Origin of the sequence: Roseovarius sp. MMSF_3298 (assembly GCF_030733705.1) — a bacterium.
Classification (GTDB): Bacteria; Pseudomonadota; Alphaproteobacteria; order Rhodobacterales; family Rhodobacteraceae; genus Roseovarius; species Roseovarius confluentis.
The window spans coordinates 1-54362 of record NZ_JASHIN010000002.1; the positions used below are offsets into that span (position 1 = coordinate 1).

Sequence of the window (54362 nt, forward strand, 5' to 3'; positions counted from 1 at the left end):
CGGGGTCTCACAAGCCGCTTTGGGCGATATCCTGCACCAGCGTCGGAACGGGTGGGTCGTTGGGCGGCACCTCGCCGATCAGGAGCAGGTCGGAGGCGTCCATGTGCCCGGCGAACCACGCCGCCAGCCCCACCGGATCATCCGGCCCGGTGCGCGGGCCGTCCACGGCATCGAGCACGATCTTCGACGGGGCCCAGACGCTGATCTGGCCGTTCTTCATCGCCCAGTCCAGTTCCGTCCGTGTGCCCACCACCACGCAACGGTCATCGCGCCCGGCCAGAACCCAGGCGTTCTGTTCCAGCGCCAGCAGATCGACACGGCGCTGCGACATGCGGTGCCCGGTCTTGGGGCTGTCGACGCGGTTGTGGCCCACGCAAAGGATCACCGGCTCGGCCCGCGCCTGAAGCTGGTCGAGCCAGCGCGACAGGTTGGGCGAGCCGATCGCGGTGTTCGACAGGTACACCACATGCGGATGCGGTGTGATGTCGGCGTGATGGCCCACGGGCTTGGTCTTGAGGTCCTCGACCGAGCGGACGATCTCGACCCCGAGCGCGCCCGGCCCACGGTCCAGTTTTTCCACCCGCACGAAGGTGCGCACCGCCTGCGGTTCCAGCAGGATGCGCTCGGCAATGCGTTCGGACAGGGTTTCCAGCAGGTTCAGGCGCTCCTCGGCCAGTTCGGCGGCGATGGCCTCGGTCACCTTGTCATAACTGAGGATGCGGTCCACGTCGTCGTCAATCGAGGCGGTCATCGGGCGCACCTCGACCACCACGTTGAACGCGACGCGCTGGGTCGTGCCGCGTTCGGCCTGGAACGCGCCGATCTCGACCTCGACCACGTGATCGCGCACTGAGATCCGGTCGAGCGGGCCGTCGGGGGCAGTGGCGTCGGCACGCTCGGACGGATGCGCGAAGGCGAGACGGATTTCCTTGGACATTTGGGCCTCCCCCCAATTTTCATCCAGCCGGGCATATCATGGTGCGGGGCGGGGGTGGAACCCGTAAATGCGACGGGCTGCGCCTCGGCTCCGGCAGATGCGGCGGGTGACGGGGCAATCGGCGGAATATCCCCGATCCTGCCGCACGATCCATCTGAACGGAACGTGGCCCGGAAGCGCTGCGTTGACCTAGAAACAGGAGGAGCGCGCCCATGACTGCCGATACAGCGCAAAACCGAACCTTCACCCATCCCAACGTTGCAGAGGTCGACCAGACCGACCGGCTCGTGCCGGTCAACCTGCGCCAGTCCGGCGGGACGCCGGTGGAGATGCTGGTCTCGACCCGGGTCCGCAAATCGCCCTTCTGGCATCTGTCGGTCGAGGCGGGCGCATGGCGGGCAACGGTCTATAACCGGATGTACCACCCCCGCGGCTACGTGCGGGAAGAGGACGGCGGCACGATGGCCGAATACCGCAGCCTGGTGCATCGGGTCACGCTTTGGGATGTCGCCGTCGAGCGGCAGATCAGGGTGCGCGGGCCGGATGCCGAGGCCTTCGTGAATTTCGTGATTACCCGCGATGCCACGAAAATTAAGTCGATGCATGGCAAGTATTGCATTCTTTGCGACGCAAAAGGCGGCATCCTGAACGATCCGGTCCTCCTTCGGCTGTCAGAGGACGAGTTCTGGTTCTCGATCTCTGATTCGGACCTGCTGCTTTGGCTGCGCGGGGTCAACGTGCACGGCCACTGGGATGTCGAGATCGACGAAATCGACGTCGCTCCGTTGCAGGTGCAGGGGCCTTTATCCGAGGATCTCATGGTCGACCTTGTGGACGAGACTTTGCGGGACGTGCCCTATTACGGCATGATGGAAGCCACGATCGGTGGGGCACCCGTTGTCATCAGCCAGACCGGGTTTTCCGGCGAGAAAGGCTATGAAGTCTACGTGCGCGACGCCTCGGAGAACGCCGAGAAAGTGTGGTACGCCATTCGCGGCACCGGCGCGCGCTACGGCCTGCGGGTGATCGCGCCCGGACACCACCGCCGGATCGCGGCCGGCATCCTGTCCTGGGGGCAGGACATGGATCACGAAACCTCGCCCTTCCAGGTGAACCTCGCGTACCAGGTGCCGAAGGAGAAGCAGGCGGATTACATCGGCAAGGCCACACTCGAGCGGCAGCGTGACGCGATCGAGGCAGGAAACTATCCATTCAACCTCAAGATGGTCGGGATCAAAATGGGCGGCTTGCCCGTCACCGACTACCCCTCCGATTTCTGGCTGGTGCAGGATGAGGACGGCAATCGCGTCGGCTATGTCACGTCCGCCTGGTGGTCGCCGGAGCTGGAGGTGAACATCGCGCTGGCTTTCGTGCCGTGGACACTTTCGGATATCGGATCGCGGCTGCAGGTGGAATTGCCCGAGGCCTATGCGGAGCATTCCGGGCAGGCGGCGTCGGCAGACGTCTGCGAGGTGCCTTTCCGCCCCTCCGAACACCCCAATGTGCGCGAGGCGCGCGGCTGAGCGCCGCTGCGCCTAAGACCCCCAGTCGGGGCAGGTCCGGCAGCGACGCCCCTGTTCGCCGCCCCGGACCTGCCCCGGATTGACGACAAGCCCCCGGAATGGATCGTTTACGTAGTCGTCTCGCGCGATCCAGGCATGTCGACACGCGCGCCGGGCCGGGATGAGGGTACGGCCCCCGCGCGGAACTCAGTCGTCCAACAGCACCTCTTCGAGATCTTCGAGGTCCTGGCTGCGCAAGAAGCGCGGCGCCATCAGCGCGATGTAGAAATCGATCACCGCGTCACCCGGAATGGAATTGCTGTTGCCAACCGAGGCGGGCCGGACGCGGGTCCAGCCGCTTCAGCAGGGTCTGGGTCAGGCGGATCGCATCACGCAGGCCCAGCCGCTCCTGTTTCAGCTGCTTGAGGCGCAGCGCATCGGCGGCGGGCTGGCTTTGCTCGCGGGTGATCCGCAGGTCGATCTCGCGGTGGCGGCGGGTCAGCGTGTCGATCCGGGCCTTCAGGCTCTTGGGCGAAAGTGTGCGGCGTTTCATGTGGGTCCTCCCGATGATGTGTGTTGAACTGTGGCAAAGAGATGGGGAGGGGTGTGCGAAGATTAAATCCTATCGAAGCTGAAAATCCGATAGGAAAAACCTATCTTGAAAAAGACCCCGCGAAGGACCATGCGATGGACGATATCACCTTGCGCCAGTTGCGCTATTTCCTGGCGCTCAGCGAGGCGGGCCATTACCGCAAGGCCGCCGAACGCGCCGGAATCAGCCAGCCCTCGCTCAGCCAACAGATCGTTCGGCTGGAATCCGCGCTTGGTGTCGAGTTGGTCGAGCGGGGCCGGCGCGGGGCCGTTCTGACGCCTGCCGGGCACGAGGTGTTGGCGCAGGCCCGCAAGGTGATCGACGAGGTCGAGACGCTGGCGACGCGGGCGCGCGAAGCGAAGGACGGCGTTGGTGGCACGCTGCGGCTGGGCACGACGCCGACACTGGGGCCGTATCTTCTGCCTTATGTCACGCGGCGGCTGCACCGCGCTTACCCCGCGCTGAAGCTGGTGATCCGCGATGCCGCCCCGCGCGTGCTGCAGGATGAACTGGACGAGGGTCGGCACGACATGATCCTGACGCAACTGCCGGTGCAATCCGCCGATGTGGACGTGATGCGGCTGTTCCGCGAGCCGTTGAAGCTGGCCATGATGCAAGACCATCCGCTGGCGGCGGCGGCACGGGTCGACGAAGCTGACCTGCAAGGGCAGGACGTGCTGTCGCTGTCTGATGCCTACTTGCTGCACGGCCAGATCCTGCGTCTGTGCGAGGATGTGGGCGCGCGTCTGCGCCAGGATTACGAGGGCACCAGCCTGGATGCGCTGCGCCAGATGACGGCGCTGGGCATGGGTGTCAGTTTCCTGCCCGCGCTCTATGTCCGGTCCGAGGTGGATGGAAAAGACGGCGACGTGGCGATCCGGCCTTTCAACGGCGACCGGCTGACCCGCTCGATCGGGCTGGTTTGGCGCCGACGGGCGGCCCATGCCGCGCTGGCCCGGCGGATCGGCGGGATCGTCCAGGCGGTGGTACAGGAGCATTTCGCCGACCTTGTGACATTGGAGGCCTAGATGCTGAAATACACCCCCGGGGAAGATGTCGGCCGGCTGGAGCACTGGCCCTTCGATGCCCCGGAAAGCGATTACCGCATGCTGCGCGGCGATCCGGTCTGTCACGGGCGGCTGGATGCAGGTGGGCCGGGGCACGCCACGCGCACCGGCATCTGGCGCTGTTCCGAAGGGGCATTTGCCTGCACCGAGCAGGGCGACGAGATGATGGTGATCCTGCAGGGGCGCTGCCGCATCACCGATCACGCCACCGGCGCTGTACTGGATCTCGGCCCCGGCGACACCGCTTTCGTCCGGGACGGCATGCGGGTGACATGGGATGTCTCCGAGGCGGTGACAAAGGCCTTCATGGGCTGGAAGCCCGGCGGATATTGAACGCGGGTCGATTTCCGCGGTCCGTTTCCAAACGCCCCTCGCCACAGGTCGGGATCGCACTACCTGCCTGCTCGAACGGTGGCCGGCCCCGGGCCGGAAACCACAAATTGGAACAGACAGGGAGACCCCCATGACCACCAGACGCAATTTCCTGATCGGCACCGCCGCCGCCGGCACCGTGACCGTTCTGCCGTCGCTGGCCTTCGCCGCCGAGGAAGGCGCCAGCATGAGCTTTCTTGACGGGGCCGTCAGCATTCATCCCATTTCGCACGCCTCCTTCGTGATGGAGACGCCCGCGGGCGTGGTCTATGTCGACCCGGTGGGCGAGGCGTCGGAGTACGAGGGTCTGCCCGATCCCGAACTGATCCTTGTCACCCACCGGCACGGCGACCACTACAACGCCGACCTCTTGGGGGCGCTGCCCGAGGTGCCGATCCTGACCAATGCCGACGTCATGGGCATGATGCCCGAGGACATGCAGGGCCGCACCCAGGCCATCGCCGCCGGCGAGACGACCGAGATGATGGGGCTGGGGATCGAGGCCGTACCGGCCTACAACATCACCGAGGGCCGCATGGATTTCCATCCGCAGGACCGGGGCGATATCGGCTTTGTCGTGACCATGGATGCGGGCCGGGTCTATATCTCGGGTGATACCGAGGGCACGGACGAGATGCGCGGCCTGGAAGACATCGACGTGGCGTTGGTCTGCATGAACCTGCCCTTCACCATGACCGCCGAACAGGCCGCAGACGCGGTGGCCGAATTCGCGCCTGCCGTGGTGATCCCGTATCACTATCGCGGCCGCGACGGCGGCACGCAGGACCCCGAGGCCTTTGCCCAAATGCTGAGCGATGCGGGGGCCGAGACCGAGGTGTCTCTGCATGACTGGTACAACGGCAGCCTGAGCTGATCTTACCCGTGTCGCCGCGCCATGGCGCGCGCGGTGGCACGCCGCCGCCTTTGCCCCCACCGCAAGACATTAGGACCGCATATGAAATCCACATTCCTGATCGCCGCCATGACGTGTGTTCCCGGCATGGCCCTGGCCCAGTCCGGCCCCAGCCTGTCCTTCTCGGCAGGCATCGGCGGGATTTACCAGCCCGAGTATTTCGGCTCGGACGACTACGAGGCGGATGTGACCGGCGGGTTCAAGTTCGGCCACCTCAAGATCGGCCGGCTGGAATTCGGCGACCCCGATCCCAACGCCGTCGATCTGGGATGGCGGCCCCGCGGCTCGCTTCGCGTGATCCGCGAACGCGACAGCTCGGACCACGTGGAACTTACCGGATTGCGCGACGTCGATTTCAGCCTCGAGATCGGCGGCGGCGTCGGCTACAACGCCGAGAATTTCCAGGCCTTCGCGGATGTGCGCTATGGCGTGGTCGGTCATGAAAGCTGGGTGGGCGAGCTGGGGGCCGACGCGATCTTCCGCCCCTCGGACGACTGGACCGTCACCGTGGGGCCACGGGTGCTGTGGGGGGCGGATGATTACACGTCGACCTATTTCGGCGTCACCCCGGCCGAAGCGGGGCTGTCGGCCTTTCCCGCCTACGCGCCCGGCTCGGGCATCGTCAGCGCGGGGATCGAGGTCGGCGCGCAGTATGAACTGTCGCAGAACTGGTACCTGGATGGCACGCTGGCCTGGAACCGGTATGTCGGCGACGCGGCGGACTCGCAGATCGTGCAGGACGATGACAGCTTTCAGCTGTCGCTGATCGCAATGCGGCGGTTCAACTTCGGGCGCTGACGCAAGGCATTGCGGTTTTATCTGTCAAAGGACCCCGGTGAAGCGGGGCTCTTTGCGTTATTGCCGGTGGAGCGGTCCAGCAGCCAGGCCACCAAGGGCGCGATCCCTAGCGAGATCAAGGGGACGAGTACGCCGGTCAGAACCAGCGTGCGCAGGGGCATTGGCCAGTCCGGGCCGATGGCCCGCAAGACAGCCAACCCCACCATGACCAGCGGCCAGACCGCCAGCCACACCAGGAAGATCCGCAAAGCGGGCCTCATGGATCCTCGCCTTCCATCTCGTTCGCGATAATGCGGAAATAACCGGGCAGGATGGTCGTCAGCCTTTCCCGCCCCTCGGGTGTCAGTGCGATATGGCGGATGCGGCTGTCGTTCTCGTCCGTCACCTTGGTCACCAACCCATCGTCGAGCAGCGTCCTAAGGGTCCGCGCCACCACCGGGCCGGACACGTCCAGCCGCTCTGTGATCTCGCCCACGGTCAGGCTGTCGCGATCTTCCTCGCGGTCGATCACGATCAGGAACAGGAACCGAAGCTGCGAGAACCCATGCCGCGCGAAATAGGCGTCCAGCCGCCGGATCAGCAGGCTGGCCCGCCGCAGCAGGGCAAGCCCGTCGCGGATCGTCTCCGGGCCGGTATCATAATGGCCGGAATAGCTTTCGATCATGCGCTGCGTGGGCAGGTCCTTGAGAAAGAACATGGGCCGGCAGTCTCAGGCGATCGGGTGCATGAACGTGAGTTCGACGGGCGCGGCCAGCAACTGCTCGTAACGCTCGAACACTTGCCTTGTGTAGGGTTGAGCATGATGCGCGTCGAAGGCGGCCTGATCGTCCCAGATCTCGGTCAGGTGCAGGCTACCGCTGTCGACATTGCGGTGCAGGGTGAAATGCTGGCATCCTGCTTCGGCGCGGGTCTCGGACAGGATGCCCAGGATGGCATCGCGGGCCTCGTCCAGACAGTCTGGCTTGGGGTGGATGGTGGCGAAAACGCTGAGGGACATGAGGTGGCTCCTGTGATTCTGCATTTTTATTATCATGGTATGTATCATGCTAAATGTAAACCATTTCACATCGAGGCGTCATCCTCGGGCCTGATCCGAGGATCTCTTGCGCCATGAGATCCCGGATCAAGTCCGTGATGGGCCGGGGGCAGAGCGGCGGACCGTGACGTGAAGATGAAAAAGGCCCCGGATTGCGCCGGGGCCTTATTGCTCGTTCTGCGGTGGATCAGGCGAAAATGAAATCGTCCACGGCCGAATCCAGCGCCGCACCGTCGTGGAAGGCCAGGTTCTGAATGCGCATGTCATCCTCGGGGCCGGTATCGACCTCGGAAAACGCCGTGGCGGCGGTGTTGTGATTGTCCAGCAGATACTCGGCCAGCGCGTCCTGCTCGGTGCCGTCATCCGCGAAGGTGGCATCTCCGGTCTGGACGCCTTCCTGTTCGAGTGGCGCGAAATCAAAGTCCTCGGGGAAGGGGTAGCCATCCCCGCCACCGATGAAACTGCCATCGTCGTCAAAGCGCGGCGCGGCCAGGAAGCCCAGCGTCACGACGCCGTATTCCTGGTCGGGATTCACGATCACACCGTCATCCACCAGCACCGCGCGGATCTCGCCGGTGTCGGGGTCGACAAAGGCCGCGTCGTCGATCCGCGCGCCCGACGGGGCATCGGGGTCAAAGCTGAACTCGACACCCGCCACCTGGATGAACTGGCCCGCAACGCCGGGCAGGGCGGCGACGCCATGTTCCAGAACCGCCACCAGCTCGGTCGCGGTCAGCTGGCCGACCACAAGGTCGTTGTTGAACGCGAGCGTGGTCTGGATGTCGTTCTGGCTTATACCGCCCGTGGGCTTCACCACGGTGCCGTCGCTGTCGAGGATCTGCTCGTTCACGACGCGCACCGGCTCGGTCCCGCCGGCGGGCACCACCGTCTGGCCGATCGAGGCGCGGATACCGCCGCCGTTCTTGACCGACACCCAGATGTCGTCGCCATCACCGAACATCTCGTTGGCATAGTCCAGGTTGGCATCTGCCGTCAGGTTGCCCAGATTGGTTTCCTGCGTGCGCACCCCGTCAGGGTCTTCGCCTGTGCCGGAGCCCGACCGGTTGCCGTTCAGGAATACCTCCGAGATACCGAATACATTGCCTTCGGTCGCCAGGATCTGGTCCTGGATCGCATCGGCGATGGCCTGTATTTCAGGGTCGATCAGCGCACCTGCATTCAGGTCCGCCACGCCCTGGTCGTCGGTGGCATAGGCGCCCGAGACATCCGCGTCATAGCTTTCGGGGATGATGTTGCCATTGGCGTCGAACTCGATCACCAGCCGGCCCACGTACTTGTAGCTGCCATCGGTGTTGACGACCGCCGTGGTGGTGCCGCCCGCGTTGTCGATGAAGGCCGGGTACTGGCCCTGATCGCTGTCACCGTCGCGGGCACGGTCGTTGTCGTCGAATAGCCGGATGTTCGAGCCGCCGGCAACGATGACGTCCACGTCGGTCAGGCGCTCGGCCAGTCCGAACTCGATGCCGATCTGCTGCATGTGGCCCAGCATGATCACCTTGTCCATGGTTGGGTTCGCGGCCAGCAGGGCGTCGACCTCGGCCTGGATCTCGGCGGCCAGCGCATCCAGCTCGGCCTCGGTGGGGTCGGTGCCGGCCCAGCCGGGGGTGATGCCCACGTCGCCGGGCGACGAGATCGAGCCCAGCGTCGGCGTCGTGGCGCCGACGACGCCGATGCGCTCGCCGTCCTGTTCGATCACGGTCGAGGAGGTGACGACGTTTGCCTGCGGCGCCTGCCCACCCTCGACGGCTAGCGGTGCGAGGTTGGCATCGGTCGAGAAATCGAGGTTGGTCGACAGGTAGGGAAACAGCGCCCCCGCGAAATCCATGCCGTCCAGATCGGTGCCTGACAGGGCGGCGAAATCCCCCTCCGCGTCGCCGGAGATCAGGTCGGCCAGCGTGCCGGTGCCGAAATCGAACTCGTGGTTGCCCAGGGCCACCGCTTGCACGCCCAGCTCGTTCTGGATCTGGATATCGGCGATGCCGGCCGAGCCGAAGACCTCTGCAGAGGCGTCATAGAACAGGCCGGGGATGAACGCGTCGCCCGAGGACAGCGTCAGCGTCGCGTCGGCGCCCACATCCTCGTCGCGCAGCGCGTTCAGCACAGCCGACAGGTTGGGCGCATCCTCGACCGCGGCGGCACCGGCCTCCTGGTCGGCGAAATGCAGCAGGTTCAGGGTAAATGTATCGTCGCGGTCCAGCATCTCGACCGAAACGCTGGCTTCCTCGCTTTCGGTCTCGCCGTTCGAGACGCGGTAGGTGAAATCCAGTTCGCCGTCGAACCACGGGAAGGCCTTGACCTTGACGGTGCCGTCCTTGTTGATCTTGACGAAGCCTTCGAGGTGGCCGCTGTCCTCGTCGCGCAGCAGCACCAGCTTGCGACGGCCCACATCCTGGCCGTTGATCTCTGACACGAAGAGGTCATCGGCATCGCTTTCCTCGCCCGGCAGGTCATTCGCCAGAAGGTCCAGCGTGGTCTTGCGACCAACTACGCGCGCCACGTCGTCCGTGGCGGTGGGGGCGGGTGCCGGGTCATTGTCCTCCTGCGGATTGGACCAATCCCAGAAGCCGGGAAACTTGTCTTTCCATGAAAACCCGCGGTTGCCCCACGGCGTACCGAAATCGTGTCTGAAAAACATCTGGAGACTCCCCTTGTCCGATTGGTTCCACGTCGCAGCGACGCGGCATCGGACAAAGAAAAGCCCCGCGTAGGTAACAGGGACGCAGCGGGGGTGTTAAATTTTTGTGAATGGCGACGGGCCGTGGCGAGGCCGGGCGCAACGGAAAGGTATCGGCACAACTCGAAACAGATGCGACGCCGCAGACGAAAGAGAAAGGCCCCGGATTGCTCCGGGGCCTTTCGAAAAGTTTCAGGCTGGTCAGCCGGCGCTTAGTGATGCGCGGGCTGCTTGTCCCAGTCTTCCCGTTTCGGCAGCTGCTCGAACGTGTGTTCGGGCGGCGGGCAGGGCAGGGTCCATTCCAGCGTGTCGGCATATTCGTTCCAAGGGTTGTTCTGGGTCACTTTCGCGCCGCGGAACAACGCGTAGAACACCACGCCGAAGAAGAAGAGGAAGCTGGCGAAGGACAGGAACGCGCCCAGCGACGACCAGTAGTTCCAGACCGCGAAGGCCTCGGGGTAGTCGATGTAGCGGCGGGGCATGCCCTGACGTCCCAGGAAGTGTTGCGGGAAGAAGGTCAGGTTCGCGCCGATGAACATCGCCCAGAAGTGCAGCTTGCCCATCCATTCGGGGATCATGCGCCCGGTCATCTTGGGGAAGTAGAAGTAGACCCCCGCGAAGATCGCGAAAACGGCACCCAGGCTCATCACGTAGTGGAAGTGCGCCACCACGTAGTAGGTATCGTGATAGGCCCGGTCGATGCCTGCCTGACTGAGGACGATGCCGGTGACGCCGCCCACGGTGAACAGGAACAAAAAGCCGAACGCCCAGAGCATCGGCGTCTTGAACTCGATCGCGCCGCCCCACATCGTGGCGATCCAGCTGAACACCTTCACGCCTGTCGGGACCGCGATGACCATCGTGGCCAGCATGAAGTAGGATTGCTGGGTCAGCGACATGCCCACGGTGTACATGTGGTGCGCCCACACGACGAAGCCGAGGAAGCCGATGGCGATCAGCGCCCAGACCATCGGCAGGTAGCCGAAGATCGGCTTGCGCGCGAAGGTCGCGATCACGTGGCTGATGATGCCAAAGCCGGGCAGGATGATGATGTACACTTCCGGGTGGCCGAAGAACCACAGGATGTGTTGGTACAGAACCGGGTCACCGCCGCCCGCGGGGTCGAAGAAGGTCGTGCCGAAGTTGCGGTCGGTCAGCAGCATCGTGATGGCGCCCGCCAGAACCGGCAGCGACAGCAGGATGAGCCACGCGGTCACGAAGATCGACCAGCTGAACAGCGGCACCTTGAAGAGCGTCATGCCCGGTGCGCGCATGTTCAGGAAGGTGGTGATCATGTTGATCGCGCCCAGGATCGAGCTTGCGCCCGACACGTGCACGGCAAAGATCGCCAGGTCCATCGACATGCCCGCCTCGTTGGTCGAAAGCGGTGGGTAGAGCACCCAGCCCACGCCCGAACCGAGCTGCCCATTGCCACCCGGCGCCAGTAGCGAGGCGACACCCAGCGACGTGCCGGTGACATAAAGCCAGAAGCTGAGGTTGTTGAGGCGCGGGAACGCCATGTCCGGCGCGCCGATCTGCAGCGGCATGAAGTAGTTGCCGAAGCCGCCGAAAAGGGCGGGGATCACCACGAAGAACATCATCAGCACACCGTGATAGGTGATCATGACGTTCCAGAGGTGGCCGTTCGGGGTACATTCGCCGGCGGCCGCCGCGGTGAACCGCGCGCCTTCCATGCACATGTACTGAACGCCCGGCTCCATCAGTTCGAGCCGCATGTAAACGGTGAACGCCACCGAGATCAGGCCGACGAATGCCGACGTGATCAGGTAGAGAATCCCGATATCCTTGTGGTTGGTGGACATGAACCAGCGGGTGAAGAACCCGCGATTGTCTTCATGTCCGTGGCCGTGAATGGCTGCGTCTGCCATCTGGGTGCCTCCTGCTGGTCATTTATACAGGGACACCGCATGGCGAAGGGGTCAGACAGACTCCCCCGCGACGTGTCCCGCAACACGAGAAAGGTTCTAGAATGACCCGCGACAATGAGCAATGCGCCAGATTGACATATGCGGATATTTTTTGTCGCAGCCGGACGGGCAGTGAAACTCGGCCAGAGCCCCGCAAAAATTAACGATTTCTTCACCAAAGCGGTGTTTCGGAGGCGCGGGCCAACGGGCCCCGAAGCCGCAATCGAAAATCGCCGGTCGCTCTTGAAGCCCCCCCGGCCCACGCATAAGGTTCACTCCGACGCGGGCCGATCCACGGTCCGGACCATGCGCATCAAGAGGCAGGCAACATGACAGACCCGATGGAAACCTACATGAACACGCTCGTCCCGATGGTGGTCGAGCAGACCAGCCGCGGCGAACGGGCCTACGACATCTTCTCGCGTCTGCTTAAGGAGCGGATCATCTTCGTGAACGGCCCGGTGCATGACGGCATGTCCAGCCTGATCGTGGCGCAGCTTCTGCACCTCGAAGCCGAGAATCCCTCCAAGGAAATCTCGATGTATATCAACAGCCCCGGCGGCGTCGTGACCTCGGGCCTGTCGATCTACGACACCATGCAATACATCAAGCCCAAGGTCAGCACGCTGGTCATCGGCCAGGCCGCCAGCATGGGCAGCCTGCTGCTGACGGCGGGCGCGGCGGGGATGCGGTTCTCGCTGCCCAACAGCCGAATCATGGTGCACCAGCCTTCGGGCGGCTACCAGGGCCAGGCGACGGATATCATGATCCACGCCGAGGAGACGCTGAAGCTGAAACGGCGTCTTAACGAAATTTACGTAAAACACACAGGACAATCGCTGAAGAAGGTCGAGGACGCGCTGGAGCGCGACAACTTCATGTCGCCCGAGGACGCGAAGGAGTGGGGCCTGATCGACGAAATCGTGGAAAACCGTGCAAAGGGTGAAGAAGACGGCAAGTGATCCGCCCGAGTGCGGTGGAAGGCGGGGCAGGAGCGATTTTGACATTGAGGTGCCAAACGCTCTGCCCTAAGCTGCTTCGAACGGACGAGAAACAAGGGACCCGCGCCAGGGCCGGCTGACCCGGTCGCATACATCCACAGTGGCGCAAATCGATGGGCCCAAAACGCGGCGCGACACGCCGAAAGGTGCAAGAATGGCGAATAATTCCGGTGGCGACAGCAAGAACACGCTCTACTGCAGCTTCTGCGGCAAGAGCCAGCACGAGGTTCGAAAACTGATCGCGGGTCCGACGGTGTTCATCTGCGACGAATGCGTCGAGCTTTGCATGGACATCATCCGCGAAGAAACCAAGACCGCCGGGCTGAAGGCGACCGACGGTGTGCCCACCCCGCGCGAGATCTGCGATGTGCTGGACGATTACGTGATCGGCCAGTTCACCGCCAAACGCGTGCTTTCGGTCGCGGTGCACAATCACTACAAGCGGCTCAATCACTCCGGCAAGAACGACATCGAACTGCAGAAGTCGAACATCCTGCTGATCGGCCCCACGGGCTGCGGCAAGACGCTTCTGGCGCAGACGCTGGCGCGGATTCTCGACGTGCCCTTCACCATGGCCGACGCCACGACGCTGACCGAGGCCGGGTACGTGGGCGAGGATGTCGAAAACATCATCCTCAAGCTGTTGCAGGCGTCGGAATACAACGTCGAACGCGCGCAGCGCGGCATCGTCTATATCGACGAGGTCGACAAGATCACCCGCAAGTCGGAAAACCCCTCGATCACCCGCGACGTGTCGGGCGAGGGCGTGCAGCAGGCGCTTCTGAAACTGATGGAAGGCACCGTGGCCGCCGTACCGCCGCAAGGCGGGCGCAAGCATCCGCAGCAGGAATTCCTGCAAGTGGACACGACCAACATCCTGTTCATCTGCGGTGGGGCCTTTGCCGGGCTCGACAAGATCATCAGCCAGCGTGGCAAGGGCTCTGCCATGGGCTTTGGCGCCGATGTGCGCGACGAGGAATCGCGCAACGTGGGCGAGGTGTTCAAGGACCTCGAACCCGAAGATCTGCTGAAATTCGGCCTGATCCCGGAATTCGTCGGCCGCCTGCCGGTTATCGCGACGCTGGAGGACCTCGACGAGGATGCACTGATCACGATCCTGACCCAGCCGAAGAACGCGCTGGTCAAACAGTATCAACGCCTGTTCGAGCTGGAGAACGTGACGCTCAGCTTCACCGACGATGCGCTGAGCGCGATTTCCAAGCGGGCGATTGCACGCAAGACAGGCGCGCGCGGTCTGCGCTCGATCCTCGAGGATATCCTGCTCGACACGATGTTCGAACTGCCCGGCATGGAAGATGTCGAGGAAGTGGTCGTCAACGAGGAAGCCGTCAGTGCCGAGGCCGCACCGCTGATGGTGCATGCCGAGGCCAAGAAGGAAGGCACCAGCGCGGGCTGACCCGACGGTGGGCCTTTGGAGGCACAAATTTTTACAAAAAATTTGGGCAAGAAAATTCGAATTTTCTTGACCATTTTCTTTGAAAGAAAATGGTCCAGTGCCGGATCGCACGACAGGAATACGGCCCGGCGTCTCCTTGCCGGCCAACACCAGCCAATGGCGAAGACAGGCCGGCAGGGCCGCGTCCGGGCTGGACCTTGGCGGCAATCTGCGGCATATCGGGACCAAGCATAGTCCGGAGGATCATGATGGGTCTGCTCACCTCGCTTCTGCGCGCCGTCACATGGTGGAACGGCGCCACGCTCAACACGATGATTCACACCCGCCGCAATGGCATGAAGGTCGGTGAGGACGATCAGGGCAACACCTTTTACCAGACAAGCGACGGCAAGCGCCGCTGGGTGATCTTCAACGGTGAGGCCGAGGCCAGCCGCGTCAGCCCCGAGTGGCATGGCTGGCTGCACCACACCTACAAGGAGCCGCCCACCGAGGCGCCGTTCAAGCGCAAGCCTTGGGAAAAGCCGCACGAGGAAAACCTTACCGGCACCGCGCTGGCTTATGCGCCCGCCGGCTCGATCCGCCGCGCCGATCCGGCCGAGCGCCGCGACTACGAGGCCTGGAGCCCCGAGTAACCCCGACCCACCAGCCAGGAGCCGCCCATGGCCAGCGAGAACATGACCGAGGTCGCCGTCGGCGGGGCCGTGCTGGCGATTGCCGCGGGTTTCGTGATTTATGCCGGACAAGTCAGCGGCTTTTCGGGCGCCGCGCCGGAGTACGAGCTGCGCGCCAGCTTTCGCAGCGCCGACGGCATAGACGTCGGAACCGATGTACGCCTGGCCGGCGTCAAGGTCGGCCGCGTCACCGACATGCAGCTCGACCCCGACACCTACCGCGCCCGCGCCGTCTTTACCGTGCGCGACGATATCGAGGTGCCCGACGACAGTGCGCTGGCGATCAGTTCCGAGGGTCTGCTGGGTGGCAATTTTGTCGAGATCATGCCCGGCGGTTCGCCCTTCTACTTCACCGCTGGCGACGAGATCGAGTTCACGCAAGGCTCCGTCAGCCTGATCGCGCTTCTGACCAAGTTCGTGGCCAGAGACGACGACGGCGGAGATGCCCCCGAATGAACCGCTGGCACCGCAGCATCCCGGCCGCCGCCCTCATGGCGCTGGCCCTTGCCGCGCCCGCCGCGGCGCAGGAAGAGGTCGAGGTCGGCACCGGCGTCGTGCTGCGCTGGGTCGACAAGATCACCACCGAATCCGGCGACCTCGAGATCGCCAATGCCAGCGCTGCAAGTGTCGGTCGGATGCGCATCGAACTGGGCGAATGCCGCTATCCCGCGGGCAATCCGGCGGGCGACGCCTATGCCTTTCTCACCGTCCACCCCGAGGAATCCGCGCCGCCGATTTTCTCGGGCTGGATGCTGGCCTCGTCGCCCGCGCTCAACGCGGTGGAACATCAACGCTATGACATCTGGGTGTTGCGCTGCATGACCCAATGAGGCGCCGGATCGAAAGGCGGGTGGTTGATATCCGCCTCCGCCTCCAGCGCGCGGGCCAGCTGCTTGCGGTAAGCCGCGCGTGGGATTTCCTGCGCGCCCAGGCTGGCCAGGTGCTCGGTCTGGAACTGCGTGTCGAAGAGCAGAAAGCCACAGCGCCGCAAATGCCCCGTCAGGTGCGCCAGCGCCAGCTTTGACGCGTCGGTGCGGCGCGAGAACATGCTTTCGCCGAAGAACGCGGCACCCAACGTCACGCCGTAAACCCCGCCGATCAGAAGGTCGTCCTGCCAGATCTCCAGCGAATGGGCGTGGCCCCTGGCGTGCAGTTCCAGGTAAAGCGACCGGATCTGCCCGTTGATCCACGTCTCCGCGCGGTCGGCGCAGCCGTCCACCGTGCCGGCGAAATCCGCGTTGAGCGTGGCATTATAGGCCCCGCGCCGCATCCGACGTGCCAACGAGCGTGAAACGTGGAACCCCGACAGCGGCAGCACACCGCGCATCCGCGGGTCGACCCAGAACAGATCCGGGTCGTGGCGGGACTCGGCCATCGGGAAAATGCCCGCGGCATAGGCCTGTAACAAGAGGTCTGGATCAAGAGGCGGCTGGCGGTCTGACATTGGCGTCCGGATGGCGGGGCAGGGCGGGGCGGCGTTTACGCTTCGTTACACCTCCCATGGTAAGCCTTTGCACGGTGCATGGCAAAGGAGATGACATGGACGGCCTGAACGATGCGCCCGCCGTGGGTGGGACTGATGGAAATTGCGCGGTGGAAGACACCCTGCGCCAGCGCGCCAACCGGCGTCAGGCGCGCTACGGCATGTTGTTCGATTGTTTTCGCCACGTCATCACCGACAGCAGTGTGCTCTATCTCGGTGCCGGCGACGGCAAGTGGTGCGCCGACCTCGCGCAGGCCGGCGCGTTGCAGGTTGTCGGGGTCGAGGCGCAGGCGGATCTTGTCGCCCGGTTCGAGGATTTGCCCGCGATCGGTGCCCGCGAACGGGTCGAGATGCGCCATGCCGACCCGCTCGACTTTCTGCAACACGCGGCTGACAGGGCCAAGCGGTTCGAACTGGTGGTCCTGATGGACGTGCTGCGCGATGTCAGCGACCTGCACGGTGTGTTCGCGGATGTCGCCATGCTGCGGCCCCGGATGGTGCTGGGCGACGGTGTCGTGGCGGGCTCACATGACCCGGTCCTGCGGCTGGAGCCGCGGCGCGCCACTGGCGGGCCGTCCCGTCCGCCGCACATGATCCCCAGCCGCGGCGCGATCACCCAGGCCGCCGAGGCGGCAGGCTACGAGGTGGACTGGTCCGACTGGACGCAGCTGCCGCCTGGCTTGCGCGACGGTCTGTCGGATTACTACCGCACCGGGCCGATCGGACGCGCGAGCTTTACGCTGATCGCCAGGGACAGCTGAGCGTGCGGCGAAAGCCTGGCACCAGGGTGGCGCAGGTGCCGCCCGGTCAGCGACTTGGCAAAAGGGCGAGGCAAAGGCGCCCTCGGGGCCAAACCCGTCGAAATCGAGTTGCCCTGCGGCAAGGCTACGCGGACGCAGCACAGAGGGTTGGAAAGCCTGCGGCCTGGTCGACATCACGCGATGTACAGACCCGGGCACCGGCACATTGGGGCCGGGCTCAGCCGTCCTGCAGGTTGGTTTCCAGCCAATGTTCCAGCCAGTGAATGTTGTAGTCGCCCGAGTGGATGTCGGGCTCCTGCAGCAGAGCGTGAAACAGAGGTACGGTGGTGTCGACGCCGTCCACGATCAACTCGCCCAATGCGCGGTTCAACCGCGCCAGCGCCGTGGCACGGTCCTGCGCGTGGACGATCAGCTTGCCGATCAGGGAATCGTAATAGGGCGGGATCTTGTAACCGTCATAAAGCGCCGAATCCATCCGCACGCCCAGGCCGCCCGGCGCGTGAAACTGCGTGATCTTGCCCGGCCGGGGCGAGAAGGTCGGCAGTTTCTCGGCGTTGATACGCACCTCGATGGCATGGCCGTTGATCTTCAGATCCTCTTGGGTGAAGGACATCGGCAGCCCTTCGGCCACGCGGATCTGTTCCTGCACCAGGTCGACGCCGAAGATCGCCTCGGTTACCGGGTGTTCGACCTGAAGCCGGGTGTTCATCTCGATGAAATAGAACTCGCCCTTCTCGTACAGGAACTCGATCGTGCCCGCGCCGGCATAGTCGATTTTGGCCACCGCATCGGCACAAATCTTGCCGATCCGGGCGCGCTCTTCCTCGGTGATGCAGGGGCCGGGCGCCTCCTCGAACACCTTCTGGTGCCGCCGTTGCAGCGAACAGTCGCGCTCGCCCAGGTGGACCGCGCCACCTTTGCCATCGCCGAAGACCTGGATCTCGATATGGCGCGGCGTGGTCAGGTATTTCTCGATATAGACCTCGTCATTGCCAAAGGCCGCCTTGGCCTCGGACCGCGCGGTCATGAAGGCGTTTTCCATGTCGGCGGCGGTCTGCGCCACCTTCATGCCGCGCCCGCCGCCGCCCGCGGTGGCCTTGACGATCACCGGATAGCCCATCTCGTCACCAAGCGCCTTGGACGCGGCGAGATCGGCCACCCCGCCCTCAGACCCCGGCACGCAGGGCACGCCCAACGCCTTCATGGTGTCCTTGGCGGTGATCTTGTCGCCCATCACCCGGATATGCTCGGCGGTGGGGCCGATGAAGGTCAGGTCGTGGTCCTCGACGATCTGCACGAAATTGGCGTTCTCGCTGAGAAAACCATAGCCGGGGTGAATGGCCTGCGCCCCCGTCACCTCGCAGGCGGCGATGATCGACGGGATCGACAGATAGCTCTCGGACCCGGGCGGCGGCCCGATGCAGACGGATTCGTCGGCCATGCGCACATGCATCGCGTCGGCATCGGCGGTGGAATGCACCGCCACGGTGCGGATGCCCATCTCGCGGGCCGCGCGGATCACCCTCAGGGCAATCTCGCCCCGGTTGGCCACAAGGATTTTGTCGAACATCGCGCTGCCCTTATTCGATGATCATCAGCGGCGCGCCGTATTCCACCGCGGCGCCGTCCTCCACCAGGATGCGCTTCACGGTTCCGGCACGGGGGGCGGGGATGTGGTTCATGGTCTTCATCGCCTCGACGATCAGCAGCGTGTCACCCTCCGCCACCTGCTGGCCGGTCGCCACGAAGGCGGGCGCGCCGGGTTCGGCCTGCATGTAGATCGTCCCGACCATGGGCGAGGTGACCGCGCCGGGATGGCTGGCCGGATCTTCGTTCGCGGGGGCGGCAGGCTCGGATCCTGAGGCGGCCGGTGCCGCGGCGGGCGCGTGCGGCGCAGAGGGTGCCGCCGGGGCGGGGGCCGACATCTGCTGCACGACCTTCTGCTTGCGGCTGACCCGGACATTCAGCGTGTCGTCGTCGCCGTACTCGCGCTTGACCTCCAACTCGGTCAGGTCATTCGCGTTCAGCACTTCGGCAAGCGCCTTGATAAACGCCACATCCGCGTCGTGGTTCGTCTTGGAAGTCTTGTCCGGCATCCCGTATCCTCGAAGCTAGGGTCGCGGCCCACTGTCCCGTCCGGCCGCGCCTGTCTTGTTTTGCGCGCTTATAGGCCAGGATGGGCCTACTTGAAAGCGCCTATTTGCAAGGAAATCTGAGGCATTCGGCGCAGGATTGCGAGCGGAAAATCAAACGCGTCCCAAGCGGGTGGCTTTTTGCCTTCGAAAGTCCCCGCTGACGCGCGGTGACAGAGTTTGCGATTGAACTGGCCCGCGGTCGGGGAAACACTGGCCGCAACCCCTAGGCCGCGAGGATGCGCATGAACATCGTCCATTGGCTCCAGCGTCAGGCACAGGCAGGCGGGACCAAGCCGGCGCTGTTTCACGGCACGCGAAGCATCGCCGACTACGCCGGGTTTCACGCCCGCGCCGCCGCCTTCGCCGGCGGTCTCGTCGCGCGCGGCACCGGCCCCGGCGACCGCGTGGCGCTCTTCATGGCGAACCACCCCGATTATCTCGTGGCGCTTTTCGGCATCTGGATCGCCGGGGCCGTGGCCGTGCCGGTCAACGCCCGGCTGCACGGACAGGAAGTAACTTGGATCCTCGACAATGCCGAGGCGTCGCTCTGCATCGCAACCGGGGCGCAGGTCGAGGCGCTGGCGGCGACCGCCTGTCCGGTCGCCTCCCCGGACGAGGTCGCGGGCGATCCGCTGCCCCTCGTGCCACGCGCGCCGTCGGACCTGGCCTGGCTCTTCTACACCTCCGGCACCACGGGGTGGCCCAAGGGTGTGCAGATCACCCACCGGATGCTTCAGACGATGAGCCTTGCCTACCTCGCCTCGGTCGACGCGGTCAGTTCCGAAGACGCCACGCTTTACGCCGCACCGATGAGCCATGGCGCCGGGCTCTACAGCCTCGTGCATGTGCTGATGGGCGCCCGCCATGTGATGCCCGAAAGCGGCGGCGTCGACCCGCGTGAAATCCTCGACCTTGCGTCGCATTACGAACGGATGCACATGTTCGCCGCGCCCACGATGGTGCGCCGGCTGACCGATTACGCAAAAGCCGAAGGTCGCGACGGGACCGGCCTGCGCAGTGTCGTCTACGGCGGCGGGCCGATGTACGTCTCCGATATCGAGGCGGCGCTGGATGTGTTCGGCCCGGTTTTCATCCAGATCTACGGGCAGGGCGAGGCGCCGATGGCGATCACGTCGCTGAGCCGCGAGGACGTCTCGGCCCGGCGCGCCCTCGCCACTGTCGGCCGCGCCCAGGCCGGGATCGAACTGCGCGTGGGCGACGCCGCGGGGCAAGCCCTTCAGCCTGGCGAGGTCGGCGAGATCATGGTGCGCGGCGACCTCGTGATGCCCGGCTACTGGCGCAACGAGACCGCCACAGCCGAGACCATCCGCGATGGCTGGCTCCTGACGGGCGACATGGGCTGCCTCGACGCGGCGGGCTATCTCACGTTGCAGGATCGCTCCAAGGACGTGATCATCAGCGGCGGGCAGAACGTCTATCCCCGCGAAGTCGAGGAGGCGTTGCTGACCCACGCTTCGGTTTCCGAGGTGGCCGTGGTGGGTCGTCAAAGCGCCGAATGGGGCGAGGAGGTGGTGGCCTTTGTGGTCCCGACGGACGGCACACTGGACGAGCCCGCGCTCGACGCCCATTGTCTGGACCGGATTGCCCGGTTCAAACGCCCCAAGGCCTATGTCGCTGTCGATGAGTTGCCCAAGAACAACTACGGCAAGGTGGTCAAGACCGCGCTGCGAGAGCGTCTGGCGCAGAGTTGATGGCGCGGGCGGAAATTTGCAAATTTCCGCAGCATTTTCTTGCAAGAAAATGGACCAGGATTTGCGTAAATCCTGATCCGGAAAATACGTATTTTCCGGCCCGATTTCTGCGCAGAAATTGGTGGCTCAGCCGTCGTCCTTGTCCGCGGACAGTATCCGGTCCGCCTTCTTGCGCACCAGCACCGTCCGCAAGTCGTGCATCGCCAGCAGCAGGGCGTCGGTCACGTCCTCCAGTTGGTCGTCCGTGGCCCGCGACTGTGCCCAGTGGGTCGTCAGGTTCAGGTAATCCACCGCACGGTGAATATCGTCGATGTCCCGCTTGGCGAGCAGCTCGGTGCGCTCGTCCATCCACTGCTTGATGACCCGCGCGTCCTCGTCGCTGAGCTCCCTGTCACCATGGGGTTTGACCTGGCCGTTCTTGATGTTGATGACCGCGATCTGGTCCATCTCGATCCGCCGCTGGCGGTTCTCGGTGTCCACGCGAAACACGAAGGCCCCGTTCTCACGGACGCGGAAATAATAGTCTGGCAACTCGCCGCTCAAGCGGGTCTCCCATGCGTCTCGCGATGGTTTCGGTTAATCGCCTGACGCATTACGACAATTTCCCGCAAAAGTCCGCAATCCGGGCGCACGCCTCCTTCAGCGCGTCATCGGATGTGGCATAGCTGACACGGAAATAGGGCGACAGGCCGAACGCCGCGCCATGCACCACGGCGACGCCCGTCTCCTCCAGCAGCGCGGTCACGAAAGCCTCGTCACTGTCGATCAGCGCACCATTCGCGCTGGTCTTGCCGATCAGGCCTTGAATGGACGGGTAAACATAAAATGCCCCCTCCGGCCGCGGGCAGGTGAGGCCCGCAATGCCATTCAGCGCGTCGACCACCAGGTCGCGGCGGCGGACGAACATCTCGTTATGCGGTGCCAGGAAATCCTGCGTGCCGTTCAACGCCTCGACCGCGGCCCACTGGCTGATCGAGCAGGGGTTCGAGGTCGATTGCGACTGGATCTTGCGCATCCCGCCGATCAGCACCTCGGGCCCCGCGGCATATCCGATCCGCCAGCCGGTCATCGCATAGGCCTTGGAAACCCCGTTGCAGGTCAGCGTGCGCTCGTAAAGGCCCGGTTCGACCTGCGCAGGCGTGCAGAAGCGGAAATCGCCGTAGGCCAGATGCTCGTACATGTCATCCGTCATCACCCACACATGGGGATGCCGCATCAGAACGTCCGTTAGCGCCTTCAGGTCGTCCCACGAATACCCCGCGCCGGTCGGATTCGACGGCGAGTTGAAGATGAACCAGCGGGTCTTCGGCGTGATCGCCGCCTCCAGCGCCTCGGGTGTCAGCTTGAACCCGGTCTCGATCCCCGCCTCGACGATCACAGGCGTGCCGCCGGCCAGTGTCACCATGTCCGGATAGCTGACCCAGAAGGGCGCCGGGATCACCACCTCGTCGCCGGGGTTCAGCGTCGCCATCAGCGCGTTATACAGGATCTGCTTTCCACCCGAGGCGATGCTGACCTGAGAGCGCGTGTATTCCAGCCCGTTGTCCCGCTTGAACTTGGCGCACACCGCGTCTTTCAACTCGGGAATGCCATCGGGCGCGGTATAGCGCGTCTTGCCGTCCTCGATGGCCCGAATACCCGCCGCGCGGATGTTTTCCGGCGTGTCGAAATCGGGCTCGCCCGCGCTCAGGCCGATCACGTCTTCGCCCGCGGCCTTCATTTCCAGCGCCTTGGCGGAAATTGCCATGGTCGGAGAAGGTTTCACGCGGGAAAGTGTCGCTGATAGCGGAGACATGTCGCACCTCTGGTGGTTTTTCGGCTGTGGTCTTCGTAGGTCATGGCTCGTATGCTAGGCAAGATGCTTTCGATGAGCCAAACCCCGGAAAGGAAGACCATGACCGCCGAGACGCAAAACGACTGGTTCGATCCCGATGCCACCACGTTCGGTGACCGGCTTGCGGGGGCACGCGAGGCGGCGGGCATGACGCAAAAGGAAATGGCGCAGCGGCTGGGCGTCAAGCTCAAGACCCTCCAGGGCTGGGAAGACGACGTGACCGAGCCGCGGGCGAACAAGCTTTCCACCGTGTCGGGCCTGCTGAACGTAAGCCTGCGCTGGCTGCTGATGGCCGAAGGCGACGGCCCCGAGGCCCCCGCCGACGCCGAGGACAACGCCGACGTGACCGCCATGATGACCGAGATCCGCGCCCTGCGTACGCAGATCGTCGGCAGCGCCGAACGCCTTGGCAGGCTGGAAAAGACCCTGCGCAAGGTGCTGCAGGACCGGGCCTGATCCGCGCCTTGACCGAATCTGCGGAAACACGGCTCAAGCGGCTGCGCATGCGGTCGATGCGGCGCGGCATCAAGGAGATGGACATCCTTCTGATGCGCTTCTCCGAGGCGCGTCTGGCCGCCCTGACGCCCGCCGAACTGGACCTCTACGAGGCGCTGCTGGAGGAAAACGACCAGGACCTTTACCAGTGGGTCACGGGCCAGACCGATCCGCCCGAACACCTGGCCCCGCTGATCGGGCAGGTCCGCGCCGTCTCCGCCGGCTGACGCAAGCCGCGAAATGCTTCGCATTTTACACTGTATTTGCGGCATTTAACCGATTATTCGGCTTTCTTTGTCACATCAGTCTCCGAGCAGTATCGCATGGAGACGAGGATGAGTTTTCAACAACAGGTGCCGGCCGCGGTGCGGTCGGACGGATTCATGACAGGGTATCTCGATGCGCTGTCTTTGGTGGAGCGGCTGCACCGGCTGCTTCTGGATGTCATCAAGGACGAGTTCGAGCGGATCGGCGTGTTGGAGATCAACGCGGTTCAGGCGCTTCTGCTCTTTAACGTCGGCGACAACGAGGTGACGGCGGGCGAGCTCAAGACCCGCGGTTATTACCAGGGCAGCAATGTCAGCTACAATCTCAAGAAACTGGTCGAGATGGGCTATATGCACCACCAGCGGTGCGAGATCGACCGCCGCTCGGTGCGCGTCCGGCTGACGCAAAAGGGCCGGGGCATCCGGGACGTGGTCGCCGGCCTCTTCGAGCGTCACGCAGAAGGGCTGCAATCGCGCGGTGTCATCACCCTTGACGGCGTCGACCAGATCACCGGCGCTCTGCGCCGGGTCGAACGCTATTGGACCGACCAGATCCGCTATATCTATTGAGGCAGGCGCAGGCCCGCGGGCTGTGACGGCACGAGCCGGGACAGGTTCGGCAGTTGCAGCTCGCGGATCAGCTTGCGGCGCATGGCGGCGGCGAAATCGGCATGATCCTCCGCCACCTCGGCAAAGGCGCCGGGACCGTGCAGGATGAAGGCGCGGTAATAGCCTTCCAGCGATTTGACGTTATGCAGGTTCTTCGACGTGTTCGAGCGTGATTGCGGCCCGATGACCAAACCGTTGACCGTGATATCGCCAAGGTCGGTGTCGTTCAGGTCGCGAGGATGCAGCCCTATATTGGAGGGCCCGTCGCCCGAGATATCCAGCGTCCGGCGCAGGCAGGCGGCCTGACGGTTCAGGGACGCCACGCCGAAAAGGATCGCCGCGCTGATCGCTGTCGTGGGATCGTCGCCATTGGCCTTGCGCGTCGCCCGCAGACGGGAAGCGGCCTCGGCCAGACGCGCCGCGCTGTCGATCTCGGTCCAGTCCAGCAGCACGCGCTGGTCCTGCACCCCGCTCCATTCATAGATCATCAGGCGCACCGGCGCCTCGGGGACGGCCAGGAATGCCGCCTGCACGTCCGGCGCCAGCAGCGCTGCGGCCAGCCCGTCGGTCTGCAGCCGGTATTCACCCGCATCGACCGATCCCGACACGTCCATCCCCAGCGCCAGTGCCTGCCGGCAGTCGGCCTGGCCCAGCCCCGGCCACAGCGCGGCACAGGCCAGCACCAGCGCCCGCAACCTCATCCGTGCGGTCCGGGCCGCGTCACGCTGCCCAGGATGATGTCGTTGATTTCACGATAAAGTTTGCGGGTCATCGCCTCGGTGAACTCGTCGAACCCGTTGGCCACGACCAAGAACGCCCCCGGCCCGTGCAACACCTCGGCCCCGTACCATGTCAGCACGCTGGGGTCCTCGCCCAGCACCACCAGCCCGTTCACCGTGACATCCTGCATCGGGAAATGCCGGTAGGCCTCGCGCGGGCCATAGCGATAGTTGTTCACCCCGTCGCCCGACACGTCGATCACCCGCCGCTCGCAAGCCGGCGCCTGCTGCAGCAATTGCGCGCCATACCCCAGCGCCGGCCCCATCGAGGTGGGAAACTCGTCATGGCTGCGGCGCATCTTCAGCAAGGTCTCGACCGCCGCGTCGATCGCGGCGGGGCTGTCCAGCACCGACCAGTCCAGTTGCAGCTTGTGCTGGTAAAACCCCGACCACTCGTAGACCGCCAGCGCCACGTGCCCCGGCGCGCCGCGCAGGATCGCGTGCCGCACTTCCTCGGCATCCAATGCGGCGGCCAGCCCAACACGTTGCAGGTCGTACTCGGCGGCATCCACCGACGAGGACACGTCCACCGCCAGCACCAGCGCCAGCCGGCAGCCCTCGGCCCCGGCCCTGAGCGGCATCAGCGCCATGAGCGCAAGGGCCAGGGCGCGCCACGCGCTCACTGCGTCAACGCCCGCAGACTGTCCCGCGCCGCGTCGTCCAGCGCGTCGGCCAGGGCAGGGGCGGTGGCCAGCACCGCCGCCGCGATCAGCGGAAGACGGTGCAGATCCATCACCAGTGTCCGGTACTTTCCATGCTGACCCACGGCTCGGCGGGCTCCAGCGCGTCACCCTCCTGCAGCAGCTCGACCGAGATGTTGTCGGGGCTGCGCACGAAGGCCATGCGCCCGTCGCGCGGCGGGCGGTTGATGGTCACGCCGTTGTCTTGCAGATGCTTGCACATGTCGTAGATGTTATCGACGCGATAGGCCAGGTGCCCGAAATGCCGGCTGTCATCCGGCAGATCGTCATCGCCGTCCCAATTGTACGTCAGTTCGATCGGACAGTCCTCCTGTCCCGGCGGTGCCATGAAGATCAACGAAAAGCGGCCCTGTTCGCTGTCCATCCGCCGGGTCTCCTTCAGGCCAAGAAGTTCGTAGAAGGCCATGGATTTCTCCAGGTCCTTCACCCGGACCATCGTGTGCAGGTATTTCAGCGCCATAAGCGTGCGGCTCCTTTGATTTGGATTTTCCCACCACAGTTAGCCGAAAGCGCCGCGCTGTCCAGAGCGGGGCAGGACCCTCAGAATTCCGAGCGGATGCCGAAACTGACCGAGGTCTCGTCCACGTCGAACCGGCTGATGTTCGACTCCGTCGCCTCGGTATTCAACGACACCGTGGGTATAAAATCCATGCAGCTCGCCGAAACCGAAAAATCAGGGGTGTTGCTTTGCAACCGCCACCCGATCTGGAGGATTGTTTGCGCCGTCTCACAAGATATAGTGGGGTGCGACTCGCATTAGTTGTCCGCGCCCTGCAAATGCCCAAAGGCGGAAAGACCCGATGAAGCAATACCACGACGCATTGGCCCATGTGATGGCGCATGGCGTGCCCTCGACCGACCGCACCGGCACCGGCACGATCTCGGCCTTCGGTCTGCAATCGCGCTATGCCATGGCCGACGGCTTTCCGCTGGTGACCACCAAGAAATTGCACCTGCGCTCGATCATCCACGAACTGCTGTGGTTCCTCTCGGGCGAGACCAACATCGCCTATCTCAAGGAAAACGGCGTTTCCATCTGGGATGAATGGGCGGACGCGGACGGCGACCTGGGCCCCGTCTACGGACACCAGTGGCGCCACTGGCCCGGCCCGGTGGGCGAGATCGACCAGATCGAAACCCTGATGGAGATGATCCGCGAAACCCCCGACAGCCGCCGCCTGATCGTTTCGGCCTGGAATCCGGGCGATGTGCCCGACATGGCGCTGCCGCCCTGTCACACGCTCTGGCAGGTGCGCATCGCGGGGGGCAAGCTGCACCTGCAACTCTACCAGCGCTCGGCCGACATGTTCCTGGGCGTGCCGTTCAACATTGCCTCTTACGCGCTGCTGCTGCACATGCTGGCCCATGTCACGGGCTACGAGCCCGGCGATTTCGTGCACAGCTTCGGCGACGCGCATATCTATTCCAACCATGTAGACCAGGTGAAACTGCAACTCTCCCGCACGCCCAAGCCTTTGCCGACGCTGCGGATCACCCGTGACGTCAAATCGATCTTCGATTTCCGTTTCGAGGATTTCGAGATCACCGGCTACGATCCCGACCCGCATATTTCCGCGCCGGTGGCGGTCTGATGATCTCGCTTGTGGTGGCGACCGACCGCAACCGCGCCATCGGGCGGCAGGGGGGTATTCCGTGGCACATCCCCGCCGACCTCAAGTTCTTCTCGCGCGAGACCTCCGGCACCGCCTGCATCATGGGTCGCCGCACGTGGGAAAGCCTGCCCGAACGCTTCCGCCCCCTGCCGAACCGCCTGAACCTGGTCGTGTCCTCGGGCATGCCCGACGGCGCCGAGCACGTCCACCGCTCCATCGACAGCGCGATCGCCGCCGCGCACGCCGCCGGCTACGCCCATATCTGCGGCATCGGTGGGGCGGGGATCTACGAGAGCCTCTTGCCCCGCGCCGACCGTCTGGTGATCACCGAGGTCGATCTGGCCGTCGAGGACGCCGACACGTGGTTCCCGGAGTATGACCCGGCGGAGTGGGAGGAAACCGTGCGGTTCGTGCTTCAGGAAGAGGGGCCGCGGTGTGAGGTGGTGGAGCTTTTGCGCAAACGCTGACCACGCGTCCCGCCCGGCTCTGCCGGGCCGCGCCCGACCTCCCCCCGGAGGGCGCGATGGTGAGGTCCTTCGCCCTATGACCGGCGTGCGGTCTTGTTCGCGGCACATTGACCACCCCGGCCAAAACGCCCTCCAGGTCGGGCGCGTCCCGCCACAGCCTTTGTCCAGGCATCCGCACCAATCGCTTTAACATTAGAAATTGACAGACCCCGGCCATCGCGTACCATATCTGGTATCCGTGGGACGGGCCGAAAAAAATTTATAACGAACGAGGACCTTATGCGCATTCTCAAACCCATTTTGGTCGCCCTGGCCGCGACCGTCACCGCCGGGCCGGCGCTCGCCGATGGCAAGCTTTATCCTTATCATTCCAAGGAAAACTATTGTCCCGGCGGCCTGCAACCGGTGTCGCTTGGCGGCATGATCTCCTGCGGCACCCCGAACCAATCGCAAAGCTATCGTCAGGTCATGCAGCACCCGGTGCCGAAGAAAAAGCACTATGTCCACAAGGTGCGCCGCTCCTACAACTGTCCCGAAGGGCAGAAGGGCTGTTTCTGAGCCGCAACCGACGGATCTGAGATTTTGGGAAAAGGGCGTACGCCGCGTGCGCCCTTTTTTCGTGCCTTATCAACGCCCCGAAATCCACAGCGTATATCCTGCGTATATACGGGGGCTATACGTGCTGTCGCAAATCTGTTACATCCCAGGTGCAGTCAACGACAGGAGCAGCCCCATGTTCAGGCATATCACCGGCCTTGCGCTGATCGCCCTCGGCGCCACGCCCGCGGCGGCGACCAGCCCGATCGCGGACATTCTCTGCGAACCCAGCCACACCCTGACGCAAAAGCTGTCGCGCCAGTTCGGCGTGACGCGCTTTGCCCGTGGCACGCAAGGGCCCGATCAACTGATGGAGGTCTGGACGGATGAGAGCGGCGGCTGGACGCTCGTGGTGGCCTATGCCACCGGCACGTCCTGCATTGTCGCGATGGGGGAAAACTGGGATAAAGTTCAGGCCGAGAACCCGGCCTGAAAAAGTGCTGCGTCGCCAGGGCCTGCGGCGGGATCAGACCGCTTTGAGGTTGACCGCCATGGGACGACCGTCGCGGCCGTCCTGAAGCTCGTATTCGACCTTCTGATCGTCGGCCAGGCCGGTCATGCCGGATTGTTCCACCTGGCTGATATGCACGAAGACGTCATTGCCGCCTTCTTGAGGGGCGATGAAGCCATAGCCCTTTGTCGTATTGAACCATTTCACGGTGCCGGTCGGCATTCCGCTTCTCCTTCTTGCCGTTGTCTTTCCCGGCTAAGCCGGGCTGTGCCGCCAAGGGGCTGCGTTCCCGCATGTCGGCCCAAAGGCCGCGGGACGCAGAACCAAGACCACGTACAAGAAGATTGGGCGCATCACGTAAAAAGCAAGTGAAACACGCCGCATGGATGCTTAGGTGGGGGGAACTGATGAAAACGTGAGCGGAGCGAAAATGATCCTTTACGGGCTGAAAAACTGCGATACTTGCCGCAAGGCGCTGAAATCCTTGCCGAATGCCGAGTTGCGCGATGTCCGCGCCGATGGCGTGCCCGCCGATGTCCTCGCCCGGGCGCATGGACAATTCGGCGCAGCCCTGCTGAACACCCGCTCCACCACCTGGCGTGGCCTCGGCGAGGCCGAGCGCGCAGGCGATCCGCTGGACCTGCTCGCCGCGTATCCCACGCTGATGAAACGCCCGCTGATCGACGACGGCGGTACACTCTACCTCGGCTGGGGCAAGGACGTGCAGGCCGCGCTGGCCTGACAGGCAAAGGAGACAGACCCATGCGCAACGCGGCACTTGTCTTGGGGATCATCGGCGGCTGCCTCGCCCTGATCGTGGGCTTCTTCAGCTTCGGCTATACTGAATTCATCCGCGAATACGGCGAGGTCGAGGGGCTGGCTTCCGCGCTCGACCGCGAGGGGCTGGTGCGCACCGCTAGTTTCGTCTCGCCGCTCCTGGCCATTGCCGGGGCGGCCATGGCCAAGGCGCGGGCGCTCTGGGGCGGTATCCTGATGCTGATCTCGGCGGGGCTGATGACCTACACGTTCGGCATCGGCCCCTTCACGCTTTTCCCGATCGGCTTCGTCGGGCTGGCCGGTCTGCTGGCCATCGCCGCCGGCAAACCGGACGAGCCCAAGGCGCATTTCTGAAACGCCCGCTTGTGGACGACACCGCCCCGGGTCAAGCCCGGGGCGGGTGACCCCAACCGATACCGTCAGGCAAGGTCCGGCGGCGTCGCGTCCTTGGCCAGCGATGCCGTGACCTCCTCCAGGCTCTGCACGCTGGTCTGCTTTTCGCCCAGCCGCCGCACCGACACGGTCTTTTCCTCGACCTCGCGCATCCCCACTGCCAGGATCACCGGCACCTTGCCCACCGAATGCTCGCGGACCTTGTAGTTGATCTTCTCGTTGCGCAGATCCGCCTCGGCGCGCACGCCCGCGGCCTTCAACTGTTCGACAACGTCCAGCACGTACTCGTTCGCCTCGGACACGATCGAGGCCACGACCACCTGCCTAGGGGCCAGCCAGAAAGGCAGCTTGCCTTCCCAGTTCTCGATCAGGATGCCGACGAACCGCTCGAACGACCCAAGGCAGGCGCGGTGCAGCATGAAGGGCCGGTGCTTTTCGCCATCCGCGCCGATATACGTCGCCTCCAGCCGCTCCGGCAGGTTGGGGTCCACCTGGAACGTGCCGCATTGCCAGACCCGGCCGATCGCGTCGGTCAGGTAGAAATCCAGCTTCGGGCCATAAAACGCGCCATCGCCCGGCTCCAGCGTATAGTCACGCCCCACCGCCTTGATCGCGTTCTCCAGCGCGCCCTCTACGTAGTCCCAGGACTCGTCGCTGCCCACGCGCTTTTCGGGGCGCGTGGCGAACTTGATCTCGAATTCCGGAAAGCCCAGCTCGCGGTAGACATCCGCCAGAAAGTCGATGAACCGTGCGCATTCCTCCTGGATCTGCTCCTCGGTGCAGAAGATATGCGCGTCGTCCTGGGTGAACCCGCGCACCCGCATGATCCCGTGCAGCGCGCCCGACGGCTCGAACCGGGCACAGGACCCGAACTCGGCCAGCCGCAAGGGCAGGTCGCGATAGGATTTGAGGCCCTGGTTGAAAACCTGCACGTGGCAGGGGCAGTTCATCGGCTTCAGCGCGTTGATCCGCGTCTGGTCCTTGTTCTTGACGCTCGCGTCGTCATCCTCGCCGTCGCGGGACTCGTCCACCTCCACGATGAACATGTGGTGCTGGTACTTGTCCCAGTGCCCGGATTTTTCCCAAAGCTTGCGGTCCACGACCTGCGGCGTGTTGATCTCGCGGTATCCGCCCGCGCGCTGTTTGCGGCGCATGTAATCCTGAAGCTGGGTATAGATCGTCCAGCCGTTCGGGTGCCAAAAGACCTGTCCGGGGGCCTCTTCCTGCATGTGAAACAGGCTCATCTCGCGGCCCAGCTTGCGGTGGTCGCGCTTCTCGGCCTCTTCCAGGAAATTCAGGTATGCCTTCAGCTTTTCCTTGCCGGTAAAGGCCACGCCGTAAATCCGCTGCAGCATCGGGCGGCTGCTGTCACCGCGCCAATACGCACCTGCGATGGACATCAGCTTGAACGCATCCGCCGGCACCTGTCCGGTGTGCTGCAAATGCGGACCCCGGCACAGGTCCTGCCAGTCGCCATGCCAATACATCCGCAAGGGCTCGTCACCCGGAATGGCGTCGATCAGCTCAACCTTGTAGTGCTCGCCATTGTCCTTGTAGTGCTGCACCGCGCGGTCCCGCTCCCACACCTCGGTGCGCACGGGGTCGCGCAGGTTGATGATCTCGCGCATCTTCTTCTCGATCGCGCCCAGATCCTCGGGAGTGAACGGCTCTGCGCGGTCGAAATCGTAATACCAGCCATTCTCGATCACCGGGCCGATGGTGACCTTGGTCTCGGGCCAGATCTCCTGCACCGCGCGGGCCATGATATGTGCGAGGTCGTGGCGCACCAGCTCGTTGGCGGCCTCTTCGTCTTTCATCGTGTTGATGGCGATCTGCGCGTCGCTCTCGATGGGCCAGGCCAGATCCCAGTGCTTGCCGTCCACATGGGCCGAAATGGCCTTCTTGGCCAGCGAGGTCGAGATATCGGCGGCCACTTCGGCGGGGGTGATCCCGGCGTCGTATTGCCGCGCATTGCCATCGGGAAGGGTAAGGGAGATCTGAGCCATGTCTGGCCTCCTCGTCAGTTTGGCGCCCACGGAACGCCCGGTTGCGGGTTATGGTCTTGGCCCGGGTTTTGGCGCGGGCCAGGGGCCAAGTCAAGCACGCCCTGCCCAAAGAGTGCTTTCGGGGTAAGGGCTTGGCCTCCTTTGAGTGGATTCGGTGTGCAAATGCATGCGAATCCGGCATGCCGCGTCGCAGCAGGGCGTTTTGCAAGATATTGAAAAGACGAATGAAAATATACTTTACGACGTGGCGCGAACTCCTATATAACCAATACGAAACGTGCATTTCGTTTTACTTATCGCATGCCGCGACAACGTTAAGGAGCAGATGAACATGGCCCGCTACAACGATAAATTCGAACTCTCCGTCGAAGACATGGAGCTGATCGAAAGCGCCCTGCACAGCTCGAAGGTCAACCAGCCCGAGCCGGTGACCCGCCGCATCCACGACCTGCTGGGACGGCTGCACAACCAGAAAATCTTTTACCGTCCCAAGTCCGCGCCCTATGTCGGAGGCTAACCAGCCTCAACGACAAGGTGCGCAGTGCAAGGCACATTCGAACGACTGACAGGACAGGAAAGTGACAAGGCCGAGGCCCGCAACGGGCTTCGGCATATCTTTTCTCTAAGCCTCACGAAAATCGCCGATGGCCTCATAGACCCCAAGCTGGTGCTCAGCTGGCTTCTGGGCGTGCTTGGCGCACCCGGCAGCCTCGTGGCGCTTCTGGTGCCGCTGCGCGAGGCCGGGGCGCTGCTGCCGCAGGTGCTGTTGGCGCCGTGGCTGGAACAGCGCAAGCAACGCCGCTGGATGTGGGTCGCGGGCAGCGCGGGGCAGGGGGCCATGGCCGCCGGCATCGCCGCCTCGGCCATTTTCCTGCAAGGCTGGGCGGCGGGCCTCGCCATCTGCGTGCTCTTGGCCACGCTGGCGCTCTTCCGCGCGGCCTGCTCGGTCTCCTACAAGGACATCCTCGGCAAGACCGTCGGCCAGACCAAGCGCGGCGCGGTCACCGGCATGGCAGGCTCGGCCGCGTCCATCGCGGTGCTGGTTTTTGCCGGGCTGATGCTCTCGGGGCTCATCCAGACCAAGACCGCCGTGATCGCCGCCATCGCCTTGGCTTCGTGCCTCTGGATTGCCGCCGCACTCATCTTCTCGACCCTCGATGAGGACGACAGCACCCCGCAAAACGACACCGGCTTGCACCGCTTTCGCGACGTGATCCGCGAAGATGCCAACCTGCGCCGCTTCATCCTCGTGCGCGGCCTGCTGACGGCCACCGCTCTCGCACCGCCGTTCCTCGCGGTTATGACCACGCAAGGCGACGACAACAACCTGCGCACGCTGGGGGCGCTGCTGGTGGCGTCCTCGGCCGCCGGCTTCGTCAGTTCCTACGCCTGGGGCTGGCTCGCCGACCGCTCCAGCCGCTTGATGCTGCTGGTGGCGGGGCTTCTGGGTGCGCTGGCCATGGCGGCGGGCGTCGCCGTCAACCTTGCCGGATGGGCCCAGACCACCGCAATAATACCCGGCGTTCTCTTCGTGCTGATGGTGGCCTATCACGGCGTGCGGCAGGCACGCTCGACCTATCTTGTCGACATCTCGCCCGAGGATCGCCGCACCGTGAATTCCGCCGTCGCCAACCTTGCCATCGGGATCATCCTGCTGCTGGCGGGCGCCTTTGGTGGCGCGCTCAGCTGGGTCGGTCCGAACGCCGCCCTGATCGGGTTTGCGGCCATGTCGGCCCTAGGCGGGCTGGCCGCGCTCGGCCTTCGCGATGTCAAATAACGGCATACATCTGCATACAATTGTATCGCGCCGTATTCTCCTGTATGCGAATGTTCACTGTAACATATTGTGACAAAAAGAGAATTCTCATTCTTCCATGACATGCTAGCTTCATTCACAGGCCTGATGGGCCACAGCGCGGAAGAAAACGAACGGTAACGAATATGACACGTCACGACACCAGCTCCGACAGCACCGGCGACTCCGGTGATGCGGATGATCCCGACCAAGCGGCGGGAACCACCTATCTCGGCTTCCCGGCCAGCGCCGTCGCCGACAAACCGGGGCGCGAACGGGAATACACGCTCGACCGGATCGAGCGCACCATCGGCTCCATTCTCTGACACGGCCCAAGCGGCTTGAAACGCCGCGCGTAGGGTGACAGGTTCCCGTCAAACCTCGAAGGGGAACACCGATGTCAGAGACAGAGACGCTTACCTCGCCCCAAGGGCGACGTCTGGCCTATCACAAGACCGACGGCGACGGGCCGGGCGTGGTCTTTCTCGGCGGCTTCAAGTCGGACATGGAAGGCACCAAGGCCATCCATCTGGAAGACTGGGCCAAGCGCACGGGCCGCGCCTTTCTGCGGTTCGACTATTCCGGACATGGACAAAGCAGCGAAGCCTTCACCGACGGCTGCATCGGTGACTGGGCCGCCGACGCGCAGGCCGTGATCGAAGAGCTGACCGACGGTCCGCAGATCCTCGTCGGCTCCTCCATGGGCGGCTGGATTGCCCTGCTCATGGCCCGCGCGATCCCCGACCGCGTCGCCGGCATGGTCACCGTCGCCGCCGCGCCGGATTTCACCGAGGACAGCATGTGGGCCGGTTTCACCGAGGCACAGCGGGCCGAGTTGAAGGCCAAGGGCCGCCTTGCCCTGCCCAGCGACTATGACGAGCCCTACATCATCACCCACCGGCTGATAGAGGACGGGCGCGACAACCTTGTCCTGCGCGCGGACCTCAAGCTGCCTTTCCCGGTGCGGTTCCTGCAAGGCACCGCAGATGCGGATGTGGACATGTCTGTGGCCCTGCGCCTGCTGGACCACGCCAAGGGCAAGGACATGCGCCTCACGCTCGTCGACGGGGCCGATCACCGCTTTTCCGACCCCGATTGCCTCGCGCTCATCACACGCTCCATCGAGGACGTGCTGGAGCGTCTTGGGTGAAATGGCTTACGCGGGTTCTGGGCCTGCTGGCGCTGATGATCGCTGCGCTCTGGCTCTTCTTCCCGCGCGAACCCGTGACGCTCAGCGCCGATTTCGACCCGCGCAGGTTCGGCGAAGGCATCGGCGTCTATCTTGAAAGCACCGAAAGCGGTGTCCCCAACCTGCGTCCCGCCGCCACCAAGCGCATCGTCTGGGCCGGGGATGCCGAGACGCGCACGGACCTCTCCATCGTCTACCTGCACGGTTTTTCCGCCAGCGCCGAGGAAATCCGCCCGGTCCCCGACCGCGTGGCCACAACTTTGAATGCCAACCTTGTCTTCACCCGCTTCACCGGCCACGGCCGCGATGGCGCTGCCATGACCGAGGCCAGCATGGCCGACTGGATGGCCGACGCCGCCGAGGCGCTGGCGCTGGGCCGCGCCACCGGCGACCGCGTGGTCGTGATCGCCACCTCCACCGGCGCCACCTTCGCGGCCCTTGCCGCGCTCGACCCCGACATGCGCAAAGACGTTGCGGGCATGGTCTTCGTCGCTACCAATTTCGGCATAAACAACCCAATGGCGCCGCTGCTGACATGGCCCGCCGCGCGGTACTGGGCGCCACTGCTTGCGGGGCAGGAGCGCAGCTTCGAGCCGCAGAACGCCAAACAGGCCGCCCACTGGACCACGCGCTATCCTTCCGTGGCCGCCTTGCCCGTGGCGGCCGCCGTGCAGGCCGCTGCACGTGCCGATTACAGCCAAACGACCATCCCCGCGCTGTTCTACTATGACGCCGATGACCAGGTCGTCGACGCCACGGCCACCGACGCCGTGCGCACAGATTGGGGTGGCCCCGTCTCGCTGGCGCGCCCGCCGAAAGGGCCGGGGATGGACCCGCTGGCCCACGTCATCGCCGGCGACATCCTTTCGCCCGCAGGCACCGAGCCCGCCGTCACGGCCATTCTCGATTGGATCGGCGGATTGCCGTAAAGTGCGCAACTTTTCTTGGTTTTCTGCAAAGCCTGTGGCAGAATCACCTTCATAAAACAGCGCAGAGCGCGCGGGCAGGTTAAGGAACAAAGCAATGAAAGACCCCTTGGTGTTTCTGCCGGGCATGATGTGTGACGCACGCCTGTTCGGCCCCCAGATCGCGGCGCTCAGCCCCGACTTGCCCGTGACCGTCGCGCCCATTTCCCACGGCGACCGGATCGAGGAAATCGCCTCGGGCCTGCTCGATCACCTGCCGCGTCGCTTTGCGCTGGCGGGGCTGTCCATGGGCGGCATCGTCGCGCTGGAGATCGTGCGCCGTGCGCCCGACCGGGTGACGCGCCTTTGCCTGATGGACACGAACTCGCTGGCCGAAACGCCCCAATCGGCGGCCAATTACGAGCCCATCGTGACCAAGCTGCGCGCGGGGTTCATCGATCAGGCCGTCTCGACGCTGCTGCGTCCAGACCACCTGGCTCCCAATGCCGACCGCACCTCGATTATGCACATGGTCACCAAGATGGCCGAGAACCTCGGGGCCGATGCGATCACCCGGCAGGTCCGGGCCCTGCAACGCCGCCGCGACTATCAGGCGACCTTGCGCAAGATCAGCGTGCCGACGCTGGTGATGTGCGGCGTGCACGACACGCTGACGCCGGTGAAGCGGCACGAATTCATGGCCGGCCTCATTCCCTATGCCGAATTGGCGTTGGTGCAGGAGGCCGGACACCTGCCGACACTGGAAACGCCCGAGGCGGTGACGGCCGCGCTGCGCGTGTGGCTGAAACAGCCGCTGGTTCTGCAAAAGCGGGTCGAGGCGGGGTAGGGCGGGTCAACTCGGCACCCGACGTCATACTTGGCTCGATCCGAGTAGGTTCGAGGCCACGGGATCCCGGATCAAGTCCGGGATGACGGGCGTTTGACCAAGCCGAGCGATTGCCAAGCCGCGGGATGGCGATCGCGCGGCGGCGCGGCAGAGCCGCGCCTTTGTTCCGCGCGCCCCAACTGAAATCCCGTCGTCCCGGACTTGATCCGGGACCTCTCCGCCAGGGTTTGACCCACCTCACTCCGCCGCGATCTTCGCCTTCTTCCTGTTCTTGCGGGGCTTCGTGCGACTGCGCGCCGCCGGATCCTCGGAATTGGCGTCGATGAAATCCAGCACCAGCGGCCGGATGTTGTTGCGCCACGACCGGCCCGCGAAAATACCGTAATGGCCCGCCTCGGGCTCCAGGTGGCTGGCCTTCATGCTGTCGGGCAACCCGGTCAGCAGGTCCAGTGCCGCCACGCATTGGCCGGGCGCCGAGATATCGTCCTTGCCGCCCTCGACCGTCTTCACGGCGACCTTGCTGATCGCGCCGATATCCACCTTGTGGCCATCGACCACGAAGGCGTTCTTGGCGATCTCGCCCGCCTTGAAGATGCGCTCGACCGTCGACAGGTAGAACTCCGCCGGCATGTCCATCACGGCCAGGTATTCGTCGTAGAACTTGTTGTGCGGGTCGCGGTCGCTGGCCTCGCCCTGCGCCACGCGGCTGATCTGGTTCAGGAAGGCCTGGCTGTGACGCTCGGCGTTCATCGACATGAACGACGACAGCTGCAACAGGCCGGGATAGACCTTGCGCCCCACGCCCGGATATTTGAAGCCGACGCGCTGGATCATCGTCTCCTGCAACTGGCCCATGGTCACGCTATGCCCGAAATCCGTCACCTCCGTCGGCGTCGCGTCGGGGTCGATCGGCCCGCCGATCAGCGTCAGCGACCGGGGCTGCGCATCGGGGTCCAACTCGGCAAGATAGGCGGTCGCGGCCAGGGTCAGCGGCGCGGGCTGGCACACGGCGATCACGTGCAGATCGCTGCCCAGCTCGCGCATGAAGTCCATCAGGTAAAGCGTGTAATCCTCGACATCGAACTTGCCCGCGCTGACGGGGATGTCGCGCGCGTTGTGCCAGTCGGTCACGTAAACCTCGCAATCGGGCAGCAGCGATTTCACGGTCGAGCGCAACAGAGTTGCGTAGTGTCCGGACATCGGCGCCACCAGCAAGACGCGGCGGTCCATCTCGTCCCGGCCCTGCACGTTGAAGTGAATGAGGTCGCCAAAGGGCTTGTCCACCACTGTCTCGATGCTGATCAGGTGGTCGCGCCCGTCCTCGCCGGTGATCGATTCGATCCCCCAGTCGGGCTTGGCGACCATGCGTTGGAACGTGCGCTCGGTGACTTCGCCCCAGGCGGCCAGCCATTGAAACGCGGGGTTTGGGGTCAGCGCGAAGATGGGGTAAGATGCCATGGAAAAGGCCGTCGCGCCCAGCCACTGGTTGGTGTTGCGGATGGTTTCCATCAGGTCGTAGGTGGCCATGTAACGCATTACTTACTCCTTCGGCCGGGCCGGCCGAGTTGGTTCCATTCGTCGCAGTCCCACAGGCTCCCAGGGCCAGTATACGCGGGGCGACGTTAACACATGCATACCAGACGCGGTCCCTCCGCGCCATGCTGCATAGCAGAAAGAGTAGAGGATTTCGCAGAAATGGCAACGCCCGACACCGCCGAAGAAAAAAATCTGGAGCGGATGAACGAAAATCTCGAAAAGGTCGAGGCCTTGTCACAAAGGCTCGTGCAGGCGCTGAGCCACCGAAATCCCCCCGCACCCGAGCTGAACGGCCCGGGCCAGGAGCTTTATGCACGCGCAGCAGCCTCCTACTGGCAGGCCCTGATGGAGAACCCGGGCAAGATCTACGAACAGCAGCTGGAATACTGGGGCAAATCCGTGCGCCATTTCATGGAGGCCCAGCAGGCGCTGCTGCAAGGCCACGCCCCGGCCGATGCCGGAGAGGACGACTCCGACCCGCTGGAAGGTGACAAGCGCTTCACGAATCCCCTGTGGAAGACGCACCCCTATTTCCGGCTGGTCAAAAAGCAATACGCACTCAACAAGCAGGCCGTGGAAAAGGCCGTGGCCGAGGCCGACGACCTCGATCCCAAGGATCGCAAGCGCCTGAACTACTTTGCCTCCCAGATCGTCGACATGATGAGCCCGACGAATTTCCTCGGCACCAATCCCGACGCGCTGGAACGCGCGCTCGAGACCGAGGGCGAAAGCCTGGTGAAGGGGCTGGAAAACCTCGTGTCGGACCTCGAGGCCAACAAGGGCGAGATGGTCGTGCGCCTGTGCGACGAGGACGCCTTCAAGCTGGGCGAGAACGTTGCCGTGACCGAAGGCGAGGTGGTCTATCGCAACCGCATGATGGAGCTGATCCAGTACAAGCCCACCACCGCGCAGGTCCACAAGACGCCCGTGGTGATCTTTCCGCCCTGGATCAACAAGTACTACATTCTCGACCTCAAGAAGGAAAACAGCCTGATCAAGTGGATCACCGATCAGGGCTACACGCTCTTCGTCGTGTCCTGGGTCAATCCTGACGCGTCCTACAGGGACGTCCTTATCGACGATTACATCGAGGAGGGATTCCTGACCGCCATCCGCGAGGCCAAGGCGATCACTGGCGAGAAACAGGTCAACGCCGTGGGCTATTGCATCGCCGGCACCACCCTGCACCTGACGCTGGCGCTGATGGCCAAGCGCGGCGACAATTCGGTCAAGTCCGCCACCTTCTTCACCGCGCTGACCGATTTCGGCGAGCAGGGCGAGTTCGTGCCCTTCCTGCAGGACGATTTCGTCGACGGCATTGAAAAGGAAGTCGAAGAGCAGGGCGTGCTGCGCTCCTTCATCATGGGGCGCACGATGTCCTTCCTGCGCTCGAATGACCTGATCTACAAACCCGCGATCCGCAGCTACATGATGGGCGAAACGCCCCCCGCCTTCGACCTGCTCTACTGGAACGGGGACGGGGCCAACCTGCCCGGCGACATGACCAAGCAATACCTGCGCGACCTCTGCCAGGCCAATGCCTTCGTCGACAAGGGCATGAAGGTGTGCGGCGAAACCGTGCATATCAGCGATGTCACCGTGCCGATCATGGCCGTCACCTGCGAAAGCGATCACATCGCCGCCTGGCGCGACTGTTACCGCGGCTTCATGCAGACCGGATCGACCGACCGCAGCTTTATCGTGTCCGAGTCCGGCCACATCGCCGGCATCGTCAATCCGCCGTCGAAAAAGAAGTACGGCTATTACATGAACAAGGACCTGCCGCCCACGCCCGAAGAGTGGCTGGCGGGCGCGACAGAGCGCGAAGGCTCCTGGTGGCCGATGTGGGAATCCTGGCTGCGCAAGCGCTCGGGGACCAAGATTAAGGCCCGCGAACCGGGCGATTCCGAGCATCCCAGCCTTGGTCCCGCGCCCGGAACCTACGTGCTTCGCAAGGCAAACGCCTGACGCGAAACGCTTTTTCCAACTGTGTGAAAGTTTTGCTGCAGTGCAGCGAAAGGGGTTGCAATGCTGCGTTGCGGCGTCTATATATGCTGCAGATGCAAAAAAGCGGACCAACCGCTTGCAAACAGAACACGACTGAAACCGAACACGTAGGAGCCGTACCAATGGCAAAAGCACAAGCACAAGACTTCAACGCGATGATGAAAGACGTGATGGGCGCGTTCCCCGTCGACACCAAAGCGATGGAAGAAGCGTTCAAGAACCAAGCCGCTCTGAGCGAGAAAATGTCGGGCGTCGCCCTCGAAGCCGCCACCAAATCGGCCGAGCTGTCGGGCAAATGGACCCAGGAAACCCTGACCAAGCTGCAAGACGTCACCAAGGCGAAATCCGAGCCGGCAGACTACGCCAAAGCCATGACCGACTTCGCGTCGGCCAACGCTGAAACGGCTGCCGAGCACATGGCCGCCTTCGCTGAGATCGCGAAGAAAGTCCAGATGGACACGGTCGAGCTGATGATGGCTGCTGGAAAAGACTTCCAGGAAGACGCCACCAAAGCCGTGAAGAAAGCCACCGACGACGCGACCGCCGCGGCCAAGAAAGCCTCGACCGCCGCAGCCAAGTAAGCGCAGTCCGGTCACCGGTTTAACGAGTACGGGCCATCTTCCTCCCTTTTGGCCCGGAACACCGAAGGGCGAGCCTCCCGGGCTCGCCCTTTTTTTGCGTCCGTTGCCGGGGAGAGCAGGGACGGCAGATGGCATCGCATCCAGTCACGGCACTGCCCGGGCCGGGTCTGTCGCCGTCACCTGCCGGGATCGTGCCGCCGGCGCACCGTCGACGCGCGCCCCGGAAGGGAAAGCGCCGCATCCTCGCGGGGCATTCGGCTGACCAGCCTGCCATTCGAAACCACGGCAAGGCGCGCGGGTCGAAGGCGCAACGCCTCGATCGGCGACGCGGCATCCAGCACGACCAATGAGGCGCGTTTGCCGGGCGCGATGCCATACCCCTCCAGCCCCAGGATTGCGGCGTTCTGTTGCGTGACCATGTCGAAACACCGCGCCATCTCTTCGGGGCTGGTCATCTGCGCCACGTGCAATCCCATGAAGGCGACGTCCAGCATGTCCGCTGTCCCCAGCGAGTACCACGGATCGAGCACGCAATCCTGCCCCCAGCCCACGGTGATCCCATGCGCCTGCATCTCCTTCACCCGGGTCAGGCCGCGCCGTTTGGGGAAGGTGTCGTGCCGTCCCTGCAGCGTGATGTTGATCAGCGGGTTCGGGACGGCGGCCACCCCGGCCTCGGCCATCAGCGGCAGCAGTTTCGAGACATAGTAATTGTCCATCGAATGCATCGAGGTCAGGTGACTGCCCGTGACCCGGCCCTGCAACCCCAGCCGCTGCGCCTCGAAGGCAAGCGACTCGATGTGGCGGCTCATCGGGTCGTCCGTCTCGTCGCAATGCAGGTCGACCATCAGGCCTCGGTCTGCGGCCATCTCGCACAGCTCGCGCACCGAGGCCGCACCATCGGACATGGTGCGTTCAAAATGCGGAATGCCGCCCACCACGTCAACGCCCATATCAAGCGCGCGGATCGTGTTTTCCCGCGCCGTCGGATCGCGGTAGAAACCGTCCTGCGGAAAGGCCACCAACTGCAGGTCGATATAGTCGCGGACCCGCTCGCGCACCTCCAGCATCGCCTCGACGCCCAGCAGGCGGTCATCGCAGGTGTCGACATGGCTGCGGATCGCCAGCAATCCCTGGCTGACCGCCCAGTCGCAATAGGACAGCGCGCGCTCGACCATCTCGTCCTGCGTGACGATTTGCTTCAACTCGCCCCAAAGCCCGATCCCCTCCAGCAACGTGCCCGACGCATTGATCCGTGGCAGCCCATAGGACAGCGTCGCGTCCAGGTGGAAATGCGGATCGACGAAAGACGGGCTGACCAGATCGCCCTCCGCCTCGATCACTTCGCGGGCCTCGGCGCCAGACAGGTCCTCGACCGCCTTGATCCTGTCGCCTTTGATCCCGATATCCGCCACGCGCCCGTCCGGCAGCGTGCCGCCCCTGACGATAAGATCGAACATCAGCGTTCCCCCTTGTTGAACGGCACCATCAGTGCCGCCGGCACCTCGGCCCGGCGCGACATGACGATCAGCGCCAGGATGGACAGGAAATAGGGCATCATCAGGAACACCTGGTAAGGGATGTCGGCCCCAAGCGACGTCTGCTGCACCCGGATCTGCAGCGCGTCGAACGCGGCAAAGAGGATCGCGCCCAACAGCGCCTTGCCCGGTTTCCACGCGCCGAACACGACCAGCGCGATGCAGATCCAGCCGCGCCCGTTGACCATCTCGAAAAAGAAACTGTCAAAGGCCGACATGGTCAGGAATGCGCCGCCGACGGCCATCAACCCGCTGCCCACGATCACCGCGCCCATCCGGATGCCGGTCACCGACAGGCCCTGCGCCGCCACCGCCGCCGGGTTTTCCCCCGCCGCGCGCAGCGCCAGGCCCAGCGGCGTGCGATACAGCACCAGCGCCACGACGCCCACCAGGATGAATGCCAGGTAGGTCAGCGGCGTCTGCGCGAAGAGCGCCGGACCGATCAGCGGGATGTCGGACAACAGCGGAATCTCGAAAGGCTGGAACGCGTCGATCTTGGGCGGGCTCGTCACCTCGGGCAGCGCCAGGCGATAGGCGTAATAGGTCAGCGACGTCGCCAGCAGCGTCACGCCAAGGCCGACCACATGCTGCGACAGGCCAAAGGGCACCGTCAGCAGGCTGTGGATCAGCCCGAACAGCATCCCCACCACCATCGCCACGGCCACGCCCATCCACAGCCCCGTACCGGAATAGACCGCCATCCAGCCGGCAAAGGCACCCGCCACCATGATCCCCTCGATCCCGAGGTTCAGCACGCCCGCACGCTCGCAGATCAGTTCTCCCAGCGTGGCAAAGATCAACGGGCTCGCGATGCGGATCGCGGCGGTCCAGAAGCTGGCGGAAAGCAGGATTTCGAAGATGTCCATGGCCTACTCCCTCACCACGCGGAACCGGGTCAGCAGGATTGCCAGCACCATCAGCAAGAGCGCCGTGGCCAGCATGATATCCGCAAGGTAACTGGGCACCTCGACCGCGCGGCTCATGCTGTCCGCGCCGACGAAAATGCCCGCCACGAACAGCGCCGCCGCCACCACCGCCAGCGGGTTCAGCAGGGCCAGCATGGCAACGATGATCCCGGTGTAGCCATAGCCCGGGCTAAGATCGAGCGTCAGGTTGCCCTTCAGCCCCGCGACCTCGGAAAACCCTGCAAGCGCCGCCAGCCCGCCCGACAGAAGCGCCGTCTTGATCAGCACCCGGTTCACCGGGATGCCGGCAAACCCCGCCGCCTCGCGGTTCAGGCCCACGGCGCGCATCTCGTAGCCCAGCGTCGTGCGCCGTTCGATCACCCAGACGACCACCGCCGCGATCAGCGCCAGCGCAAACCCCCAGTGCAGGCGCAGCCCCTCGACGATACGCGGCAGCCGCGCCTCGGCCACCAGACGCTCGGACTTGGGCCAGCCCATGCCCATCGGGTCCTTCAGCGGTCCTTCCAGCAGCATCGAGATGAAGAGCAGGAAGATGAAATTGAACAGCAACGTCGTCACCACCTCGTCGACGCCGAACCGCACCTTCAGCAGCGCCGGCACCAGCAGCACCAGCGCGCCCGCCAGCATCGAGGCGAGCGCCAGCGCGGGCAGCAGGGCAAAGGTGCCCCATTGCAGCATCCCGGTGCCCAAGACGACGGTCATCAATGCGCCTGCATACAGCTGCGCCTCGGCCCCGATGTTCCACAGGCGTGCTCGAAAGGCGACCGCCACCGCTAGCCCGGTGAAGATCAGGGGCGTCGCCCGGTTCAGCGTCTCCAGCAGGGCGAATTTCGACCCGAACGCGCCCTTGAGGATCAGGCCGAGCACCGAGAACGGGTTGGCCCCTGCCGCCATCGCCAGCAATGAGGCGATCACCACGGTCGAGCCGATGGCAATCGCGGGCGGCACGGTCGTGCGCCAAAGCGACGGGTTCGCGACCGGTTCAAGACGCATGGGCGGCTTCCTTTTCAAACCCCTGGCCGGCCATCCAGACGCCCAGCTCGGCGGGCGTCACCGACCCGCGCGCGAATCCCGGTGACAGGCGGCCTTCGGAAATCACGTGGATCACGTCCGACAGGGCCATGATCTCGTCGAGATCCTCGGAAATGAGCAATACCGCGGCGCCCCTGTCCCGTGCCGCCAGCAACTGCCCATGCACGTAATTGACCGCGCCGATGTCCAGCCCCCGCACCGGCTGGTTGGCAAGAATGATACGCGGTCCGGCCTCCAGCACACGGCCAAGGATCAGTTTTTGCATGTTCCCGCCCGAGAGCAGCCGGATGCGCGTGCCCGGCCCGGGGCAGCGCACGTCATAGGTCTCGATGATCTCGCGGGTAAAGGCCTCGGCCCGGCCCCAGTTCATCAGGCCCGACCGGCTATAGGGCGGCTGGGCATAGGTCTCGAGAATCGCGTTCTCGGTCAGATCGAACTCGGCGATGGTGCCGGTCTTGTGCCGGTCCTCGGGGATGCGGGCGATGCCCGATTGTACCGCCGCGCGCGGCGACCATGTGTCCAGCCGCGCGCTGTCCAGCTCCATCCGTCCCTCGGCTGGCGCGATCAGCCCGCCGATCAGGTCCGCCAAAGCCCCCTGACCGTTGCCAGAGACCCCCGCCAGCCCCACGATCTGCCCCGCATGCAGCGCCAGCGACACATCCGCCAGCCCCGGCGCATTGCCGCGCGCGGGCGTCGTGACCGCATCCAGCCGCATCAGCACGTCACCGGGCCGCCCCGGCGCGACCTTGGGCGCGGCGACATCCGCCCCCACCATCAGCGAAGCCAGCGTTTCCTTGTCGACCTCGGCAATCGGCCGTTCGGCCACCAGCCGCCCATGCCGCAGGATCAGCACGCGATCCGATATCGCCATCACCTCGTGCAGCTTGTGGGAAATGAACACCACCGACAGGCCCAGCTTGATCGCCTTGCGCAGGGTGGCGAAAAGGTCCTCGGTCTCCTGCGGGGTCAGGACGGCGGTCGGCTCGTCCAGGATCAGGATGCGCGCATCCCGGTACAGCGCCTTCAGGATCTCGACCCGCTGGCGCTCGCCCACCGTCAGGCTGCCCACCTTGGCATCGGGATGGACCTGAAGCCCGAAATCCTGCGCCAGCTTTTCCAGCTTTGTGCGCGCCGCCCCACGGTCGAGGCGCGGCGACAAAAGCGGCTGGGTGCCGAGAATGACATTCTCCAGCACGGTCATGTTGTCGGCCAGCGTGAAATGCTGGTGCACCATGCCCACCCCGGCATCGAGCGCCGCACGCGGGTTGCCGGGCGGCAGGGCTTGGCCAAAAACCTCCACATTGCCCTCGTCCGCCGTGTACTGGCCGAACAGGATGTTCATCAGCGTGGTCTTGCCCGCGCCGTTCTCGCCCAGCAGGGCGATCACCTCGCCCTCGCGCAGCGACAGGCTGACCGCGTCATTCGCGACCAGCTTGCCGAACCGCTTGGTAATGGAATCGAGGCGCAGGACCACCTGCGCCGCGCCGTCGCCTGCCATTCAGGACGACTTGGGTTCTTCGTCGTTGATCTCGACCGTGTACTCGCCGGACATGATCTCCTGCTTGCGCTGCTCGACAAGGTCCAGCGCCTCCTGCGGCACCTTGCCTTCGAACGTGCCCAAGGGCGCCAGTGACGAGCCGCCCTCCTTCATGAACGAATAGACGCCGTAATCGGCAGCAGTGAACGTGCCGGCCTTCACCTCGGCAATCGCCTTGTCCAGCGTCGGCTCGAAGTGCCAGATGGCCGAGGCCACGACCGTTTCGGGATATTCGGCTTGCGTGTCGATCACGTTGCCGATGGCCAAAACACCCTTTTCCTTTGCCGCGTCCGACACGCCGAACCGCTCCGCATAGAGCATGTCCGCCCCGTTCTCGATCATGGCGAAGGCCGTCTCCTTGGCCTTGGGCGGATCGAACCAGCTGCCGATAAAGCTGACCTGGAAGGTGATGTCGGGGTTCATCTCGCGCGCGCCCGCCATGAAGGCATGCATCAGGCGATTGACCTCCGGAATCGGGAAGCCGCCGACCATGCCGATATTGCCGGTCTCGGTCATTGCCCCCGCGATGATCCCCGTCAGGTAGGACGCGTCCTGGATGTAGTTGTCAAAGACCGCGAAATTCGGCAGCGCCTCGTCCTGCTTGAAGCTCGAGCCCATCAGGAAGGCGATATCGGGATATTCCGCCGCCACTTCGCGCGCCTCTTGCTCGACGGCAAAGACCTCGCCGATGATCAGCTCATAGCCCTGCTCGGCATATTCGCGCATGACGCGGGCGTAATCGGTGTTCGACACGTTCTCGGAAAAGACATAGTCGATATCGCCCCGCTCCTGCGCGGTGCCGGCGGCCTTGTGGATGCGGCTGACCCATTGCTGCTCGACCGGCACGGTGTAGATGCCCGCGACCTTCAGCGGCTCGTCCGCCTTCAGCGCCCCCGGCGCGCCGGCTGCCACAAGCAGCGCGGTGCCGGCTGTGGTGCTCAGGAACGTCCGGCGGGAAAGGCCGGTCGGGCTGGTTTTTCTGTGTTGCGTCATGGAACTTATCCCCCTGTTGGAACGTGGCGTGCCCAGAATGTTTGACCAAATGATAAAAAGAACCCGGGTGCCGGCCAATAGAAGATTGCGCGGCCCGAAAAGTCCAGAGCGGACGCCAAGGTTTTACGCATCGCGCCGAAGTCTGCCGTAAGAATAGGCAGTTCGTCAGGGGGTCAAGGAAAGGCAGGGGCGAGGCGTGCGATAATTCGCCAAAACACCTCATGCAAAGCAGACCGCGAAGTCGTCTCCATTCTCGAAAGTCGTCGTTCCCTGGTTGCCCGGAACGCGCCGATTGCCGGTTTCACCGACCCGAAAGAAGAATGCTGCTGAGTGACTTCGAGATTTTTTCCGCATGAGTTCGCGTGCCGCGTGCCGGCGTTGCATCCGCCGATCCGACCTCAATTCCCTCAAGATAAAGGATATGGGGAGACGCGAACGAGATTTGAAACAGCACCTCTTCCCGAGGTTCCGTCATCTCGATGAAGAGATTATCCACGAGCAGAGCCGCTTCGACCAATGCGCAGTCTACCCCGAAGGCTTCTCTCGCCCTCCAGTTTCGGACCAGGATCGTCTGGTCTTGAGGGAGAACAAGATCCGAAGTGGGCCCCGTTTCATCCAGGGCATATGGCTTGAACCTGATGAAATTTGTTCGAAGGGTGCGCCGGGAGATGTTGGTCACGCGTGCAATTCCTGCATCTCGCGTTATGACACGATCACCGATTTCGATGAACTCGGCCGGTATTGGGCCATCGGCACAAAGAACCCGCGTTCCGGCGGCATAGCCTCCGTTCTTTCTTATCCGATCCATCATTACCCCTATTCCAGATTGCCAGAAGGTTGCGGGCGGTGCAGAACTCCAACTGTCCAAAGAACTGGTAAAAACTGAAATTTCCTTCGGTAGATTGATGCTTTGGTGACCTGAACTCCGCTTGTCGAAGGATCTTGAACTTGGTTATTCCCAAAGATCGCCAATAGGTGGCCTGAAGATGGTATTGCACAATTCTAGGGTGCATCCAAGCATTAAGGGGATCAATGCTGGCTGTGGAAGCGGTCCGTTTCAGGAGTGGAGCCAATCATATCTGCCATACGAAACAACAAACTGAACACACTTTTTAATTGGTCTCAAATACGCCCATGAGAATTTATGGCGCTCATCCAACTGAAATTACTGAGAAACAGTCTGGCTAAGGTTGAATCTGATTCGTTCGCCAGAGGATGCAAACGAGTAGTCGGTGCCGCCTCTAACGATCGTTGGTGGCACCTGCATCGGGTAAGATCGTGCGGGGAAGACTGATACCATATTTGAATTCACCTGACTGCCCGACGCCATTGGGTCTCAGGTTTCAAGACCCGGTCACCAGACCGTTCTTGCATCGCTGACCTTCGACGTTACTGCGGCACCGGTCAAACTGGGCTCCAGGCCGACTTTCGCCGGAACTCGTTCAAATGGCCGCTATCTGCTGATCGCGGACATGCATTTGTGACCGCGTAAGCACAATACGGGACCAATTGATTGCCATCAGGTGACAGTCCCATAAGGTGGCGCTGAACCTCAACGACTCATCGGACTGACACATGCTCTTTGCCGCGGTAAGATACTTCTTTCTTCTCACATGCAGCCTTCTCGTCGCTGCCTGCGCAGGACCGATGTCCTCGGACATGCCCGGCGGGGCAACTTACCCCGAGTACAGCCAGATGCAGGAGGGGCACATCACCATCGACGCCATCGAGCCGCAATACCTGCGCGAGCCGAACCGTCGCACCTCGGTAACATATACCGGCGACGAGGCGCCCGGCACCATTGTCGTCGACCCCTATGCCAAGTTCCTCTATTACGTCCAAGGCCCCGAAAGCGCCATTCGCTACCCCGTCGCCGTTGGCCGTGAAGGGCGCGGTTTCAGCGGCAGAGCCACGATCGGGCGCAAGGCAGAGTGGCCGGGCTGGACGCCCACGGCCAACATGATCCGGTCCGACCCCGAGGCCTACGCCCCATTCGCCAAGGGCATTCCGGGCGGCAAGGCAAGCCCGCTGGGTGCCCGCGCGCTTTACCTCTACCGGGGCGGCCGCGACACCTATTACCGCATCCACGGAACCAATGACCCGGCCACGATCGGCAACCAGGGCAGCGCCGGATGCATCCGTCTCTTCAACCAGGACGTCATCGACCTGCACGACCGCGTGTCGGTCGGCGCTCCGGTCGTGGTCCGCAGCTACGAGGAATCCGTCGCGGCGGAAGGCGTCGAGACGGCCAACCGGGGCGGCGAAATGGTCCCGAAACCTGTCGACCCGGAAAGCGTCTATGCCTATGTCGAAGAAGAGGCGCAGCGCAAGGCCGAGTACGAAGCCAGCCAATAAAGGCCGGGGCGTCCGCGCGAGTCCAGCAAGGATGAGCGGCTGACGGGCGCCCTGCCGCATCCCGAGGACGGGACGCGATCCCGCCGATCTCCGGTGCGCATGGCGTAAAGGTCGCGTCCTCGTCCCATCGCGTTCCGGCCATGCGCCGCACAACCACACGCCCTTTCTTTTTGTTCTGCGCTGGCATAGGCTTTGCTGCAGTGCACGCATTCCGGGGAGGACACACGTGGCCGAAGACGAAAAACCGCTGCTGATCAAACGGTACGCCAGTCGCCGTCTCTACAACACCGAGACGTCCGACTACGTCACTCTCGAGGATATTTCCGAGTTCATCCGCGACGGCCGCGAGGTGCAGATCATCGACCTGAAATCGGGCGATGACCTCACCCGGCAATACTTGCTTCAGATCATCGCGGAACACGAAAGCCGTGGCGAGAACGTGTTGCCGATCAACGTGCTCACCGATCTCGTGCGCAGCTATACGACCCACGCCACCTCGATGGTCCCCGATTTTTTGTCTGCCAGTTTCGAGATGCTTCAGCAGGGCCAGTCGCAGATGATGGAGAACATGGCCAAGGCGAGCCCGCTCGCCAGCTCCTTCAACCAGATGCCCGGGATGGACAGCATTCGCGCTCAGCAAGAGGCGTTCCTCAAGGCCATGACCGGTGGCGGTATGCCCGGTATGACCGGCAAGGCTCCCGAAGAGGGCGAGCCGGCCAAGCGCGCTGAAAGCGACGAGGGCCTGGACGACATCAAGAAGCAGCTGGCCGATTTGCAGGACAAGCTGTCCAAGCTCAGCAAGTAAGGCCCGGCCATGGTCGACAGCCCCGGCCGCATCACCCTGTGGGGGATCGAGGTGTTCATGGCCGCGGCCGACGAACGCTCGATCTCGGCCGCCGCCAAGCGTTTGGGCGCCAGCCCGTCTGCAGTCAGCCAGCAATTGACCAACCTCGAAGGCGCGGTGGGCGCCACGCTCCTGCAACGAAACGCAAGGCCGATCCGCCTGACGCCCGCGGGCGAGATCCTCAAACGCCGCGCCCAGGTTATCCTCAACGAGGCCGCACAGGCCCGCGCGGAACTCGCCATGTCCGACATGTCGATGCTGACGCGCTTCCGTCTCGGCATGATCGAGGATTTCGAGGCCGACGTCACGCCGCAGCTTCTGACCCATGTCGCGGGCGAGCTCAAGACCAGCCAGTTCCTGCTGGAAACCGGCGCCAGCCATTATCTCTACGACCTCCTGGAAAGCCGCACGCTCGACATGATCGTTGCCGCCGAACTCAACGCCGGCGACGACTGGACCGAGGTTCACCCGCTCTTGCGCGAAGGCTTCGTGGTGGCCGCCCCAAGGGGCCGGGTCGATCCCGACGGGGACGTGTTGCGCCAACTCAAGCGCCTGCCGCTCATCCAGTACACCCAGCGGCATTACATGGGCCGGCTTCTCTCGGCGCATCTCACCCGGCAGAAACTCAGCCTGCCACACCGGTTCGAGCTCGACAGCTACCACGCCATCCTGGCGCTGGTGGGGCAGGGGACCGGCTGGACCATCCTGCCCCCCTTGGCGCTCATGCGTGCCCGCCGATTTGCCGAACAGATCGACGTCATGCCGCTTCCGTTCGAGCCGCTTTTCCGCACGATCAGCCTGACCGCGCGCAAGGATATCCTTCAGGAGCTGCCGGCGCAGTTGGCCGAAACCCTGCGCCCGATCCTGCGCGACACGATCCTGAACCCGGCCCTGGCCGAGTATCCGTTCCTGGGCGACCGGCTGGAGCTGCTTTAAGTTCCGTAAACGCGCTCGGGCTCCATCGGCGGTGCCGCCGCCTCCGCCGCCGCGATCAATGCCTCGGCCACGAAATCGAGGTCGTCCCGGCTCAGCCGGGCGGGCAGCCGCACGTCACAGGCCCGCATCAGCATCGCCCGCGTCTGCGGCAGGTCCGGCGTCGGTCCCGGCAGGAACTGCCAGTTCCAGAAGGCCCGCGCATTATCCGCCGACATGCCGAAGACCTGCACCTTCACACCACGCTCCGCGGCGGCGTCGGCAAAGGCCCGCACCTCCGCATCGCTCATGTCCAAAAGGTTGAACTGGATCGAATCCGGCGCCCGTTCCTCAGGGCCCAGCTTGTCCGGCACCCGCATCCAGGGCGAGCTGTTCAGACGCCCGGCCACGTAATCGTGGTTGTCGCGCCCGTCGCGCACGCGCCGCGCCACTTCCGGCAGTTGCGGTCGAATGATGGCGGCGCTCAGGTTGCCCATGCGCAGGTTGTAAAGCGGCAGACGGTTCTGCCAGTCGGCAAAGGCGGCCGCCAGCATCGGGTCGTCCCCCGCCATATGCTTGGCCCAGTTATGCTCATACGCGCCCGACATGATCACCGCCCGCGCCACCAGGTCGGCATCGTCGGTCACCAGAATGCCGCCTTCGCCCGCATTCACCAGCTTGTAGGACTGAAAGCTGAAGCACCCGACGCGCCCGATCGTGCCGATCTTGCGCCCGCCCCAGACGGTGCCCAGGCTGTGGGCCGCGTCCTCGATCACCGGGATGCCGCGCACGTCGCACAGCCCCATGACCTGGTCCATGTCCGATGTATGCCCGCGCATATGACTGACGATCACCGCGTCGATGCCGCTCTCCAGCTTCGCCTCGAAATCGGCCATGTCGATCCGGTAATTCTTGCCCACCTCGCACAGCACCGGCACGCAATCGGCATGCATGACCGACGACGGCACCGCGGCAAAGGTAAAGCCGGGCATCAGCACCCGCGCGTCCCGTGGCAGTCCCAACGCCTTCAGCGAAAGGAACAGAGCAGCCGAACAGGACGACACCGCCAACGCGTAGCGCGTGCCCATCAACTCCGCGAACTCCCGTTCCAGCAGGCTGACCGGCGCAGCTTCGGGCGCGGTATAGCGGAACAGGTCACCCGACTGCAGCAACCGGTCGATCTCGGCCCGGGCCGCCTCGGGGATGGGTTCGGCATCATAAACGTTGGGGACAGGGGGCGTGCTGGGCTGGGTCATGTTCGGATTTCCTGAAGCTCGTTTTTTGATTTTCCGAAAACCTTACACCAAATCGCCCGCCTCCCAAAGCAAAGTTTTCGTGACGGCAGGGCTCCGCCACCTTTTCCTCTGGCCATAAATATCCCGGGGAGCGCGAGGGGCTGGCCCCTCGCATCGGTCATACCCTGAACGTCGCGCAACTGCCCTGCGTCAGATTCCCAGCCGATCCCGCGTCGCGTACCACGTCATTGCCAGCACCAAGAGCGGCGAACGGAACGCGGCCCCCCCGGGGAAGGTTTGTGCAGGCACCCGCGCCAGGGTATCGAAGCCCTGCGCCTCGCCCCGCACCGCATCGGCCATCAGCTTGCCCGAGAACGTGGCCATGCCCACCCCGTGCCCGGAATATCCCGAGGCCGACAGGATATTCGGCGCCACCCGTGCCAGGTAGGGCATCCGCTTCATCGTGATCGCCAGCGTCCCGCCCCAGGCATAGTCGATCCCGACGTCGCCCAGATGCGGAAAGATCTGCGTCATCGGCTTGCGCACCAGCGCCGCGATATCGTCCGGGAAGCGATAGCCATAAGTCTCGCCGCCGCCAAACAGCAGCCGCTTGTCGTGGCTCAGGCGAAAGTAATTCACCACGAATTTGCTGTCGGCCACGGCCACATCCCGCGTCAGCACCTTGTCCGCGTCGTCCCCCAAGGGCTCCGTCGCCACCACGAAATTGTTGATCGGCATCACCTTGGCCGCAACCTTGCGATTGAGCCCGCCCAGATACCCGTTGCAGCCCAGGATCACGTGCTCCGCCGTCACCCGGCCCGCATCCGTGGCCACCACGGCGGGCGATCCCTCGTCGATCCGGTGCACCTCGGCCCGCTCGAATATCCGCACGCCCGCATCCCGCGCCGCCCGGGCCAGCCCAAGGGCAAAGGCCAGCGGATGCAGATGCGCCGCCGACATGTCCAGCGACCCGCCCACGTATTTCGGCGAGGGGCAGAGCGCCTGTGCTTCGTCCCGGTCCAGCGTCTCCAACTGGTCATAGCCATACCGGCGAAACAGGAACTCGGCATAGTCATGCTCTTCGCGCACCTCCGCCCTGGAAAAGCACATATGCGCGATCCCCGGCTTCAGGTGACAGTCGATCCCGTGCTTGGCCACCAGCCCTTTCACCAGCGCCTTCGACCCTTCCGCCAACTCCCACAGCTTGGCCGCATCGTCGCGCCCCACCATCTTTTCCAGCGTCTGCTGGTCCTGCCGCTGACCTGACCCAAGCTGCCCGCCATTGCGCCCCGACGCGCCAAAGCCGACGCGATGCGCCTCCAGCAGCACCACGTCCAGCCCCGCTTCGGCCAGATGCAGCGCCGCCGACAGCCCGGTGAACCCACCTCCCACCACGCAGACATCTGCGGTCACCTCGCCCCTCAGCGGCGCGAAAGGCTCCAAGGCCTGCGTGGTCGCGGCATACCAGCTGTCGGGGTATGTCCCGGGCTTGTCGTTGGAATAAAGCAGGTTCATTGCGGCACGATCCTGTAATGGCTCAGCGAAAATGACGGCGCGTCAAGCGTGTCCACCCGGATGCCGTCGACCGTCGCGACATCCAACTCGATCTTGAAACAGTCGGGGCAGGGGCGACCCAGATGCGCCTCGGCCATCTCCGCCAGCCGGTCCGCCACGAAGGGCGGCTCGGGCGGCGCAAACGCGGGCATGTCGGCAAAGGCATCCTCGGCTTGCAACGCCTCGACCATGCGCTCGGTCAGATCGACCGTCAGCGTCGGCTCGATCACAATGATTCCGCCCAACCCGCGCAACGCGCCGTCGGCGTCGCGCAAATACCCGTCGATCCCTTCTCCCAGGACCGGCCAGCCCTGCAGCGACGGGTACTGCCGCCCGATCCGCATGGGATTCAACCGATAGGCATCGGTCTCGGGAAAGGCATGGGTGAATCCGGCGACGAACCGCGCCTCCAGCGCCGCTTCGTCAAACGGTTCCACCGGCTGGTGCCCGCTCTCGTCGGCCTCCAGCAGGATCGCGGGCAGGCTCAGCCGCACCCGCTTGGGAAACACGATCGTTCCCGGTGCGGGCAGGTTCGGCGGCTCGATCATCACCGCGTCCGCATCCTGCATCA

At 64.1% G+C, this 54362-nt stretch carries 59 protein-coding genes (1 of these 59 running past the window's edge); 32 read left to right on the plus strand and 27 right to left on the minus strand.

Annotated features, from left to right (window positions below):
- Positions 1-7: 7 nt before the first annotated feature.
- A complete protein-coding gene (locus RBB18_RS01980) occupies positions 8-937 on the minus strand; it encodes a dihydroneopterin aldolase (protein WP_103761670.1) in 930 nt (309 codons plus the stop codon).
- 212 nt (positions 938-1149) lie between these two features.
- On the opposite strand from RBB18_RS01980, the gene RBB18_RS01985 reads away from it, so the two are divergent.
- Positions 1150-2460 carry a glycine cleavage T C-terminal barrel domain-containing protein gene (locus RBB18_RS01985; protein WP_306112611.1) on the plus strand — a complete coding sequence of 437 codons (1311 nt, stop codon included), beginning with the start codon at positions 1150-1152 and terminating at the stop codon, positions 2458-2460.
- Between the two features lie 280 nt (positions 2461-2740).
- Here the strand turns inward: RBB18_RS01985 and RBB18_RS01990 are convergent, their stop codons facing one another.
- Positions 2741-2992, minus strand: a complete 252-nt coding sequence (locus tag RBB18_RS01990; protein ID WP_103761669.1) for a YdcH family protein — start codon at positions 2990-2992, stop codon at positions 2741-2743.
- 134 nt (positions 2993-3126) lie between these two features.
- Between RBB18_RS01990 and RBB18_RS01995 the strand changes: the two genes are divergently transcribed.
- The 4 genes from RBB18_RS01995 to RBB18_RS02010 all read left to right on the plus strand — a co-directional run bounded on the left by RBB18_RS01995 (position 3127) and on the right by RBB18_RS02010 (position 6181).
- Positions 3127-4059, plus strand: coding sequence for a hydrogen peroxide-inducible genes activator (locus RBB18_RS01995; RefSeq protein ID WP_306112612.1), 933 nt, complete (start codon positions 3127-3129; stop codon positions 4057-4059).
- Positions 4060-4431: a cupin domain-containing protein gene (locus RBB18_RS02000; RefSeq protein ID WP_103761667.1), complete on the plus strand. Its 372-nt coding sequence runs from the start codon at positions 4060-4062 to the stop codon at positions 4429-4431.
- Between the two features lie 130 nt (positions 4432-4561).
- On the plus strand, positions 4562-5344 hold the full coding sequence (locus RBB18_RS02005) for an MBL fold metallo-hydrolase (protein ID WP_103761666.1): 783 nt from the start codon (positions 4562-4564) through the stop codon (positions 5342-5344).
- Between the two features lie 81 nt (positions 5345-5425).
- Positions 5426-6181 carry a MipA/OmpV family protein gene (locus RBB18_RS02010; protein WP_306112613.1) on the plus strand — a complete coding sequence of 252 codons (756 nt, stop codon included), beginning with the start codon at positions 5426-5428 and terminating at the stop codon, positions 6179-6181.
- Positions 6182-6198: 17 nt separating this feature from the next.
- Here RBB18_RS02010 and RBB18_RS02015 read toward each other — a convergent pair whose 3' ends face one another.
- From RBB18_RS02015 to ctaD, 5 genes are all read right to left on the minus strand, one after another.
- Positions 6199-6441, minus strand: coding sequence for a hypothetical protein (locus RBB18_RS02015; protein WP_103761664.1), 243 nt, complete (start codon positions 6439-6441; stop codon positions 6199-6201).
- Positions 6438-6878 carry a MarR family winged helix-turn-helix transcriptional regulator gene (locus tag RBB18_RS02020; protein ID WP_306112614.1) on the minus strand — a complete coding sequence of 147 codons (441 nt, stop codon included), beginning with the start codon at positions 6876-6878 and terminating at the stop codon, positions 6438-6440. Before RBB18_RS02020 ends, RBB18_RS02015 begins: the two co-directional genes overlap by 4 nt.
- Before the next feature lie 12 nt (positions 6879-6890).
- A complete protein-coding gene (locus tag RBB18_RS02025) occupies positions 6891-7178 on the minus strand; it encodes a putative quinol monooxygenase (protein WP_103761662.1) in 288 nt (95 codons plus the stop codon).
- Positions 7179-7404: 226 nt separating this feature from the next.
- A complete protein-coding gene (locus RBB18_RS02030; protein ID WP_306121233.1) occupies positions 7405-9873 on the minus strand; it encodes a 5'-nucleotidase C-terminal domain-containing protein in 2469 nt (822 codons plus the stop codon).
- 251 nt (positions 9874-10124) lie between these two features.
- A complete protein-coding gene (gene ctaD, locus RBB18_RS02035) occupies positions 10125-11801 on the minus strand; it encodes a cytochrome c oxidase subunit I (RefSeq protein WP_103761660.1) in 1677 nt (558 codons plus the stop codon).
- A 368-nt stretch (positions 11802-12169) separates the two neighbouring features.
- Between ctaD and RBB18_RS02040 the strand changes: the two genes are divergently transcribed.
- The 5 genes from RBB18_RS02040 to RBB18_RS02060 all read left to right on the plus strand — a co-directional run bounded on the left by RBB18_RS02040 (position 12170) and on the right by RBB18_RS02060 (position 15759).
- Positions 12170-12802 (plus strand): ATP-dependent Clp protease proteolytic subunit, encoded by a 633-nt coding sequence (locus RBB18_RS02040; RefSeq protein WP_103761659.1) that lies wholly within the window; start codon positions 12170-12172, stop codon positions 12800-12802.
- 193 nt (positions 12803-12995) lie between these two features.
- Entirely contained in the window at positions 12996-14258 is a 1263-nt protein-coding gene (gene clpX, locus RBB18_RS02045; protein ID WP_103761902.1) for an ATP-dependent Clp protease ATP-binding subunit ClpX, read from the plus strand.
- 248 nt (positions 14259-14506) lie between these two features.
- Positions 14507-14890, plus strand: a complete 384-nt coding sequence (locus RBB18_RS02050) for an NADH:ubiquinone oxidoreductase subunit NDUFA12 (RefSeq protein WP_103761901.1) — start codon at positions 14507-14509, stop codon at positions 14888-14890.
- Between the two features lie 27 nt (positions 14891-14917).
- Entirely contained in the window at positions 14918-15385 is a 468-nt protein-coding gene (gene mlaD, locus RBB18_RS02055) for an outer membrane lipid asymmetry maintenance protein MlaD (protein WP_306112318.1), read from the plus strand.
- A complete protein-coding gene (locus RBB18_RS02060; protein WP_306112319.1) occupies positions 15382-15759 on the plus strand; it encodes a DUF2155 domain-containing protein in 378 nt (125 codons plus the stop codon). Before mlaD ends, RBB18_RS02060 begins: the two co-directional genes overlap by 4 nt.
- Here RBB18_RS02060 and aat read toward each other — a convergent pair.
- Entirely contained in the window at positions 15723-16373 is a 651-nt protein-coding gene (aat, locus tag RBB18_RS02065) for a leucyl/phenylalanyl-tRNA--protein transferase (RefSeq protein ID WP_103761657.1), read from the minus strand. The genes RBB18_RS02060 and aat overlap by 37 nt on opposite strands.
- A gap of 95 nt (positions 16374-16468) precedes the next feature.
- Between aat and RBB18_RS02070 the strand changes: the two genes are divergently transcribed.
- Positions 16469-17173 (plus strand): bifunctional 2-polyprenyl-6-hydroxyphenol methylase/3-demethylubiquinol 3-O-methyltransferase UbiG, encoded by a 705-nt coding sequence (locus RBB18_RS02070; protein WP_306112320.1) that lies wholly within the window; start codon positions 16469-16471, stop codon positions 17171-17173.
- A gap of 217 nt (positions 17174-17390) precedes the next feature.
- Here RBB18_RS02070 and accC read toward each other — a convergent pair whose 3' ends face one another.
- The gene (accC, locus tag RBB18_RS02075; protein WP_306112321.1) at positions 17391-18743 is read right to left on the minus strand and encodes an acetyl-CoA carboxylase biotin carboxylase subunit; all 1353 of its coding nucleotides are present in this window, start codon (positions 18741-18743) and stop codon (positions 17391-17393) included.
- 10 nt (positions 18744-18753) lie between these two features.
- On the minus strand, positions 18754-19269 hold the full coding sequence (gene accB, locus RBB18_RS02080) for an acetyl-CoA carboxylase biotin carboxyl carrier protein (protein ID WP_274592146.1): 516 nt from the start codon (positions 19267-19269) through the stop codon (positions 18754-18756).
- Positions 19270-19550: 281 nt separating this feature from the next.
- Here accB and RBB18_RS02085 point away from each other — a divergent pair, with 281 nt between their 5' ends.
- Positions 19551-21020, plus strand: a complete 1470-nt coding sequence (locus RBB18_RS02085) for a class I adenylate-forming enzyme family protein (RefSeq protein ID WP_306112322.1) — start codon at positions 19551-19553, stop codon at positions 21018-21020.
- Positions 21021-21146: 126 nt separating this feature from the next.
- Here RBB18_RS02085 and RBB18_RS02090 read toward each other — a convergent pair whose 3' ends face one another.
- Together RBB18_RS02090 and RBB18_RS02095 are read right to left on the minus strand one after the other, a co-directional pair.
- Positions 21147-21563, minus strand: a complete 417-nt coding sequence (locus RBB18_RS02090) for a hypothetical protein (RefSeq protein ID WP_306112323.1) — start codon at positions 21561-21563, stop codon at positions 21147-21149.
- 49 nt (positions 21564-21612) lie between these two features.
- Complete coding sequence (locus RBB18_RS02095) at positions 21613-22815, minus strand: pyridoxal phosphate-dependent aminotransferase (protein WP_306112324.1); 1203 nt, start codon at positions 22813-22815, stop codon at positions 21613-21615.
- Positions 22816-22887: 72 nt separating this feature from the next.
- Here RBB18_RS02095 and RBB18_RS02100 point away from each other — a divergent pair, with 72 nt between their 5' ends.
- The 3 genes from RBB18_RS02100 to RBB18_RS02110 all read left to right on the plus strand — a co-directional run bounded on the left by RBB18_RS02100 (position 22888) and on the right by RBB18_RS02110 (position 24185).
- Positions 22888-23310 (plus strand): helix-turn-helix transcriptional regulator, encoded by a 423-nt coding sequence (locus tag RBB18_RS02100; protein WP_306112325.1) that lies wholly within the window; start codon positions 22888-22890, stop codon positions 23308-23310.
- A gap of 8 nt (positions 23311-23318) precedes the next feature.
- Positions 23319-23576 (plus strand): succinate dehydrogenase assembly factor 2, encoded by a 258-nt coding sequence (locus RBB18_RS02105; protein WP_274592142.1) that lies wholly within the window; start codon positions 23319-23321, stop codon positions 23574-23576.
- Positions 23577-23684: 108 nt separating this feature from the next.
- A complete protein-coding gene (locus tag RBB18_RS02110; RefSeq protein WP_103761649.1) occupies positions 23685-24185 on the plus strand; it encodes a MarR family winged helix-turn-helix transcriptional regulator in 501 nt (166 codons plus the stop codon).
- Here the strand turns inward: RBB18_RS02110 and RBB18_RS02115 are convergent.
- The 3 genes from RBB18_RS02115 to RBB18_RS02125 form a co-directional block, all read right to left on the minus strand.
- On the minus strand, positions 24179-24925 hold the full coding sequence (locus tag RBB18_RS02115; protein ID WP_306112326.1) for a DUF1194 domain-containing protein: 747 nt from the start codon (positions 24923-24925) through the stop codon (positions 24179-24181). The genes RBB18_RS02110 and RBB18_RS02115 overlap by 7 nt on opposite strands.
- Positions 24922-25626 carry a DUF1194 domain-containing protein gene (locus RBB18_RS02120; protein WP_371931574.1) on the minus strand — a complete coding sequence of 235 codons (705 nt, stop codon included), beginning with the start codon at positions 25624-25626 and terminating at the stop codon, positions 24922-24924. The genes RBB18_RS02115 and RBB18_RS02120 overlap by 4 nt, the downstream gene beginning before the upstream one ends.
- Before the next feature lie 109 nt (positions 25627-25735).
- The gene (locus tag RBB18_RS02125) at positions 25736-26164 is read right to left on the minus strand and encodes a VOC family protein (RefSeq protein WP_306112327.1); all 429 of its coding nucleotides are present in this window, start codon (positions 26162-26164) and stop codon (positions 25736-25738) included.
- A 340-nt stretch (positions 26165-26504) separates the two neighbouring features.
- On the opposite strand from RBB18_RS02125, the gene RBB18_RS02130 reads away from it, so the two are divergent.
- The 4 genes from RBB18_RS02130 (at position 26505) to RBB18_RS02145 (ending at position 28814) form a co-directional block, all read left to right on the plus strand.
- Positions 26505-27296 carry a thymidylate synthase gene (locus RBB18_RS02130; RefSeq protein WP_103761646.1) on the plus strand — a complete coding sequence of 264 codons (792 nt, stop codon included), beginning with the start codon at positions 26505-26507 and terminating at the stop codon, positions 27294-27296.
- The gene (locus RBB18_RS02135; RefSeq protein WP_103761645.1) at positions 27296-27784 is read left to right on the plus strand and encodes a dihydrofolate reductase; all 489 of its coding nucleotides are present in this window, start codon (positions 27296-27298) and stop codon (positions 27782-27784) included. Before RBB18_RS02130 ends, RBB18_RS02135 begins: the two co-directional genes overlap by 1 nt.
- 279 nt (positions 27785-28063) lie before the next feature.
- The gene (locus RBB18_RS02140; RefSeq protein WP_211286106.1) at positions 28064-28342 is read left to right on the plus strand and encodes a hypothetical protein; all 279 of its coding nucleotides are present in this window, start codon (positions 28064-28066) and stop codon (positions 28340-28342) included.
- A 175-nt stretch (positions 28343-28517) separates the two neighbouring features.
- Positions 28518-28814 carry a hypothetical protein gene (locus RBB18_RS02145; protein ID WP_306112328.1) on the plus strand — a complete coding sequence of 99 codons (297 nt, stop codon included), beginning with the start codon at positions 28518-28520 and terminating at the stop codon, positions 28812-28814.
- Between the two features lie 33 nt (positions 28815-28847).
- Here RBB18_RS02145 and RBB18_RS02150 read toward each other — a convergent pair whose 3' ends face one another.
- Positions 28848-29054 carry a cold-shock protein gene (locus RBB18_RS02150; protein WP_103761643.1) on the minus strand — a complete coding sequence of 69 codons (207 nt, stop codon included), beginning with the start codon at positions 29052-29054 and terminating at the stop codon, positions 28848-28850.
- 208 nt (positions 29055-29262) lie between these two features.
- Here RBB18_RS02150 and RBB18_RS02155 point away from each other — a divergent pair, with 208 nt between their 5' ends.
- Together RBB18_RS02155 and RBB18_RS02160 are read left to right on the plus strand one after the other, a co-directional pair.
- The gene (locus RBB18_RS02155) at positions 29263-29574 is read left to right on the plus strand and encodes an arsenate reductase family protein (protein ID WP_306112336.1); all 312 of its coding nucleotides are present in this window, start codon (positions 29263-29265) and stop codon (positions 29572-29574) included.
- A gap of 20 nt (positions 29575-29594) precedes the next feature.
- On the plus strand, positions 29595-29963 hold the full coding sequence (locus RBB18_RS02160) for a hypothetical protein (RefSeq protein ID WP_152474383.1): 369 nt from the start codon (positions 29595-29597) through the stop codon (positions 29961-29963).
- A gap of 65 nt (positions 29964-30028) precedes the next feature.
- On the opposite strand, the gene thrS is transcribed toward RBB18_RS02160, so the two are convergent.
- Complete coding sequence (gene thrS / locus RBB18_RS02165; protein WP_306112329.1) at positions 30029-32008, minus strand: threonine--tRNA ligase; 1980 nt, start codon at positions 32006-32008, stop codon at positions 30029-30031.
- Positions 32009-32339: 331 nt separating this feature from the next.
- Between thrS and RBB18_RS02170 the strand changes: the two genes are divergently transcribed.
- The 6 genes from RBB18_RS02170 (at position 32340) to RBB18_RS02195 (ending at position 36744) form a co-directional block, all read left to right on the plus strand.
- Positions 32340-32525, plus strand: a complete 186-nt coding sequence (locus RBB18_RS02170; protein ID WP_103761897.1) for a hypothetical protein — start codon at positions 32340-32342, stop codon at positions 32523-32525.
- Positions 32526-32549: 24 nt separating this feature from the next.
- Positions 32550-33785 (plus strand): MFS transporter, encoded by a 1236-nt coding sequence (locus RBB18_RS02175; protein ID WP_306112330.1) that lies wholly within the window; start codon positions 32550-32552, stop codon positions 33783-33785.
- A gap of 164 nt (positions 33786-33949) precedes the next feature.
- Positions 33950-34129 (plus strand): hypothetical protein, encoded by a 180-nt coding sequence (locus RBB18_RS02180; protein ID WP_103761638.1) that lies wholly within the window; start codon positions 33950-33952, stop codon positions 34127-34129.
- A 71-nt stretch (positions 34130-34200) separates the two neighbouring features.
- Complete coding sequence (locus RBB18_RS02185; RefSeq protein ID WP_103761637.1) at positions 34201-34953, plus strand: alpha/beta fold hydrolase; 753 nt, start codon at positions 34201-34203, stop codon at positions 34951-34953.
- A complete protein-coding gene (locus RBB18_RS02190; protein ID WP_306112331.1) occupies positions 34950-35921 on the plus strand; it encodes a carboxylesterase in 972 nt (323 codons plus the stop codon). The genes RBB18_RS02185 and RBB18_RS02190 overlap by 4 nt, the downstream gene beginning before the upstream one ends.
- Positions 35922-36015: 94 nt before the next feature.
- Positions 36016-36744, plus strand: coding sequence for an alpha/beta fold hydrolase (locus RBB18_RS02195; RefSeq protein ID WP_103761636.1), 729 nt, complete (start codon positions 36016-36018; stop codon positions 36742-36744).
- Between the two features lie 237 nt (positions 36745-36981).
- Here RBB18_RS02195 and phaZ read toward each other — a convergent pair whose 3' ends face one another.
- On the minus strand, positions 36982-38280 hold the full coding sequence (gene phaZ / locus RBB18_RS02200; protein ID WP_103761635.1) for a polyhydroxyalkanoate depolymerase: 1299 nt from the start codon (positions 38278-38280) through the stop codon (positions 36982-36984).
- Between the two features lie 159 nt (positions 38281-38439).
- On the opposite strand from phaZ, the gene RBB18_RS02205 reads away from it, so the two are divergent.
- Both RBB18_RS02205 and RBB18_RS02210 read left to right on the plus strand, forming a co-directional pair.
- Complete coding sequence (locus tag RBB18_RS02205) at positions 38440-40248, plus strand: alpha/beta hydrolase (protein ID WP_103761634.1); 1809 nt, start codon at positions 38440-38442, stop codon at positions 40246-40248.
- Between the two features lie 161 nt (positions 40249-40409).
- Complete coding sequence (locus tag RBB18_RS02210) at positions 40410-40868, plus strand: phasin family protein (protein WP_103761633.1); 459 nt, start codon at positions 40410-40412, stop codon at positions 40866-40868.
- 176 nt (positions 40869-41044) lie between these two features.
- On the opposite strand, the gene RBB18_RS02215 is transcribed toward RBB18_RS02210, so the two are convergent.
- From RBB18_RS02215 to RBB18_RS02240, 6 genes are all read right to left on the minus strand, one after another.
- Positions 41045-42325 carry an amidohydrolase family protein gene (locus tag RBB18_RS02215; protein ID WP_306112332.1) on the minus strand — a complete coding sequence of 427 codons (1281 nt, stop codon included), beginning with the start codon at positions 42323-42325 and terminating at the stop codon, positions 41045-41047.
- Positions 42325-43269 carry an ABC transporter permease gene (locus tag RBB18_RS02220; protein ID WP_306112333.1) on the minus strand — a complete coding sequence of 315 codons (945 nt, stop codon included), beginning with the start codon at positions 43267-43269 and terminating at the stop codon, positions 42325-42327. Before RBB18_RS02220 ends, RBB18_RS02215 begins: the two co-directional genes overlap by 1 nt.
- Positions 43270-43272: 3 nt before the next feature.
- Positions 43273-44322 (minus strand): ABC transporter permease, encoded by a 1050-nt coding sequence (locus RBB18_RS02225; protein ID WP_306112334.1) that lies wholly within the window; start codon positions 44320-44322, stop codon positions 43273-43275.
- The gene (locus RBB18_RS02230; protein ID WP_306121234.1) at positions 44312-45859 is read right to left on the minus strand and encodes an ABC transporter ATP-binding protein; all 1548 of its coding nucleotides are present in this window, start codon (positions 45857-45859) and stop codon (positions 44312-44314) included. The genes RBB18_RS02225 and RBB18_RS02230 overlap by 11 nt, the downstream gene beginning before the upstream one ends.
- Complete coding sequence (locus RBB18_RS02235) at positions 45860-46891, minus strand: BMP family protein (RefSeq protein ID WP_103761628.1); 1032 nt, start codon at positions 46889-46891, stop codon at positions 45860-45862.
- Between the two features lie 301 nt (positions 46892-47192).
- Complete coding sequence (locus RBB18_RS02240; RefSeq protein WP_306112297.1) at positions 47193-47702, minus strand: Hint domain-containing protein; 510 nt, start codon at positions 47700-47702, stop codon at positions 47193-47195.
- Positions 47703-48538: 836 nt separating this feature from the next.
- Here RBB18_RS02240 and RBB18_RS02245 point away from each other — a divergent pair.
- The 3 genes from RBB18_RS02245 (at position 48539) to RBB18_RS02255 (ending at position 51026) form a co-directional block, all read left to right on the plus strand.
- Positions 48539-49246 (plus strand): L,D-transpeptidase, encoded by a 708-nt coding sequence (locus RBB18_RS02245; RefSeq protein WP_245890378.1) that lies wholly within the window; start codon positions 48539-48541, stop codon positions 49244-49246.
- Positions 49247-49472: 226 nt separating this feature from the next.
- The gene (gene phaR, locus RBB18_RS02250) at positions 49473-50051 is read left to right on the plus strand and encodes a polyhydroxyalkanoate synthesis repressor PhaR (RefSeq protein WP_306112298.1); all 579 of its coding nucleotides are present in this window, start codon (positions 49473-49475) and stop codon (positions 50049-50051) included.
- Between the two features lie 9 nt (positions 50052-50060).
- The gene (locus RBB18_RS02255; RefSeq protein ID WP_103761624.1) at positions 50061-51026 is read left to right on the plus strand and encodes a LysR family transcriptional regulator; all 966 of its coding nucleotides are present in this window, start codon (positions 50061-50063) and stop codon (positions 51024-51026) included.
- Here RBB18_RS02255 and RBB18_RS02260 read toward each other — a convergent pair.
- The 3 genes from RBB18_RS02260 to RBB18_RS02270 form a co-directional block, all read right to left on the minus strand.
- Entirely contained in the window at positions 51023-52258 is a 1236-nt protein-coding gene (locus RBB18_RS02260; protein WP_306112299.1) for a DegT/DnrJ/EryC1/StrS aminotransferase family protein, read from the minus strand. The genes RBB18_RS02255 and RBB18_RS02260 overlap by 4 nt on opposite strands.
- 189 nt (positions 52259-52447) lie before the next feature.
- Entirely contained in the window at positions 52448-53752 is a 1305-nt protein-coding gene (locus RBB18_RS02265) for an FAD-binding oxidoreductase (RefSeq protein ID WP_306112300.1), read from the minus strand.
- Positions 53749-54362, minus strand: partial view of a hypothetical protein gene (locus RBB18_RS02270; protein ID WP_306112301.1) — the 3' portion only. It continues 529 nt past the right edge of the window; the window shows 614 of its 1143 coding nt (coding positions 530-1143); its start codon lies beyond the right edge, outside the window — the gene reads right to left on this strand; its stop codon occupies positions 53749-53751. The genes RBB18_RS02265 and RBB18_RS02270 overlap by 4 nt, the downstream gene beginning before the upstream one ends.

Excerpts from the sequence above, each read along its gene's own strand:
- RBB18_RS02115 (WP_306112326.1), bottom strand. The coding sequence starts at position 24,925 with ATGAGGTTGCGGGCGCTGGTGCTGGCCTGTGCCGCGCTGTGGCCGGGG.
- RBB18_RS02260 (WP_306112299.1), bottom strand. The coding sequence starts at position 52,258 with ATGACCCAGCCCAGCACGCCCCCTGTCCCCAACGTTTATGATGCCGAA.
- RBB18_RS02020 (WP_306112614.1), bottom strand. The coding sequence starts at position 6,878 with ATGTTCTTTCTCAAGGACCTGCCCACGCAGCGCATGATCGAAAGCTAT.
- RBB18_RS02095 (WP_306112324.1), bottom strand. The coding sequence starts at position 22,815 with ATGTCTCCGCTATCAGCGACACTTTCCCGCGTGAAACCTTCTCCGACC.
- RBB18_RS02085 (WP_306112322.1), top strand. The coding sequence starts at position 19,551 with ATGAACATCGTCCATTGGCTCCAGCGTCAGGCACAGGCAGGCGGGACC.
- RBB18_RS02205 (WP_103761634.1), top strand. The coding sequence starts at position 38,440 with ATGGCAACGCCCGACACCGCCGAAGAAAAAAATCTGGAGCGGATGAAC.
- RBB18_RS02100 (WP_306112325.1), top strand. The coding sequence starts at position 22,888 with ATGAGCCAAACCCCGGAAAGGAAGACCATGACCGCCGAGACGCAAAAC.
- RBB18_RS02255 (WP_103761624.1), top strand. The coding sequence starts at position 50,061 with ATGGTCGACAGCCCCGGCCGCATCACCCTGTGGGGGATCGAGGTGTTC.
- RBB18_RS02130 (WP_103761646.1), top strand. The coding sequence starts at position 26,505 with ATGAAGCAATACCACGACGCATTGGCCCATGTGATGGCGCATGGCGTG.
- RBB18_RS02225 (WP_306112334.1), bottom strand. The coding sequence starts at position 44,322 with ATGCGTCTTGAACCGGTCGCGAACCCGTCGCTTTGGCGCACGACCGTG.
- RBB18_RS02265 (WP_306112300.1), bottom strand. The coding sequence starts at position 53,752 with ATGAACCTGCTTTATTCCAACGACAAGCCCGGGACATACCCCGACAGC.
- RBB18_RS02220 (WP_306112333.1), bottom strand. The coding sequence starts at position 43,269 with ATGGACATCTTCGAAATCCTGCTTTCCGCCAGCTTCTGGACCGCCGCG.
- phaZ (WP_103761635.1), bottom strand. The coding sequence starts at position 38,280 with ATGCGTTACATGGCCACCTACGACCTGATGGAAACCATCCGCAACACC.
- RBB18_RS02030 (WP_306121233.1), bottom strand. The coding sequence starts at position 9,873 with ATGTTTTTCAGACACGATTTCGGTACGCCGTGGGGCAACCGCGGGTTT.
- RBB18_RS01995 (WP_306112612.1), top strand. The coding sequence starts at position 3,127 with ATGGACGATATCACCTTGCGCCAGTTGCGCTATTTCCTGGCGCTCAGC.
- RBB18_RS02185 (WP_103761637.1), top strand. The coding sequence starts at position 34,201 with ATGTCAGAGACAGAGACGCTTACCTCGCCCCAAGGGCGACGTCTGGCC.
- RBB18_RS02245 (WP_245890378.1), top strand. The coding sequence starts at position 48,539 with ATGTCCTCGGACATGCCCGGCGGGGCAACTTACCCCGAGTACAGCCAG.
- RBB18_RS02050 (WP_103761901.1), top strand. The coding sequence starts at position 14,507 with ATGGGTCTGCTCACCTCGCTTCTGCGCGCCGTCACATGGTGGAACGGC.
- RBB18_RS02015 (WP_103761664.1), bottom strand. The coding sequence starts at position 6,441 with ATGAGGCCCGCTTTGCGGATCTTCCTGGTGTGGCTGGCGGTCTGGCCG.
- RBB18_RS02155 (WP_306112336.1), top strand. The coding sequence starts at position 29,263 with ATGATCCTTTACGGGCTGAAAAACTGCGATACTTGCCGCAAGGCGCTG.
- RBB18_RS02230 (WP_306121234.1), bottom strand. The coding sequence starts at position 45,859 with ATGGCAGGCGACGGCGCGGCGCAGGTGGTCCTGCGCCTCGATTCCATT.
- RBB18_RS02000 (WP_103761667.1), top strand. The coding sequence starts at position 4,060 with ATGCTGAAATACACCCCCGGGGAAGATGTCGGCCGGCTGGAGCACTGG.
- RBB18_RS02125 (WP_306112327.1), bottom strand. The coding sequence starts at position 26,164 with ATGGCGCTGAAATACCTGCACACGATGGTCCGGGTGAAGGACCTGGAG.
- RBB18_RS01980 (WP_103761670.1), bottom strand. The coding sequence starts at position 937 with ATGTCCAAGGAAATCCGTCTCGCCTTCGCGCATCCGTCCGAGCGTGCC.
- RBB18_RS02060 (WP_306112319.1), top strand. The coding sequence starts at position 15,382 with ATGAACCGCTGGCACCGCAGCATCCCGGCCGCCGCCCTCATGGCGCTG.
- clpX (WP_103761902.1), top strand. The coding sequence starts at position 12,996 with ATGGCGAATAATTCCGGTGGCGACAGCAAGAACACGCTCTACTGCAGC.
- RBB18_RS02160 (WP_152474383.1), top strand. The coding sequence starts at position 29,595 with ATGCGCAACGCGGCACTTGTCTTGGGGATCATCGGCGGCTGCCTCGCC.
- RBB18_RS01990 (WP_103761669.1), bottom strand. The coding sequence starts at position 2,992 with ATGAAACGCCGCACACTTTCGCCCAAGAGCCTGAAGGCCCGGATCGAC.
- RBB18_RS02040 (WP_103761659.1), top strand. The coding sequence starts at position 12,170 with ATGACAGACCCGATGGAAACCTACATGAACACGCTCGTCCCGATGGTG.
- thrS (WP_306112329.1), bottom strand. The coding sequence starts at position 32,008 with ATGGCTCAGATCTCCCTTACCCTTCCCGATGGCAATGCGCGGCAATAC.
- RBB18_RS02170 (WP_103761897.1), top strand. The coding sequence starts at position 32,340 with ATGGCCCGCTACAACGATAAATTCGAACTCTCCGTCGAAGACATGGAG.
- RBB18_RS02140 (WP_211286106.1), top strand. The coding sequence starts at position 28,064 with ATGCGCATTCTCAAACCCATTTTGGTCGCCCTGGCCGCGACCGTCACC.
- RBB18_RS02235 (WP_103761628.1), bottom strand. The coding sequence starts at position 46,891 with ATGACGCAACACAGAAAAACCAGCCCGACCGGCCTTTCCCGCCGGACG.
- RBB18_RS02010 (WP_306112613.1), top strand. The coding sequence starts at position 5,426 with ATGAAATCCACATTCCTGATCGCCGCCATGACGTGTGTTCCCGGCATG.
- RBB18_RS02195 (WP_103761636.1), top strand. The coding sequence starts at position 36,016 with ATGAAAGACCCCTTGGTGTTTCTGCCGGGCATGATGTGTGACGCACGC.
- RBB18_RS02145 (WP_306112328.1), top strand. The coding sequence starts at position 28,518 with ATGTTCAGGCATATCACCGGCCTTGCGCTGATCGCCCTCGGCGCCACG.
- RBB18_RS02150 (WP_103761643.1), bottom strand. The coding sequence starts at position 29,054 with ATGCCGACCGGCACCGTGAAATGGTTCAATACGACAAAGGGCTATGGC.
- RBB18_RS02180 (WP_103761638.1), top strand. The coding sequence starts at position 33,950 with ATGACACGTCACGACACCAGCTCCGACAGCACCGGCGACTCCGGTGAT.
- aat (WP_103761657.1), bottom strand. The coding sequence starts at position 16,373 with ATGTCAGACCGCCAGCCGCCTCTTGATCCAGACCTCTTGTTACAGGCC.
- RBB18_RS02210 (WP_103761633.1), top strand. The coding sequence starts at position 40,410 with ATGGCAAAAGCACAAGCACAAGACTTCAACGCGATGATGAAAGACGTG.
- RBB18_RS02070 (WP_306112320.1), top strand. The coding sequence starts at position 16,469 with ATGGACGGCCTGAACGATGCGCCCGCCGTGGGTGGGACTGATGGAAAT.
- RBB18_RS02135 (WP_103761645.1), top strand. The coding sequence starts at position 27,296 with ATGATCTCGCTTGTGGTGGCGACCGACCGCAACCGCGCCATCGGGCGG.
- mlaD (WP_306112318.1), top strand. The coding sequence starts at position 14,918 with ATGGCCAGCGAGAACATGACCGAGGTCGCCGTCGGCGGGGCCGTGCTG.
- accB (WP_274592146.1), bottom strand. The coding sequence starts at position 19,269 with ATGCCGGACAAGACTTCCAAGACGAACCACGACGCGGATGTGGCGTTT.
- accC (WP_306112321.1), bottom strand. The coding sequence starts at position 18,743 with ATGTTCGACAAAATCCTTGTGGCCAACCGGGGCGAGATTGCCCTGAGG.
- RBB18_RS01985 (WP_306112611.1), top strand. The coding sequence starts at position 1,150 with ATGACTGCCGATACAGCGCAAAACCGAACCTTCACCCATCCCAACGTT.
- RBB18_RS02025 (WP_103761662.1), bottom strand. The coding sequence starts at position 7,178 with ATGTCCCTCAGCGTTTTCGCCACCATCCACCCCAAGCCAGACTGTCTG.
- RBB18_RS02240 (WP_306112297.1), bottom strand. The coding sequence starts at position 47,702 with ATGATGGATCGGATAAGAAAGAACGGAGGCTATGCCGCCGGAACGCGG.
- ctaD (WP_103761660.1), bottom strand. The coding sequence starts at position 11,801 with ATGGCAGACGCAGCCATTCACGGCCACGGACATGAAGACAATCGCGGG.
- RBB18_RS02005 (WP_103761666.1), top strand. The coding sequence starts at position 4,562 with ATGACCACCAGACGCAATTTCCTGATCGGCACCGCCGCCGCCGGCACC.
- RBB18_RS02215 (WP_306112332.1), bottom strand. The coding sequence starts at position 42,325 with ATGTTCGATCTTATCGTCAGGGGCGGCACGCTGCCGGACGGGCGCGTG.
- RBB18_RS02110 (WP_103761649.1), top strand. The coding sequence starts at position 23,685 with ATGAGTTTTCAACAACAGGTGCCGGCCGCGGTGCGGTCGGACGGATTC.